Annotated in this window: 51 protein-coding genes and 1 other RNA gene (2 of these 52 running past the window's edge); 29 read left to right on the top strand and 23 right to left on the bottom strand. The window is 42.6% G+C overall.

Going from position 1 to position 57,671, the window contains the following annotated elements; all coding sequences use genetic code 11:
- Nucleotides 1-23: the beginning of an SMP-30/gluconolactonase/LRE family protein gene (locus ABIC84_RS02600; RefSeq protein WP_429262569.1), read on the bottom strand. It extends 871 nt beyond the left edge of the window; 23 of the gene's 894 nt are visible here — the first part of the coding sequence; its start codon is at nucleotides 21-23; its stop codon lies beyond the left edge, outside the window.
- A 213-nt stretch (nucleotides 24-236) separates the two neighbouring features.
- Between ABIC84_RS02600 and lysS the strand changes: the two genes are divergently transcribed.
- The gene (lysS, locus tag ABIC84_RS02595) at nucleotides 237-1,958 is read left to right on the top strand and encodes a lysine--tRNA ligase (protein ID WP_429262568.1); all 1,722 of its coding nucleotides are present in this window, start codon (nucleotides 237-239) and stop codon (nucleotides 1,956-1,958) included.
- Nucleotides 1,959-2,213: 255 nt separating this feature from the next.
- Nucleotides 2,214-2,432 (top strand): hypothetical protein, encoded by a 219-nt coding sequence (locus ABIC84_RS02590; RefSeq protein ID WP_129571701.1) that lies wholly within the window; start codon nucleotides 2,214-2,216, stop codon nucleotides 2,430-2,432.
- A 65-nt stretch (nucleotides 2,433-2,497) separates the two neighbouring features.
- On the opposite strand, the gene ABIC84_RS02585 is transcribed toward ABIC84_RS02590, so the two are convergent.
- A complete protein-coding gene (locus tag ABIC84_RS02585) occupies nucleotides 2,498-3,046 on the bottom strand; it encodes a DUF2892 domain-containing protein (protein ID WP_426586992.1) in 549 nt (182 codons plus the stop codon).
- Nucleotides 3,047-3,117: 71 nt separating this feature from the next.
- Between ABIC84_RS02585 and ung the strand changes: the two genes are divergently transcribed.
- Nucleotides 3,118-3,795 (top strand): uracil-DNA glycosylase, encoded by a 678-nt coding sequence (gene ung, locus ABIC84_RS02580; RefSeq protein ID WP_426586990.1) that lies wholly within the window; start codon nucleotides 3,118-3,120, stop codon nucleotides 3,793-3,795.
- A 128-nt stretch (nucleotides 3,796-3,923) separates the two neighbouring features.
- Here ung and ABIC84_RS02575 read toward each other — a convergent pair whose 3' ends face one another.
- Complete coding sequence (locus ABIC84_RS02575; protein ID WP_022832833.1) at nucleotides 3,924-4,394, bottom strand: Lrp/AsnC family transcriptional regulator; 471 nt, start codon at nucleotides 4,392-4,394, stop codon at nucleotides 3,924-3,926.
- 130 nt (nucleotides 4,395-4,524) lie between these two features.
- Between ABIC84_RS02575 and ABIC84_RS02570 the strand changes: the two genes are divergently transcribed.
- The 3 genes from ABIC84_RS02570 to smpB are packed head-to-tail and all read left to right on the top strand — an operon-like array spanning nucleotide 4,525 to nucleotide 7,552.
- The gene (locus tag ABIC84_RS02570; RefSeq protein WP_426586987.1) at nucleotides 4,525-5,175 is read left to right on the top strand and encodes a metal-dependent transcriptional regulator; all 651 of its coding nucleotides are present in this window, start codon (nucleotides 4,525-4,527) and stop codon (nucleotides 5,173-5,175) included.
- A complete protein-coding gene (locus tag ABIC84_RS02565) occupies nucleotides 5,172-7,073 on the top strand; it encodes an Nramp family divalent metal transporter (RefSeq protein ID WP_426586985.1) in 1,902 nt (633 codons plus the stop codon). The genes ABIC84_RS02570 and ABIC84_RS02565 overlap by 4 nt, the downstream gene beginning before the upstream one ends.
- 26 nt (nucleotides 7,074-7,099) lie before the next feature.
- Nucleotides 7,100-7,552 (top strand): SsrA-binding protein SmpB, encoded by a 453-nt coding sequence (gene smpB / locus ABIC84_RS02560; protein ID WP_090527145.1) that lies wholly within the window; start codon nucleotides 7,100-7,102, stop codon nucleotides 7,550-7,552.
- Nucleotides 7,553-7,649: 97 nt separating this feature from the next.
- Here smpB and ABIC84_RS02555 read toward each other — a convergent pair whose 3' ends face one another.
- The 4 genes from ABIC84_RS02555 to ABIC84_RS02540 form a co-directional block, all read right to left on the bottom strand.
- Nucleotides 7,650-8,309: a protein-L-isoaspartate(D-aspartate) O-methyltransferase gene (locus ABIC84_RS02555; protein ID WP_426586982.1), complete on the bottom strand. Its 660-nt coding sequence runs from the start codon at nucleotides 8,307-8,309 to the stop codon at nucleotides 7,650-7,652.
- A gap of 193 nt (nucleotides 8,310-8,502) precedes the next feature.
- Nucleotides 8,503-10,044 carry a dihydrolipoamide acetyltransferase family protein gene (locus tag ABIC84_RS02550; RefSeq protein WP_429262567.1) on the bottom strand — a complete coding sequence of 514 codons (1,542 nt, stop codon included), beginning with the start codon at nucleotides 10,042-10,044 and terminating at the stop codon, nucleotides 8,503-8,505.
- A gap of 43 nt (nucleotides 10,045-10,087) precedes the next feature.
- Nucleotides 10,088-11,335, bottom strand: a complete 1,248-nt coding sequence (locus tag ABIC84_RS02545; RefSeq protein WP_429262566.1) for a competence/damage-inducible protein A — start codon at nucleotides 11,333-11,335, stop codon at nucleotides 10,088-10,090.
- Between the two features lie 7 nt (nucleotides 11,336-11,342).
- Nucleotides 11,343-14,084, bottom strand: a complete 2,742-nt coding sequence (locus tag ABIC84_RS02540; protein WP_429262565.1) for a putative LPS assembly protein LptD — start codon at nucleotides 14,082-14,084, stop codon at nucleotides 11,343-11,345.
- Nucleotides 14,085-14,136: 52 nt separating this feature from the next.
- Here ABIC84_RS02540 and ABIC84_RS02535 point away from each other — a divergent pair, with 52 nt between their 5' ends.
- Nucleotides 14,137-15,069 carry an N-acetylmuramoyl-L-alanine amidase family protein gene (locus ABIC84_RS02535; protein ID WP_426586974.1) on the top strand — a complete coding sequence of 311 codons (933 nt, stop codon included), beginning with the start codon at nucleotides 14,137-14,139 and terminating at the stop codon, nucleotides 15,067-15,069.
- A 112-nt stretch (nucleotides 15,070-15,181) separates the two neighbouring features.
- The gene (locus tag ABIC84_RS02530) at nucleotides 15,182-16,126 is read left to right on the top strand and encodes an MlaD family protein (RefSeq protein WP_090527134.1); all 945 of its coding nucleotides are present in this window, start codon (nucleotides 15,182-15,184) and stop codon (nucleotides 16,124-16,126) included.
- 80 nt (nucleotides 16,127-16,206) lie between these two features.
- Here the strand turns inward: ABIC84_RS02530 and ABIC84_RS02525 are convergent, their stop codons facing one another.
- The 4 genes from ABIC84_RS02525 to ABIC84_RS02510 form a co-directional block, all read right to left on the bottom strand.
- On the bottom strand, nucleotides 16,207-17,121 hold the full coding sequence (locus ABIC84_RS02525; protein ID WP_426586972.1) for a ribonuclease Z: 915 nt from the start codon (nucleotides 17,119-17,121) through the stop codon (nucleotides 16,207-16,209).
- Between the two features lie 22 nt (nucleotides 17,122-17,143).
- The gene (locus ABIC84_RS02520; protein WP_090527130.1) at nucleotides 17,144-17,521 is read right to left on the bottom strand and encodes an STAS domain-containing protein; all 378 of its coding nucleotides are present in this window, start codon (nucleotides 17,519-17,521) and stop codon (nucleotides 17,144-17,146) included.
- Nucleotides 17,522-17,572: 51 nt separating this feature from the next.
- Nucleotides 17,573-18,517, bottom strand: a complete 945-nt coding sequence (locus ABIC84_RS02515; protein ID WP_429262564.1) for a phosphoribosylaminoimidazolesuccinocarboxamide synthase — start codon at nucleotides 18,515-18,517, stop codon at nucleotides 17,573-17,575.
- Between the two features lie 91 nt (nucleotides 18,518-18,608).
- On the bottom strand, nucleotides 18,609-19,574 hold the full coding sequence (locus ABIC84_RS02510; RefSeq protein ID WP_429262563.1) for a PhoH family protein: 966 nt from the start codon (nucleotides 19,572-19,574) through the stop codon (nucleotides 18,609-18,611).
- Between the two features lie 102 nt (nucleotides 19,575-19,676).
- Between ABIC84_RS02510 and ABIC84_RS02505 the strand changes: the two genes are divergently transcribed.
- The 4 genes from ABIC84_RS02505 (at nucleotide 19,677) to ABIC84_RS02490 (ending at nucleotide 24,375) form a co-directional block, all read left to right on the top strand.
- Nucleotides 19,677-20,453, top strand: a complete 777-nt coding sequence (locus ABIC84_RS02505; protein WP_091162693.1) for an SAM hydrolase/SAM-dependent halogenase family protein — start codon at nucleotides 19,677-19,679, stop codon at nucleotides 20,451-20,453.
- A gap of 13 nt (nucleotides 20,454-20,466) precedes the next feature.
- Complete coding sequence (locus ABIC84_RS02500; protein WP_426586966.1) at nucleotides 20,467-20,994, top strand: hypothetical protein; 528 nt, start codon at nucleotides 20,467-20,469, stop codon at nucleotides 20,992-20,994.
- 30 nt (nucleotides 20,995-21,024) lie between these two features.
- Nucleotides 21,025-22,857, top strand: a complete 1,833-nt coding sequence (locus ABIC84_RS02495) for an ABC transporter ATP-binding protein (RefSeq protein WP_429262562.1) — start codon at nucleotides 21,025-21,027, stop codon at nucleotides 22,855-22,857.
- Nucleotides 22,858-22,974: 117 nt separating this feature from the next.
- On the top strand, nucleotides 22,975-24,375 hold the full coding sequence (locus ABIC84_RS02490; protein ID WP_426586964.1) for an MBL fold metallo-hydrolase: 1,401 nt from the start codon (nucleotides 22,975-22,977) through the stop codon (nucleotides 24,373-24,375).
- A gap of 137 nt (nucleotides 24,376-24,512) precedes the next feature.
- Here the strand turns inward: ABIC84_RS02490 and ABIC84_RS02485 are convergent, their stop codons facing one another.
- The 8 genes from ABIC84_RS02485 to dinB form a co-directional block, all read right to left on the bottom strand.
- A complete protein-coding gene (locus tag ABIC84_RS02485; RefSeq protein ID WP_199232792.1) occupies nucleotides 24,513-25,466 on the bottom strand; it encodes a D-2-hydroxyacid dehydrogenase in 954 nt (317 codons plus the stop codon).
- A 73-nt stretch (nucleotides 25,467-25,539) separates the two neighbouring features.
- Entirely contained in the window at nucleotides 25,540-26,607 is a 1,068-nt protein-coding gene (gene serC / locus ABIC84_RS02480; protein WP_188832563.1) for a 3-phosphoserine/phosphohydroxythreonine transaminase, read from the bottom strand.
- 202 nt (nucleotides 26,608-26,809) lie between these two features.
- Nucleotides 26,810-27,460: a ribulose-phosphate 3-epimerase gene (gene rpe, locus ABIC84_RS02475; RefSeq protein ID WP_426586962.1), complete on the bottom strand. Its 651-nt coding sequence runs from the start codon at nucleotides 27,458-27,460 to the stop codon at nucleotides 26,810-26,812.
- A 473-nt stretch (nucleotides 27,461-27,933) separates the two neighbouring features.
- Nucleotides 27,934-30,519 carry a BamA/TamA family outer membrane protein gene (locus ABIC84_RS02470; RefSeq protein WP_429262561.1) on the bottom strand — a complete coding sequence of 862 codons (2,586 nt, stop codon included), beginning with the start codon at nucleotides 30,517-30,519 and terminating at the stop codon, nucleotides 27,934-27,936.
- 461 nt (nucleotides 30,520-30,980) lie between these two features.
- The gene (locus tag ABIC84_RS02465; RefSeq protein WP_429262560.1) at nucleotides 30,981-31,679 is read right to left on the bottom strand and encodes a LytR/AlgR family response regulator transcription factor; all 699 of its coding nucleotides are present in this window, start codon (nucleotides 31,677-31,679) and stop codon (nucleotides 30,981-30,983) included.
- Nucleotides 31,680-31,682: 3 nt separating this feature from the next.
- Nucleotides 31,683-32,726, bottom strand: coding sequence for a sensor histidine kinase (locus tag ABIC84_RS02460; RefSeq protein WP_429262559.1), 1,044 nt, complete (start codon nucleotides 32,724-32,726; stop codon nucleotides 31,683-31,685).
- 9 nt (nucleotides 32,727-32,735) lie between these two features.
- Nucleotides 32,736-33,959, bottom strand: a complete 1,224-nt coding sequence (locus ABIC84_RS02455; protein ID WP_426586956.1) for an acyltransferase family protein — start codon at nucleotides 33,957-33,959, stop codon at nucleotides 32,736-32,738.
- Nucleotides 33,960-34,306: 347 nt separating this feature from the next.
- Complete coding sequence (gene dinB, locus ABIC84_RS02450) at nucleotides 34,307-35,491, bottom strand: DNA polymerase IV (protein WP_426586954.1); 1,185 nt, start codon at nucleotides 35,489-35,491, stop codon at nucleotides 34,307-34,309.
- Nucleotides 35,492-35,566: 75 nt separating this feature from the next.
- On the opposite strand from dinB, the gene ABIC84_RS02445 reads away from it, so the two are divergent.
- The 11 genes from ABIC84_RS02445 (at nucleotide 35,567) to ABIC84_RS02395 (ending at nucleotide 44,729) form a co-directional block, all read left to right on the top strand.
- Nucleotides 35,567-36,187 carry a 2'-5' RNA ligase family protein gene (locus tag ABIC84_RS02445; protein ID WP_426586952.1) on the top strand — a complete coding sequence of 207 codons (621 nt, stop codon included), beginning with the start codon at nucleotides 35,567-35,569 and terminating at the stop codon, nucleotides 36,185-36,187.
- 12 nt (nucleotides 36,188-36,199) lie between these two features.
- Entirely contained in the window at nucleotides 36,200-36,829 is a 630-nt protein-coding gene (locus tag ABIC84_RS02440) for a hypothetical protein (protein WP_429262558.1), read from the top strand.
- 44 nt (nucleotides 36,830-36,873) lie between these two features.
- An RNA gene (gene ffs / locus ABIC84_RS02435) (signal recognition particle sRNA small type) lies at nucleotides 36,874-36,972 on the top strand.
- Between the two features lie 86 nt (nucleotides 36,973-37,058).
- Nucleotides 37,059-38,015, top strand: a complete 957-nt coding sequence (locus tag ABIC84_RS02430; protein WP_429262557.1) for a YpdA family putative bacillithiol disulfide reductase — start codon at nucleotides 37,059-37,061, stop codon at nucleotides 38,013-38,015.
- Between the two features lie 432 nt (nucleotides 38,016-38,447).
- Nucleotides 38,448-39,092, top strand: coding sequence for a GNAT family N-acetyltransferase (locus ABIC84_RS02425; RefSeq protein WP_112571573.1), 645 nt, complete (start codon nucleotides 38,448-38,450; stop codon nucleotides 39,090-39,092).
- 104 nt (nucleotides 39,093-39,196) lie between these two features.
- Nucleotides 39,197-40,393, top strand: a complete 1,197-nt coding sequence (gene argG / locus ABIC84_RS02420) for an argininosuccinate synthase (RefSeq protein ID WP_091162681.1) — start codon at nucleotides 39,197-39,199, stop codon at nucleotides 40,391-40,393.
- Nucleotides 40,386-40,742, top strand: coding sequence for a cupin domain-containing protein (locus ABIC84_RS02415; RefSeq protein ID WP_429262556.1), 357 nt, complete (start codon nucleotides 40,386-40,388; stop codon nucleotides 40,740-40,742). Before argG ends, ABIC84_RS02415 begins: the two co-directional genes overlap by 8 nt.
- A gap of 139 nt (nucleotides 40,743-40,881) precedes the next feature.
- Nucleotides 40,882-41,811, top strand: coding sequence for an N-acetyl-gamma-glutamyl-phosphate reductase (gene argC, locus ABIC84_RS02410; protein WP_429262713.1), 930 nt, complete (start codon nucleotides 40,882-40,884; stop codon nucleotides 41,809-41,811).
- A 69-nt stretch (nucleotides 41,812-41,880) separates the two neighbouring features.
- Nucleotides 41,881-43,008 (top strand): aspartate aminotransferase family protein, encoded by a 1,128-nt coding sequence (locus tag ABIC84_RS02405; protein WP_426586944.1) that lies wholly within the window; start codon nucleotides 41,881-41,883, stop codon nucleotides 43,006-43,008.
- 82 nt (nucleotides 43,009-43,090) lie between these two features.
- A complete protein-coding gene (locus tag ABIC84_RS02400) occupies nucleotides 43,091-44,038 on the top strand; it encodes an N-acetylornithine carbamoyltransferase (RefSeq protein WP_426586942.1) in 948 nt (315 codons plus the stop codon).
- Nucleotides 44,039-44,120: 82 nt separating this feature from the next.
- Nucleotides 44,121-44,729 (top strand): FMN-binding negative transcriptional regulator, encoded by a 609-nt coding sequence (locus tag ABIC84_RS02395; RefSeq protein WP_426586940.1) that lies wholly within the window; start codon nucleotides 44,121-44,123, stop codon nucleotides 44,727-44,729.
- Between the two features lie 42 nt (nucleotides 44,730-44,771).
- On the opposite strand, the gene ABIC84_RS02390 is transcribed toward ABIC84_RS02395, so the two are convergent.
- On the bottom strand, nucleotides 44,772-46,019 hold the full coding sequence (locus ABIC84_RS02390; protein WP_426586938.1) for a cation:proton antiporter: 1,248 nt from the start codon (nucleotides 46,017-46,019) through the stop codon (nucleotides 44,772-44,774).
- Nucleotides 46,020-46,061: 42 nt separating this feature from the next.
- Nucleotides 46,062-47,360 (bottom strand): NAD(P)/FAD-dependent oxidoreductase, encoded by a 1,299-nt coding sequence (locus ABIC84_RS02385; RefSeq protein WP_426586936.1) that lies wholly within the window; start codon nucleotides 47,358-47,360, stop codon nucleotides 46,062-46,064.
- A 204-nt stretch (nucleotides 47,361-47,564) separates the two neighbouring features.
- Between ABIC84_RS02385 and argB the strand changes: the two genes are divergently transcribed.
- The 4 genes from argB to ABIC84_RS02365 all read left to right on the top strand — a co-directional run bounded on the left by argB (nucleotide 47,565) and on the right by ABIC84_RS02365 (nucleotide 53,751).
- On the top strand, nucleotides 47,565-48,410 hold the full coding sequence (gene argB / locus ABIC84_RS02380) for an acetylglutamate kinase (protein WP_426586934.1): 846 nt from the start codon (nucleotides 47,565-47,567) through the stop codon (nucleotides 48,408-48,410).
- Nucleotides 48,407-49,225 (top strand): pyrroline-5-carboxylate reductase, encoded by an 819-nt coding sequence (gene proC / locus ABIC84_RS02375; protein WP_090527080.1) that lies wholly within the window; start codon nucleotides 48,407-48,409, stop codon nucleotides 49,223-49,225. Before argB ends, proC begins: the two co-directional genes overlap by 4 nt.
- A 193-nt stretch (nucleotides 49,226-49,418) precedes the next feature.
- Nucleotides 49,419-50,795, top strand: a complete 1,377-nt coding sequence (locus ABIC84_RS02370; protein ID WP_090527078.1) for an aspartate kinase — start codon at nucleotides 49,419-49,421, stop codon at nucleotides 50,793-50,795.
- A gap of 145 nt (nucleotides 50,796-50,940) precedes the next feature.
- The gene (locus ABIC84_RS02365) at nucleotides 50,941-53,751 is read left to right on the top strand and encodes a prolyl oligopeptidase family serine peptidase (RefSeq protein WP_426586932.1); all 2,811 of its coding nucleotides are present in this window, start codon (nucleotides 50,941-50,943) and stop codon (nucleotides 53,749-53,751) included.
- 47 nt (nucleotides 53,752-53,798) lie between these two features.
- Here ABIC84_RS02365 and ABIC84_RS02360 read toward each other — a convergent pair whose 3' ends face one another.
- Together ABIC84_RS02360 and ABIC84_RS02355 are read right to left on the bottom strand one after the other, a co-directional pair.
- Nucleotides 53,799-54,515, bottom strand: a complete 717-nt coding sequence (locus tag ABIC84_RS02360) for a ZIP family metal transporter (RefSeq protein WP_112654292.1) — start codon at nucleotides 54,513-54,515, stop codon at nucleotides 53,799-53,801.
- A complete protein-coding gene (locus ABIC84_RS02355; RefSeq protein WP_426586929.1) occupies nucleotides 54,515-55,078 on the bottom strand; it encodes a phosphatase PAP2 family protein in 564 nt (187 codons plus the stop codon). Before ABIC84_RS02355 ends, ABIC84_RS02360 begins: the two co-directional genes overlap by 1 nt.
- 265 nt (nucleotides 55,079-55,343) lie before the next feature.
- On the opposite strand from ABIC84_RS02355, the gene glmM reads away from it, so the two are divergent.
- Together glmM and ABIC84_RS02345 are read left to right on the top strand one after the other, a co-directional pair.
- Complete coding sequence (gene glmM, locus ABIC84_RS02350) at nucleotides 55,344-56,735, top strand: phosphoglucosamine mutase (protein ID WP_090527070.1); 1,392 nt, start codon at nucleotides 55,344-55,346, stop codon at nucleotides 56,733-56,735.
- 123 nt (nucleotides 56,736-56,858) lie between these two features.
- On the top strand, nucleotides 56,859-57,671 hold the 5' portion of the coding sequence (locus tag ABIC84_RS02345; RefSeq protein WP_429262555.1) for a cysteine desulfurase family protein. Its footprint extends 324 nt past the window's final position; only the first 813 of its 1,137 coding nucleotides appear in the window; the start codon lies at nucleotides 56,859-56,861; the stop codon falls past the right edge of the window.

The following is a 57,671-nucleotide window of genomic DNA, read 5'->3' as shown; positions in this document are numbered from 1 at the left end:
ATGAGGGCAGAGACTTTTTTCATGGTTTACGGAATGTTATAATGGTTTTGCTAAAGTAATATGTTTTTGAGACCGATTATTTTAAAGGGGTAAAATATTTGATACAAGTGGTGGTTTTGTAGGATTGAAGATAAACCCACCTGACTGCGCTTACCAAACACATTTTTGATCGGTGTGATAGCGTGATAACTTAAAAAACCTTACTTTTGCACCTTTATTAAAATACCGTACATCACATGAGTATTGCATTATCCGAACAGGAAATCATTCGCCGCAAATCTTTACAGGAGCTACGTGCACTGGGAATTAACCCTTACCCTGCCGAAGCTTTTAATGTTAACGCCTGGGCACAGGATATAGCCGATAATTTTAAGGATAAACCCGAGGCCTACCAGGATGTTGTAATTGCAGGCAGGATCATGACCCGCCGTATCATGGGCAGCGCTTCGTTTGCCGAATTACAGGATTCGACCGGCCGTGTGCAGATCTACCTGAAACGCGATGATATTTGCCCTGACGAGGATAAAACTTTATATAATACCGTATTCAAAAAACTACTGGACATTGGCGACTACATTGGCGTAAAAGGTTATGTGTTCCTTACTCAAACAGGCGAGATCTCGGTTCACGTACGTGAGCTGGTTGTACTTTCAAAATCTCTGAAACCGTTACCGGTTGTGAAACGCGAAGAAGACGGAACTATCCATGATGGTTTTACCGACCCTGAACTGCGTTATCGTCAGCGTTATGTGGATTTAACGGTTAACCCCGATTACAAGCAGATTTTCATTAACCGCTCAAAAGTGATCAGCGCTATGCGCAGTTACTTTAACACCCAGGGATGGATGGAAGTGGAAACCCCTATTCTGCAGCCTGTTCATGGCGGTGCGGCGGCCCGTCCGTTTGCAACGCACCATAACACGCTGGATATGCCCTTGTTTTTACGTATCGCCAACGAGCTTTACTTAAAAAGGCTTATCGTTGCCGGCTTTGACGGTGTTTATGAGTTTGGTAAAATGTTCCGCAATGAAGGCATGGACCGCACTCACAACCCGGAGTTTACTGCCATGGAAATTTATGTAGCCTATAAAGACTATATATGGATGATGGCTATGGTTGAGGAGTGCCTGGAAACTGTTGCCAAAGCAGTTCACGGAATCCCGGTTGTACAAGTTGGCAGCAATGAGATCAACTTTGCAGGTCCGTACGAAAAACTATCGATGTATGATTCGATCCTGAAATATACCGGTATTGATGTATCGGCAATGGACGAAGCAGGCTTGCGCGAAGTTTGTAATGAATTGAAAATAGAAATAAACCCAAGCATGGGTAAAGGCAAATTGATCGATGAGATCTTCAGCGCTAAAGTTGAGCATCACCTGATCCAGCCTACTTACATTACCGACTACCCTATCGAAATGACACCGCTTGCCAAAAAGCACCGCACTAAAGAGGGCTTGGTTGAGCGTTTCGAATTATTCGTGAATGGTAAAGAGATAGCAAATGCTTACTCGGAGCTGAATGACCCTATCGACCAGCGCGAGCGTTTGGAAGAGCAGCTGATCCTGGCCGGTCGTGGTGATGACGAAGCAATGGCCATGGATGACGATTTTTTACGTGCACTTGAATACGGTATGCCGCCAACATCTGGTTTAGGTATCGGTATCGACAGGCTGGTAATGCTGATGACCAATCAAAGCACTATCCAGGAAGTATTGTTTTTCCCACAAATGCGTCCTGAGAAAAAAGCCAAGGTCGCCACTGCGGAGGACTTTATAAACATAGGTATATCTGCTGAATGGGTTCCGGTATTGAATAAAATGGGCTTTAATACCGTCGAAGAATTAAAAGCAGCTAACCCCAACAAGGTATTTAATGATCTTGGCGGGATGCGTAAAAAACTAAAACTCGATATTACCATGCCGACCAAAGAAGAGGTGATGGCTTGGTTTGAATAATGAACCTTGATTTGTAGGATTTTAGGATTACCCCGATATTTAATAATGGCCTGCTTTGTGCAGGCCATTTTAGTTTATGATCAATCATAAAATCTTTTAATCAGGGTAATCAAGGTTCTCCACATAAAAATCAACGCAATCAGCGTAATCTATCCAATCAGCGGTTATAATTTCTTAACAAAAGCTTAAAAAAAATAATACTTTCATTTAAAAAGAGTTAGCTACTATTGTAATAAACATATATTACAAAATATCATGACCAACTCAATATTGGAGATCACCGAAAACGAATACCTGATTAAACTTAACAGGAGCAATTTCAACCTGTCGTTCATCAGGAGTTTATTGAAGCTTGTTGAAGTGGCCAACCCGTCTGAAGAAACTGAATATTCATCATACACAGACAGCTACGTTCAGCCTTATCAAAACCATTCAGCTACGCCTGATTATTTCAGTGCCATTGAAGAAAAATAAAAGGGACGCGGTTTTCGCGTCCCTTTTATTTTTTATTCCTTTTTCTATTTGTTTTTCTGTTTTCTTTAAAACTGACGATACCCGCCCCTTACTACCTGCTTATCCATTTGCGCCAACTGGCCTTTCATCATTTTGATCTGCTCGGTAAGCAATTTGTTTTTATCATCCTTTGAAGCTTCCGATAAATACATTTGTGCTTCGCGCTTGTTACGCTTCGCCATGGAAATACCAGCCAGGCTCAATTTGGCTAAGGCCGTGTTGTGCGACATTTTCATACCAAGCGATAAAGCTTTCTTGAAATACTTCTCTGATTTCATTGGCGCCTTACGCGATTCGATCAAACCGATCAACAGATTGTAATAACCGTGCTGATTTTTATGCAGCTGTTTTTCGTAATCGGTAATTTTCATTAACCACGCTTCTGATTTTTCAGAATTTTCCTTGCGTAAAAAATACTGGGCGATGATCATGTTCTCGTTAAAGAAGAAGCTAAGCAATATAATACCGCCCATTAACAAAACAAAAATACCCCATCCCCAAAAACCGAATGCACAAAGCGCAACCGCCGCACCCATCACCACGCAAGCAATAACTAACCGAACAATATTTGACATAATTTGTGATACTAATATTAGCGCAAATATCTGTTTATTTGTACGCTAAACCAACTTCTATATAAATATTTATGGCGATTGCATTACCACCATCATGGCTTGAGGTTCTACAGCAGGAATTTGACAAACCTTACATGATAAAACTTAAACAATTTTTAAAAGAAGAGCAGCAATCAGGGCAAGTTGTTTATCCTAAAAACGGCGAAATCTTCAACGCTTTCAATACCACGCCTTTTGAGGATGTCAAAGTAGTTATATTAGGGCAGGACCCTTATCATGGCGCTCACCAGGCCCATGGTCTTTCCTTTTCAGTACAAAAGGGCATTGCTATTCCCCGATCATTGATAAACATTTACAAAGAGCTGCAAAACGATATTCCCGGATTTAAAATCCCCGCACATGGCAATCTTGAAGAGTGGGCCCAACAGGGTGTATTGCTGCTTAATGCCACCCTTACAGTAAGGGCCGGTAACGCAGGCTCGCACCAGAAAAGAGGCTGGGAAGAATTTACAGACGAAGTGATCAAAACCATCTCGGATAAAAAAGAAGGCATCGTGTTTATACTATGGGGAGCCTTCGCCCAATCAAAAGCAGTTTTGATAGACGAAAAGAAACATTTTATTATCCGCTCCCCACACCCTTCACCATTCTCCGCTGACCGCGGTTTTTTCGGCAGCAAACCGTTTTCAAAAACTAACGAGATATTGAAAAAAGAAGGTAAAAAAGAGATTGACTGGCAAATACATTGAGCGAGAGACAAAACGCCAAGAGTCAAGAAACAAGATTTAAAAAAGTCTGAAAATAAAAAGAGTCAAGAAATGAAAGATATTCAACCCTTCTTCTTGACTCTTGATTCTTATAGTCTTGCTTCTTATGTCTAATACTCCAGCGGCACTATAGGCTCTTTTTTACTGGTAGACATGATCATCATTGTTTGGAACGTTTTCACCACGGTAATGCGGCTGATCTTTTCCATAATGAGTTGCTCATATGATTTGATATCACGAACGTATACCTTCAGCAAAAAATCACACTGGCCGGTTACGTGATGGCACTCGGTTACCTCTTTAATGTTCTTGATCTCATCTAAAAAAGTTTGAATGGTATTTTTCTGATGAAAATCAAGGGAGATCTGGATAAAGGTTTTGATACCTAATCCTAATTTCTCTTCATCTACCAGTGCATGATAGCTTTTTATGTATTCGGCGTTCTCAAGTTTACGCACGCGTTCAAGAGTAGGTGCTGGCGAAAGCCCTATCTCGTTAGACAGCTGGAGGTTGGTTATCCTTCCGTTTTCCTGTAAAATCTTGAGTATCTGTAGGTCTATTTTATCTAATTCGGCGGCCATAGTTGTATGCAAATATAGTATTTTCCTCGCTTCGCAAAATTTAATTTTTCGTTAAAGTACTTCAACGAAAACATATTTCCTAACGTTTATTTTTTTAGATTAGTCTAAATTTTTTATTAGATTTGTTTAAATGAATACTTTAGCCGAGGAAAACTACTTAAAATCCATCTATCATCTCTCTGTAAATGATGGAAATGCGAGTACAAATCAAATCGCATCCTCGCTAAATACCAAAGCATCTTCAGTTACCGACATGCTAAAAAAGCTTGCCGAAAAAGCGCTCATCAACTACGTCCCTTACCAGGGCGTAAGCCTCACCCCCTCCGGCGAAAAAATAGCCATAGGCATTATTCGCAAACACCGGCTGTGGGAGTATTTTTTGGTTGAGAAGCTTAATTTTAAATGGGACCAGGTACACGACCTTGCCGAGGAGATGGAACATATTTCATCCCAGGAACTTATTGACCGCCTTGACCAGTTTATGGGTTATCCCAAACATGACCCGCACGGCGACCCGATACCGGATTGTAATGGGCGTTTTGACACACACGAGTTAAAACCGGTTTCGGCCGTAACAGTAAACCAATGCGGTATAATCTCAGGCGTTCGTGACCATAGTTCATCTTTTTTACAATACCTCGATAAAAAGCAGCTTACTATAGGCTGCAAAATAATGATCACTGATATTATTGAATATGACCATTCGGTAGTGGTACAAACCGGCAATAAAGAAGTGCACATTAGCCGTGAGGTAGCTAATAACCTACTTATAGCCCTATGAACAATACAACTAACCAATCTTTAGGCAACGTACACGGATCTGTAACCACCGAAAATAAAACAGGGTGGCGCAAGCTGGCGGCTTTTTTGGGCCCGGCTTACCTGGTGAGCGTAGGCTATATGGACCCGGGAAACTGGGCAACGGACATTGCCGGCGGCAGTGCCTTTGGGTATAAACTCATCTGGGTGTTGTTTGTATCAAATATGATAGCGCTCTTGTTGCAATCGCTGGCAGCCCGGTTAGGAATAGTGCGTGGGCTCGACCTTGCCCAGGCTTCTAAAAACGCCTATCCACGTTTTGTGAATTTTTGGTTGTATATATTGGCCCAGATAGCTATCATAGCCTGCGACCTCGCCGAAATCATAGGTATGGCTATTGGCTTAAAGCTCCTGTTTCACCTGCCCTTGATCTGGGGCGTATCATTAACTATTACCGATACCGTGCTGATGCTTTACCTCATGAATAAGGGCATGCGAAAACTGGAGGGTTTTATCATTTCGATGATCTTTATAGTAGGGCTCTCTTTTTTGGTTGAAATGTTTATCGTTAAGCCGGATGTTATAGAGATAGCCAAAGGGTTTATCCCGGGTAATTTGTTTAAAGGTGATAAAATAAGCCAGCAAATGCTTTATATAGCTATAGGCATTATTGGTGCTACGGTTATGCCACATAACTTATACCTGCACTCATCGCTGGTGCAAACCCGGCAGATAACCCGTACCGAGGAAGGCTTCAGGTCGGCTATTAAGTTTAACCTGTTTGACACCGTTATAGCCCTTAACCTGGCATTTTTTGTAAACGCTGCCATACTAATATTAGCGGCAAGCGCTTTTTTCAGAAACGGATATTTTGAAGTAGCCGAAATTCAGGACGCGTTTAAACTGCTGGAGCATATTTTCGGGGCAATAGCGCCTACATTATTTGCCATAGCCTTAATAGCTTCAGGCCAAAGCTCAACTATTACAGGTACGCTCGCCGGGCAGATCATAATGGAAGGCCACATTAACCTTCGGATAGAGCCCTGGTTACGCCGCCTGCTTACCCGTGTATTGGCTATTGTACCTGCGGTATTTACCATACTTTATTATGGTGAGGAAGGTTTAGGAAAACTGCTGATCTTAAGCCAGGTTGTTTTAAGCCTTCAATTGGGTTTTGCGGTAATCCCCCTCATACACTTTACATCTGACAGGAAAAGGATGGGCAAGCTTGCTATCAATTTCCAAACAAGGGCGTTAGCATGGGGAAGTGCCTTGTTAATCGTTGCCTTAAATGCCAAGCTGGTATACGAACAAATTGGTGATTGGGTAAATGGCAGCCCGTCACCGGTATGGATTTATGCTGTAGTAGTCCCCATTGTTATTGCTGTAGCTGTTTTGCTTATCTACGTTTTCATACGGCCATTATTATTTAAACATCATGACAGGCCTGCTATTGTGCCACATGGCATAGCCAATGCTATTACCGAGCTTGACGCGATAATTTACAATCACATTGCCATAACGATAGACTTTTCAAAGAACGACACCGATTGCCTGCGCCATGCCATTATGCAAGGTGGTAAAAAAGCAGATTATACATTGATACACGTTGTTGAAACCGCGGGTGCCCGCTACTATGGCGGTGAGGTTATGGACAATGAAACCCAGATTGATTTTAACAATCTTGATAAATATGTTTGCACCCTAAAAAACCTTGGCTATAGTGCGCAAGGCCAAATTGGATACGGCAACCCTGCCAGCGCTATTGCCAAAATCGTAAAAGACGAGAAGGTTGACTTTATTGTAATGGGATCGCATGGTCACAAGGCATTGAAAGACCTTATATTTGGCACCACCGTAAACTCGGTAAGGCATATGGTTAACGTGCCGGTACTGGTGGTAAAGCCACAGTCAAACTAATTTTGTAAGTTTGCGGTTTGATAATTATGAGCCAGGATAACATCTATATAAAAAATAAAAAAGCTTACTTTGAATATCATATACTTGATAAATACGTGGCAGGTATACAACTGCTGGGTACCGAGATCAAATCGATAAGACAAGGGAAGGCAAATATCAATGATGCATTTTGCACGTTCATCAACAACCAGTTGTACGTACGCAACCTGCATATTTCTGAATACTCATTTGGCTCGTTTTACAACCACGAAGCCAAGCGCGACCGTATCTTGTTGTTAAATAAAAAAGAGCTCAAAAAACTCCAGACCCGAGGCGAAGAAAGAGGTTTAACCATCGTTCCGCTGGCATTATTTATCAGCGAGCGCGGCTTTGCCAAACTGGAGATTGGACTTGCACAAGGTAAAAAGACCTATGATAAACGCGAAACCATGAAGGAGCGCGACACTAAGATTGAACTGGACAGGGTGATGAAAAGATAAATTGATTTCGGAATTCGGAATTTCGATTTCGGATTTATTTAAATGAAATTATGATAATTCTTAATTCCGAAATCGAAAATTCGAAATCCAAAATCCCCTACCAAGCTTTATCCCCTACCAACGGCACAAACCTGAAAGTGTCCAGTACTATTTTTTCGTAGTCGTTATCTCCAACTTTTAGTATAGTAACCATTTTTTGGGTTTCCTCGTCACCAACCGGGATCACCAGGATGCCGCCTATTTTTAATTGCTTTAACAACACTTCAGGTACAGTAGGCGCTCCGGCAGTTACAATGATCTTATCATAGGGTGCATATTCGGAAATACCGATAGAGCCATCCCCAAGAAAAAAATGAGCGTTATACCCCATTTCATTAGGCAATACATATTTAGTGCGGTGGTAGAGCTTTTCCTGCCGCTCGATAGTATAAACGGTAGCCCCAAGCTCAAGCAGTATGCAGGTTTGATAGCCCGAACCTGTGCCTATTTCAAGAACTTTATCTCCCTTCCGGATATGCAGCAATTCGGTTTGATAGGCCACAGTATATGGCTGTGAGATGGTTTGCCCCTCGCCTATCGGGAACGCAATATCCCTGTAAGCCTGGTTCCAGAAAGTTTCATCAAAAAAGCAATGACGTTTTACCTTACCAATAGCCTCTAAAACGTGTTCGTCGCTAATTCCCTTTTTTCTTAAAACATCAACCAATCTTTTACGGGCGCCCTGTTCGCGGTAATTATCAATATACTTGTAAGCCATTTTCAAAGGCAAAGTTAATACGAATTTTCACAGCATTTGGGGCTTATATATGATTTAAGCGGGTTTTAATGCCTGGAGCTGTTTATGTGCTTCATTCATAAAAATTTAAAATTTATTTTTTAAGCAGCATGATCCTAAAACAAGGAAGACCGGGTTAATTAACCCGGTCTTCCTTGTTTTATATAGTAAAGAATTATACCTCTCTGCTATTATCCCACTTTTCCAAATAGTCAGCCACACGCCGTACAAACGAGCCGCCCAAGGCACCATCTACTACACGGTGATCATAAGATAATGAAAGGAACATCATGTGGCGTATGGCAATCATATCGCCTTCTTTTGTTTCAATTACAGCCGGCTTTTTCTTAATAGCTCCAACAGCCAAAATAGCTACCTGCGGCTGATTAATTATTGGGGTACCCATTACGTTGCCAAATGAGCCAACATTGGTGATAGTAAATGTACCCTCCTTTACGTCATCGGGCAGTAACTTGCCGTTACGCGCACGGTTTGCCAGGTCATTAACGGCCTTAGTTAAACCAACAAGGTTTAGCTCATCAGCCTTTTTAATTACAGGCACTATCAGATTACCGTTTGGCAAAGCCGTAGCCATACTGATGTTGATCGCGGCTTTTTTTATGATCTGTGTGCCGTTAACCGATACATTGATCATCGGGAAATCCTTAATGGCTTTCGCCACCGCTTCAATAAATATAGGTGTAAAGGTTATTTTTTCGCCTTCGCGCTTTTCAAAGTTATTTTTTACTTTTTCACGCCATAATACCAGGTTGGTTACATCAGCCTCAACAAACGAGGTAACATGAGGCGATGTTTGTTTGCTCATCACCATGTGGTCGGCAATCAAACGGCGCATCCTGTCCATTTCTATGATTTCATCACTGCCGGACACAGAAACGGCCGGGGCAGGCTGCTGCTCAACAGGGGCACCTTTTGGCGTTTCGGTTTTTGCAGGTTCCGGAATCGCAGCGATTACCGGTTGCGGCGCAGGTTCAGCAGCCGGTCGTGCTTCCTTAGCAGGCTCAACTGTTTTTACAGGCTGCCCGGCAGTTTGAGTAGTAAACGACTCAACCTGAGTTGACGAACGCGTATTTTGAACAGATGAAGTTTTTGCCTGCAGATAGTTCAGCAGGTCATCTTTGGTTAAACGACCATCCGAACCTGTTCCGGGGATGCTGTCCAACTCCTCAATACTGATGCCTTCCTGTGCGGCAATATTTCTCACGAGAGGCGAATAAAAACGCCCTTCGGATTTAAATACCGGAGCAGCAGGCGAACTTTTTTGCTCAAGCTGATCAATACCAGGAATGCCGGATAAATTTTCCGGCTGAATTTCGCTCAGTTCCGGTTCAGGAGCTTTTACAGTTTCGGTAAACGGAACGGTTTCGTGATAAGTTGAGTCTGCTATTTTCGGTTCTTCGGGAGGGTGTGGCGCAACCTCTTCCGACTGGGCAACTATCGGTGCAGTTTCAGGCTCATCAGTTTCAATTATAGCTATAACCGCGCCTACCTGTACAACATCATTTTCTTTATACAGTTGTTCAACTAACTTACCTGCTACAGGCGAAGGTACATCAGAATCGACTTTATCGGTAGCGATTTCCATTACCGCGTCATCGGCATTTACCTTATCACCCGGATTTTTAACCCATTTGATAACGGTTGCCTCAGCAACGCTCTCCCCCATTTTTGGCAATAACAGCTGGTATCTGGCCATACAGTAGAATATAGTTTAACCTCAAAATTATGTATTTAAATCTTTACTTTTTAATTTCAGTAAGCAAAGTATTCAACATTGACAGCGCCATCACAGCACTTCGCTCAATATTTTGCCTGCGTTTACTGCCAAATGTATATTTCTTTATGATTGATTTCTCCTTTGCGGCAACTGCAATCCACACAGTACCAACGGGTTTATCCTCTGTGCCCCCACCCGGACCAGCTACACCGGTAATAGCGACAGCCAAATCCGACTTGAAATTTAACAGTGCGCCTTCTACCATTTCCGTTACCGTTTCTTCACTAACGGCTCCATGTTGCCACAAAGTTTCGTTCTTTACTCCTAAAATACTCTCCTTTAACTCATATGAATAGGATACAGCGCCTCCTAAAAACACCTGTGATGAACCAGGATGCTGGGTAAACAAATGGGACAGATAGCCTCCGGTACAGCTCTCGGCTACTGATAAAGTAAGGCCGTTTGCTTCCATCCTGTCAAGTATGGCCTTTTCAAGCGGGATATCCTGATCAATAACAAACGGTGAACCTATGCGTTCAATTAAACGGGAGGCAAATGCATCCACCTCTTTTTGCAAAGCAGTTTCATCATTGCCAAAAGCGCTTAAGCGTAAACGCACCTGGCCTAACTTGGGCAGATAGGCCAGTTTAATATGTGATGGCAAATCATCTTCGATATCCGCAATGCGTTCGGCCAAAAATGATTCACCCTCACCAACGGTTAACAGCGTTTTATGAATGATCACGGGAAGCTTTAAGGTAGCCTTAATTTTAGGCAATACCTGCCCTTCCATCATGTACATCATCTCAAACGGCACACCCGGCATCGACATATAGATGACACCGTTGTGGTTAAACCACATACCCGGGGCAGTGCCATTTTCATTCAATACAACCTCGCAATTAGCCGGAACAAGTGCCTGCTGTTTGTTGATCTCCAATAACGGGCGGTTATATTTGGCAAAAATGCGTTCTACATTAGCAAATGCATCCTCGTTTTCAACAAGCTCAACACCAAAGTATTCGGCTAATGTTTTTTTGGTGATATCATCTTTTGTAGGGCCAAGTCCACCGGTTATAAAAATGATCTTGGCCCGGCTTGCTGCTTCGGCTAATGCCTTCAGGATATGTTCTTTATCGTCGCTTATTGATGAGATCTGCTTTACCCTTATCCCTATTTTGTTAAGTTCGGTAGCCATCCAGGCCGAATTGGTATCAACAATTTGTCCGATAAGTATCTCGTCGCCGATGGTAATTATTTCTGCCAGCATTATTATATTAATAAAAAGATGATTGTGGATTGTAATCGCTTTTCTTACTTAGTTTCAAATCCTGTAAAATAGAAGCCTTCACTTTTAAAGTTACGTTATACATTTTATATACACCGAAGGGGATCCATTGAAAGGCCAGATCCCAGCAATGCAGATCGCGGTATATTGAAAACGAGGTAGCGCTTGCAAATTTAGCTGCCTTGATATCATACGTAGTAGAGTATTGGATCTTCCACTTTTGCGTGAGGTTCACATCGCCCGAAATCTGGAGCGTATTACTGGTTGTTTTGTTGTTCAAGTAGTTTTGATAGCTAAAACTGTAGTTAAGCGAGATATTCCACGGCACGTTAAAGTCAACGTATGCATTCGGATCGCTGTTTACCAGGGCGAGTCTCTGAGCTTGGGTGGGATTCATGGTTGCGATAGTATTCAGGGCGGCATTTCCCGGAGTTGCTTTAGTTGAATTCAAACTCCCACCCATAGAGATGTTTAAACCTGATAAAGTTGGGAATTTGCCGTCCTGCCAGGCATACCTGTTTATATAACGGCTTGTTCTTACAATCTGATTATTGGAGATTGAATCGCTTACCTTGGTTACGTATGGGCTAAACACTCCCGAAAAACTGATACTTAATTTTTGATTGAAAATAGCGGTATGCCCCGAAAATGAAATATCAGAAAGTTTCATTGAGTCGGCCGCGAAATTATAAAAGGTGGAGAACGACAAACCTTGTAAAATCATGATTTTTCGGTCGGTGCCTGATGTATCCGTGCTTTTCGCTTTTACTTTCGCCTCTATAGTATTATCTACCGAAAAGTTTAACCCCGCCTGCTTACCCGCTGAGGGGCCGCCATAAACTCCGTTCTGGAAAATAGAATATTTTTGATAGGTATACGGATAAGGCACCGTGGCTGTACTAACAGCTGTTTTGTAATAGCCAAAGCTTGGGTCGCTGAAGTCGGGACGATAGCTAAAACTTATTGACGGTGTAGCCACGTGCCTGATTGCTCTCAGGTTACCATGTTTAAAGTTTATGGTACCGTACAATTTGGTTGATATACCTGTACTGATACTATACTCGCCGGCACGCTTAAAACCAGGTATAGTATCAATAATTAACTGATTTGAACCGGCAATGCTTCCCCTTTCAAATCTTTCATTAATACTTTGAAAATACCAGCGTTCGGTATAGTTGATGCTGTTATTAAACTGAAAGTACTTTAACAGGTTTAAGCCCAGGCTAACCGGGATGGTATGCTGAAAACCATTTTGTAACCGTTTTGATAAAGTTTCGCCTTTAAATAACTGGGACTCGGGTATATCGTTAAGTTTGTTAGTACCTACTAAATTATAGCTCACCGTAATTTTTTGATACCATTTTTGCTCGCCAACCCTGTCTTTAGAATCGAAGGGGTTTATTGACGACATACCGAAGGCAATGGTGGGCAACTCGATATTCACCGTTTTACGGGCTATATCCTGGCTATGCGAGATACCTACACTTAGGTTAAAAGGTGTACCTGCCCATGTTTTACCATAAGCGATACTCGAGCGCAAACTACTTTGAGCAATGGAGTTAACATTATAGTTACTTGCTGACGGCGTATTCCTGAAGAAACCGGAAGTACCTGCATCAACTGAAGCACTGAAAGTTGAGCCGGGGTTAGCGTTGGCATCCTGCACATGCGACCAGTAAATATGCGCGTCTTTAGTGGCCGGGTCGCCCTCAAGGCCATAGTTATGCGAACCAAAACTGAGCGTAACGTTGCCCGTATATTTATAACGTTTAAGATATCGTGCCGTGCTGCTTAGCTCATACGAGCCTTTTGAGTAGATAGATCCGGTGGTAGTCAAATCAACATAATCATTTATACCAATATAGTATCCAAGTCCTTTTAAATAGAAACCCAGAGTGTTGTCCTCACCAAAAGTTGGCAAAATAACACCTGATGTCCTGGTATCCGGCTTAGGGAAAAAACCGAAAGGAATGGCGAGCGGTAAGGGGACCCCTTCAATCTCCAGGTAAGCGGGCCCGGATATAATACGTTTCTTTTCGCCGATGCCACGGGTAATCACTATACCGAAGTGGGTATCGGGATAAGGCAAATCGCAGGTACTAAAAATAACGTTACGGTATGCAACCTCATCATCATTGAGCTTTTTTGCCTTTCCGCCCGAAATGAAGTTACCCTCCTGTTCAGATGCCGGGTTATATATAACTACTTTCTTTGTTTTGTAATCAAAAATCAGCGAATCAGATGCTACCGGCTTATCCGTTTTTTGCTTCATGATAGGCCTGCGGACATATTGGTGCGTACGCGGGTCAATGCTTCCCCGTGCAAATATGAGGTGGTTTTTATCATCAACCCTGATATAGTCTGCATCAAGCTCAAAATCTTCATAGGTTACACGCGCTTTCCCGTAAAAATAGGTAACTTGGTGTTCCCGGTCTGAGTGGGTCGAGTCCTCGGCTGTTGCCTTTACTTCTGATTGCAGGCCGCCTTTATTCTTTTTAGTGGTATCATTTGCCGGTAAAGAATTTACAGGCTTACCGTTTCGTAGCGGCGTTATTGAGCCGGATTGTTTACCTTTAAGAAGTTTCTTATCACGGAGCGAATCAAGTTTGATAATAGTATCCGTTAAAGGCCTCCTGCCATGGCTGTTATTTAAAACAGCGCCGGCATTAGCAGCAAGTCCGTTTACTATTAATATAATTGCAAGCAGAAAAAAAAAGGTTATGAATTTCAAAATTGATTATGAATAGTATTTTTGCAGATATAGTTAACAGCGTTCAAAAATAATGAAAAATAAGGCATTGAAAAGATTGATTTATAGTTTGTGGGTGTTGCTGGTTCTCCTTTCATTTTTTCCTTTTAAATCATACAGTTCTGTTTTAACCAATAGTCTTCCCCGTCAAACCGACACTGTTGTAAACAGTACCGGTTTTAAGATCAAAACCATTATTATCGACCCCGGGCATGGTGGTAAACCATCAGCCTCTACAGGTCATTATTCACACGGTGCATCGGGCTCTTATTCGTCAGAAAGGAATGTAACGCTGGCTATTGGCTTTAAATTGCAAGCCGCTATAGAAAAAGAATTAAGCGGCGTGAAAGCTGTAATGACCCGTACTACCGAAGATGATGTTTCGTTTGAACGCAGGGCTGAGATAGCCAATGAAAACAAAGGGCAGCTCTTCATTTCTCTGCATTGCAATTCGCTATCTGACAGAACAATTCGTGAAAAGGTTGGTACCAAACGTCGTAAAGCAGTATACCGTACCGTTCGGGTCCCGGACAGATCGGGAAAAGGCGTATTGATTTTGGTTTATGGTTTACACCGCACCCGCGAAGAGGAAAACGCTATTCAAAAAAACCAGGTTGGTGAAGAGACCGAACTCGACGGCGGAGCACTGGATCCGAACGACCCCATGACCATTATTTTAACAAACGAGTATAAGAGAAAGTTCAGGCAGCAAAGTATCAAGCTGGCTACTTTAATTAACGGCGAGTTTGTTGATACCGATGGAAGGCGTAGCGAAGGGATCAGGGAGCAGGGCATTTACGTTCTTTGCCACAGCGCAATGCCATCGGTATTGGTTGAAACCGGCTATATCAATAACCCCGACGATGAGAAGTACCTTAATTCAGAAGAGGGACAAAATGAGATTGTAGCTTCAATTATCCGTGCATTAACAACCTATAAAAAAGAGATGGAACAGATTTCGCAATAATTGTAGAAGCCAAACTGTTACCTTCCTTGCAAATAAAACGTACATCATAAAACATATAAGCCTGGTTGCAGGTTTATAGCCTTAAACACAATTAACGCATAAACTCTACTTAATGAAAATCTCTAACGAAACCAAAATTGGTGCACTTACGGCAATAGCAATTACCATACTCATATTAGGTTACAGTTATTTACGCGGTAATGACGTTTTTTCAGGATCAAATAAATACTACGCTATTTATAACAGCGTTGAAGGTTTAACCGTTTCAAAACCTGTATTGGTAAACGGTTACCAGATAGGCCGCATCTCTAAAATGAAACTTCAGCCAGACGGGCGTACCGTGGTTGAATTTAAAATTGAGCCAGATGTGGTTGTGCCTAAAAACACCCTCGCCAAGCTTGAAAGTACGGATCTGCTAGGCAGTAAAGCCATTGTTTTTGAGTTAGGTAACAGCAATGTACCCGCCGAAGATCAGGATACACTTAAAGCCGACATTCAGGGCAGCCTTGCGGAAAGCCTGCAGCCCATACAAAAAAAAGCAGAGATGCTGATGTCTAAACTCGATTCGTCACTGAGCGCTGTTAACAAGATCCTGAATCCTAACTTTCAGAAAAACATTGACCGCAGCTTCATGAGCATTGCCAACTCATTGCAAACACTTGAAGGTACTACCAAAAAAATAGACCACCTGGTAGGCTCGCAAACCGGACATATCGACGCCATACTTACCAATGCCGAGGAAGTATCAGGCAGCTTAAAGACAAGCACAGCCCACCTAAACGGGATGACAGCGAACTTTGAAAAAGTAAGTAATGACGTTGCTGCTGCTAACCTGAAACAAACACTTGATAATGCAAATAAAGCTATGGCCGATTTGCAGGCAACTATTGCCAAAATCAACTCCGGTCAGGGTTCTTTGGGCCTTTTGCTTAATGACGATAAAATGTACAAAAACCTTACAGATGCATCAAACAACCTCAATAACCTGTTTATTGATCTGAAGGCACATCCAAAACGTTATGTGAGCTTCTCGGTATTTGGCGGTAAAAAGGATTAATTTTAGCTTAAGGCAAAAAGCCTAAAGCTTTAAAAGTTCTGAGCTTTCAGCATTTTGCCTTAAGCTTTCAACTCTAAAAACTATTCTATAAAAAAGGTTTTCCCCTCAATTGCAAGTTCAGTTGAGGGGAAATTTATTTTAGCCTCATCCAGTAACTCGTTCAGGGTTTTATAACGGGCCGAAAAATGGCCTATTAGTAGTTTTTTTGCGTTGGTTTTCAGGGCTATCTCTCCGGCTTGTAATGCTGTGGTGTGATGGGTTATAACTGCCCGGTCAAGCATATCATTTAAAAAAGTAGCCTCGTGATAAAGCAACGTGGCGTTGGCGATTTGGCCGAAATAGTTTTCATTATACATCGTATCGGAGCAGTAGGCGTAGGTTTTAGGCTCGGCCGAATCGATAGTTAGCTCTTCATTTTTGTAAACTTTGCCTTTTTCATCAGTATAATCCCCCCCTTTTTTCAATACCGAATAATAGGCAACCGGGATATCGAGACTTTCTATTTTCTCCTTAACAAGTTTACGAAGTCTTTTCTTTTCCTTAAACAAAAAGCCGGTACAGGCAATGCGGTGATCAAGCGGTATCGTTTCAACTACAACATCACTATTATTGATCACCACTTCACTTTGTTGGGCATTGGTAAATATATATTCAACAGGGAATTGCAGTTCGGTATCTGAATATCTTAATTGCAGATCAATTATTTCTTTCAACTGCACAGGGCATACCAGTTTAAGCGCCTTTTTACGCCCGTTAAGGTGCATGGATGATAATAAACCAACCAAACCTAAATAATGATCGCCGTGAAGATGGCTTATAAAAATATGATCAATGCGACTGGCTTTGATATCAAAACGGAGCATTTGTTGCTGCGTGCCTTCGCCGCAGTCTATTAAATACAGGCGCTCATTGATATTGAGCACCTGTGACGTAGGATTTCTGTTGAAGATCGGGGTTGCGGAGCTGCTGCCAAGTATTGTTACCTCAAATTTCATAATAGGTAAACAATCAAATGGTTTATCTTGCTTCCTTTTTTAACTCTTTTTCAATCTCTTCCATAAAAATAAGATCGACACCTTCTTCGGCAGTTGGAACAATGGTTAATACATTATCCAGTTGTGATATGGTTATTAAACGCGCAACTGCGTCATTTAAACCCGCCAAAATAAATGAACCCGTAGCATTTTTACACAAGCGGTGACCAACCAGCAAACTGCTTAAGCCTGATGAATCGGCATATTTCACCTGCGACAAGTCGAGAATGATGTTGCGCTGACCCTCTGTATTGATCAATATCAATTCAGATTTCAACTGAGGCGTTACTATTGAATTTAATTTTGATTCATTAAGTTTCAATAATATATATTTCTCATGTTTATCTACAGTAAATTTCATTCTTATTAAATTTTAATAAGCTAAGATAAATATTTTATGGATATTTTAAAATTACATAACGCTCAACGCGTTATTAATTGCCGTTTCAACACGTGCTAATACATCCCCTTGGGCAGGATTAACAAATGGCTCACCTATAATCTGTTCGTAAAGCTCTATATAACGCTCAGATATCGAATTAACAATCTCTTGGGTCATAACCGGCACTACTTGCCCCTCTTTACCCTGGAAGCCATTTTCGATAAGCCATTTGCGTACAAACTCTTTTGAAAGCTGTTTCTGTGGCTCACCTTTTTGCTGGCGTTCCTCATATCCTTCTTTATAAAAATACCTCGAAGAATCGGGCGTGTGGATCTCGTCGATCAGGTAGATTTGGCCGTCAGCCTTACCAAATTCGTATTTGGTATCTACGAGTATCAAACCCTGTTTGGCTGCAATTTCGGTACCGCGTTTAAAAAGTGCCTGGGTATAAGCCTCCAATTTCACATAATCTTCTTCGGATACGATACCCCTCGCCAGGATCTCCTCGCGTGAAATATCCTCGTCATGCCCTACTGATGCTTTAGTGGTAGGCGTAATGATAGGTTGAGGCAGGATATCATTTTCTTTTAAACCTTCGGGCAAAGCAACGCCGCATACCTGACGCCCGCCTGCACTATATTCGCGGGCGGCATGACCGGCCAGGTAGCCACGGATCACCATCTCTACCTTAAATGGCTCGCAAATGCGGCCAATAGTAACACTTGGGTCCGGAACAGAAATAACCCAGTTCGGAACGATATCCGCTGTTGCCTCTAAAAACCGGGCGGCAATCTGGTTAAGCACCTGTCCTTTAAAAGGAATAGCTTCTGGTAGTACAACATCAAAGGCCGAAATGCGGTCGGTAACAACCATAGCCAGGAATTTATTATCTATCGTATAAACATCGCGTACTTTCCCCTTGTAAAATGCCGTCTGCCCCGGAAAGCTGAAATGTGTTTCTTTTATTGAGTTCATTTTTTTAGTTCATGGTTGATAGTTCATAGTTCATAGCCGATTTGCATTATTACCATGAACCATCAACTATGAACTATGAACTAAACTTAAATTACTGTATATCCCCGTAAGCTTCTAATATCTTACGTACTAATTTGTGCCTTACTACGTCTTCGCCGCTCAGGTATACTATCTCGATACCTTTGATATCGGTCAGTATCCTTAAAGCAGTGTGCAGGCCGGATTGTTGTTTTTTCGGCAAATCAATCTGTGTTACGTCGCCGGTTACAATGAATTTAGCTGATGGCCCCATACGGGTCAGGAACATTTTTAGCTGCATATCGGTGGCATTCTGGGCCTCGTCCAAAATCACAAAACAGTTATCAAGGGTACGGCCGCGCATAAAGGCCAGCGGTGCAATTTCAATGGTACGGTTCTCCAGGTAAACCTTCAGTTTTTCGGCCGGGATCATATCATCAAGCGCATCATATAAAGGCCTCAGGTATGGGTCGATCTTTTCTTTAAGGTCGCCCGGTAAAAAACCGAGGTTCTCCCCTGCCTCAACAGCCGGGCGGGTTAATATGATACGCTTAATTTCTTTGTTTTTAAGCGCCCTTACCGCTAAGGCCACAGCGGTGTAAGTTTTACCGGTACCGGCAGGCCCAATGGCAAACAAGATATCGCTTTTGTTGAGGCTATCAACCATGCGGCGCTGATTAGTGGTACGGGCCCTAACCATTATACCGTTAGGCCCAAATACAATCACCTCGCCGCTTGCAAACTTGTCTGCAGTAGCAGGTTCGGCAGTAGTTGTACTATTGTTGTTTCTTGAACCAAGGATCCGCTCGAGATCAGTTATGTTGAGGTTTTCAAATTTCTCAACATGATTTATCAGGTGAGTAAATTTTTCCTGGAAAACATTCAGTTCATTATCATCACCCAAAACCTTCACTTCACTGCCGCGCGCAACTATTTTAAGCTTGGGGTATTGTTTCTTAATGATCTCAAAATGATCATTATTTGGCCCCCACAGTACCGCAGGGTTTACGTTTTCAATTGATAGCTTAAGTTCGTTCAATACTAATTTGATTTTTTAGTTACGGATTTATATGAATTAAAAATTGAATATTTGTAGCTTCAAATGCTACTACAAGATTAGCAATAAATATTTATAAAATTAATGGCAATTATAACATTAACTACTGATTTAGGCGATAAAGATATTTACCAGGCTGCGTTAAAAGGCAGTATCTACAAATTGTTGCCTACAGTAAATATTGTTGATATTACCAACAGTGTTGCGGCCTTTAATGTACAGCAGGCTGCTTTTATACTTAAAAACAGTTTTCATTATTTTCCGGAAGATACGGTACACCTTATCGGTATTGACACCGTTTATAATGATCATACCAAATACCTTGCTATCCGCTACAAAAAGCACTACTTTGTAGGGGCTGATAACGGCATTTTTTCGCTGATGTTTGACCAGGAGCCTGAAGAGATAGTTGAGATCAACATTATGCAGGACCTTAAATTCCTTCACTTCCCCCTGGCCGATATCTTTGTAAAAACGGCCTGCCATTTAGCCAAAGGCGGCAAACTGGATGAAATAGGTCTGCCGGTGAGCGATATCGAAAACAAAATGAATTTGCAGCCTGTTATTGAAAAAAACATGATCAAAGGCGTTGTGATCTATATCGATTCATTTCAGAATGTGATAACCAATATAACCAAGGAGTTTTTTAACAGCGTGCAGCAAGGCAGGCGTTTTGTGCTCAATTTTAAGCGCAACGAAACCATAAACCATTTAAGCTGGCATTATAATGAAGTACCCGTTGGCGAAAAACTTTGTTTATTTGGTATTAGCGATCATTTGGAAATTGCTATAAATAAAGGTAATGCAAGTGGTCTTTTGGGCCTGAACCTGAATGACAAGGTGATCATTGAATTTCAATAAGGTATTTATATAAATGAAAAAAACTGCTCTGCTTTTTTTATTTTGTTTGATAACAACCGTTTGGGCATCGGCCCAAAGCACTGTTAACTCCGATTCTGTAGCATACCAGCTTCAGCGTAAAAAAATAAATAATATGCTGGCGGCCCGTAAACAAAAATTCGGGCAATATGAACAAAGCCTGGGTCAGCATACCGGCATTTTCGGCTTTCAAACCAAAGGTGATGTCCGACGTTCGGCCGGCATTCTGATGGATATCGCTAAAACAGACGATGCTATTTTTAAAGAACTCAAGATTCTGCTTGAATACCGTGATTTTCAGCAAAGACAGATCCAGAGCCACAGCAAAGAGGCAGAAACTACAGCTGCCGGTTATATACAGGTAATTAACAGGTTAAGGCAGCAAAATGTCCATCTTAAACAACAGTTAAACAATTCAGAAGAGCACTTCAAAACCCGGCAAAACATATTGGTAGTAGTGATACTTTTCATGATTGCGTCAATTTTGTTCCTACTTGTTAAAAAGAACCGTGTTAAAGCGTAAATTCGCGGCTTATAACATTCAAACGCATACATGGCAAGAGGACGACTGAACAGTGGCAGCAAGGCCGAAGCAGAATTACCTAAAGCAAAAATAAACCGGAGCAGCCTGCGCAACGTAGCAAAACTGCTCACTTACTTAAAACCTTACAAGGTTAAATTCATAGCCGGATTAGTTTTCCTGTTTCTGTCAAGCCTTGTAGGTCTGGCATTCCCAGCTATTTTGGGTGCATTGATTGATGCAGCACAGGGCATTTATAAATACAAGTACTTGCCGCATGGCTTAAATGCCATTGCCATCATGGGTTTTATTATATTATTTGCCCAGGCTTTTGTGTCGTTTTTCAGGGTGGTTTGGTTTGTACAGGTTGCCGAAAAATCTTTAGCCGATATCAGGCGTGATACCTATTTTAAGCTCATCACCCTGCCCATGAACTTTTTTGCCAACCGCAGGGTTGGTGAATTGAACAGCCGTATTTCTGCCGATCTTTCCCAGATCCAGGATACGTTGACCACCACTTTTGCCGAAATGATCCGCCAGCTGGTGATCATGATAGGCAGCACTACCTTACTGGCCATCGTGTCTATCAAACTTACACTTGCGCTATTAGCTATATTGCCGTTCCTCGTTGCATTCGCTGTATTCTTTGGGCGATTTATCCGTAAGCTATCACGTGAGGCGCAGGACAAATTAGCCGAATCAAATACCATAGTTGAGGAAACACTGCAAGGCATTGCCAACGTAAAAGCTTTTGTTAACGAAGCTTACGAGGCTAATCGTTACGATAAAATTTTGCGCAAGGTGGTTAACATCGCTGTTAGGGGTGCAAAATTCAGGGGTACCTTTGCCTCATTCATCGTATTCTGCTTGTTCGGCACCTTTGTTGGTGTAATCTGGTACGGCTCGGTATTGGTGGCCAATCATGAAATATATGTTGGCGACCTTACTACTTTTATCATGTACTCGATATTTGTAGGCGCCGCTATGGGTAGCTTTCCAGATCTTTATGCTAACCTGCAAAAGGCAGTTGGTGCAAGCGAACGTGTGCTGGAGATCCTTGCTGAGCAGGGCGAAGATATTTCGATTATAGAAAGCGACAATGGCATCAAACAACCCATTAAAGGCGATCTTGCTTTTAATAATGTAGTATTCGCATATCCATCGCGCCAGGAAATTACTGTATTAAAAGGCATTTCTTTTAATGCTGATGCAGGGCAGCGTGTTGCTATTGTTGGGCCAAGCGGTTCGGGAAAATCAACCATGGCTTCATTAATCCTGCAGTTTTATCACCCTCAAAACGGCAACATTTTATTTGATGGCAAGCCAGCAGATAACTATTCTCTTACCGATATCCGTAACCAGGTGGCCATTGTTCCGCAGGATGTATTGTTGTTTGGGGGCACCATTATGGAAAACATAGCCTATGGTCGTTTAAATGCCTCAAAAGAAGATATCATCCAGGCTGCCAAACGCGCTAACGCCCATCAATTTATATCTTCCTTCCCAGAAGGCTATGAAACCGTTGTTGGTGAGCGTGGTGTTAAACTTTCAGGCGGACAAAGGCAACGGATTGCCATTGCGAGGGCATTGCTAAAAAACCCTTCGATATTGATACTTGACGAAGCCACATCATCGTTAGACTCTGAGTCGGAACGCCTTGTACAGGAGGCGCTTGAGGAATTAATGAAAGATCGTACGTCGATCATCATAGCTCACCGTCTGTCAACTATTCGCGAAGCAGATAAGATCATCGTACTTGAAAAAGGCCATATAGTAGAAAGCGGCAGCCATATGGAACTTATTGGCAACGAACAAGGCCTTTATAAATACTTAAGCCAGCTTCAGTTTGAAAGTCAAAACAGCTAACAGACAATAGTCGATAGTGCATAGCTGCATTTTAAAATAAATAATCGATATTTAACAAAATCATATAAGGAATAAGAGCACTATGGTCCATCGTCTATGGACTATAGCCTTTAAACAATGAAACTAACGATACACGGCGCGGCCCGGCAGGTAACCGGGAGCATGCATTTGCTCGAGGTTGGACAATATAAAATTTTAGTGGATTGCGGACTTGATTATGAAAAGGACCGCAGTATCATATCTAACGAAAACTTTCCTTTTCGGCCCGAAGACATTGACGTGGTAGTACTTACCCACGCTCACATCGACCATTCGGGCAACCTGCCTACCCTGATCCGCTTAGGTTTTGAGGGACAGATCTTATGCACCCCTCCCACGGCAGACCTGACTGAATTATTGCTGCTCGATTCTGTAAACATATTCATGCGCAAAGCGGCAAGCAAGGGCGGTCACCATAAACGCGGCAGAGGCAAATTTAACACCCACGCACAGCCCCTATACATGCAAAAGCATGTTATGGACACAGTAGAGCGCTTCGTTACAATAGGATTCAACAAACCGTTTAGGATCACCGGCGATATCGAGCTAACTTTCGTACCTGTTGGTCACCTTTTAGGTGCGGCCGCAGCTGTATTTAAAATAAATGATAAAGGCGAAGAAAAATCAATAGCTTTTACCGGCGATATCGGCAGGAAGAATTACCCTGTTTTGAATGATCCGCAGCCCCTCCCTCCTGTTGATTTCCTGGTTTCGGAAGCAACTTATGGCGGCCGCTATCATAGTAAGGACAAAACAGTTGAACAAACCCTGATAGAGGTTATTGAAAAGGCCTGTATCAAAGAGCAAGGCCGTTTGATCATCCCTGCGTTCAGTATAGGGCGCACACAATCACTGGTATATACATTAAACAAGATCTTCAGCACCGGCTTACTACCGCCTGTTAAGGTTTTTGTTGACAGCCCGATGGCTACGCAGGCTACCGAGGTATTTCGGAAATACCATAACCACGTTAACCAGGAAGCCCAGGAATTTTACCAAAAACGCGGCGATGAATTTGAGTTTGATAACCTTACCTATGTAGAAACGCTGAAGGATAGCAGGCAGATCTCCAATTATTGGGAGCCGTGCATCATCATCTCATCAGCCGGGATGCTTGAAGGCGGCCGCATCCAAGACCATCTTTTCTATAATATTCAAAACTATTACGCCACTATTCTTTTCATAGGCTACTGCGCCAAAGGCACATTGGGACACCGTTTATTACGGGGAGATTCCATCGTCCACATCAAGGACCGTGAACTGGCCGTTTATGCGACTATCAAACAAACCGATGTACTCAGTGCCCACGGTGATCATGACGACCTTATGAATACGGTAAAAGCTATTGATAAGGAAAAATTAAAACACGTATTCCTGGTACATGGCGAAGGTGAAAGCATGCAACTATTAGCCGATGATCTTGAGAAAGAAGGTTATGGTGTAACTTTGCCGGAGAAGGGTGTTTCGTATATAATCTAACACGAATATTCTCGAATTAAGTCTAATTACACAAATTCGCTTGTATACAACAAGAGGCACTAATCTTACCGATTAGTGCCTTTTATAATAATATGATTTATACTCGCGTAATTCGCCCTAATTAGAGCAAATCAGTGTTAAGCGTTTTTAAAATGCTCAATAATCAAGCTCGCAAGTTCAACACCAATCCTTTCCTGGGCCTCATTGGTAGCAGCACCAATGTGTGGGGTCAGAGAGATTTTTGGATGGGTCAAGATCTCGGCACGTGGGGTTGGCTCATTGTCAAACACGTCAAGTGCAGCAAATGAAACCTGGCCGCTGTTTAGTGCGTCAACCAAAGCAAGCTCATCAATTAAACCACCGCGTGAGATGTTTACCAGGCCAACACCTTTCTTAGTTTTAGCCAGTTCTTCGGCACCAAAAAGGGCTTTGTCGATAAATGGAGTATGCAGGGTAATGAAATCAGCAGTGGTGATGATCTCGTCAAGTGTAGATTTTTTAACAGATGCTTTAACGGTGATACCACCGCCTAAAACAAGATCCAGCTCGGGGTTAAAATCAAAAAGGTCATAAGCCAAAACGTCCATACCAACACCGATAGCTATTTTAGCTACTTCCCTGCCGATACGACCAAAACCTACGATACCTAAAGTTTTACCACGAAGCTCAACACCTTTAGCATAAGCTTTTTTCAGGTCGTTAAATTTGGTACCGCCATCAACAGGCATTTTACGGTTGCTGTCAGGCAAAAAGCGTACAGCGCCAAATAAGCTGGCGAATACAAGCTCAGCTACTGATAATGAAGATGAAGCCGGAGTGTTATAAACACCAATACCTTTTTCTTTGGCATAATCAACATCTATATTATCAACACCAACACCACCGCGACCAATCAGTTTCAGGTTAGGCGTAGCGTCGATTAATGCCTTACGTACTTTAGTAGCACTACGTACGGTAATAGCATCATAGTTTTTCAATTTTTCAGGAAGCTCGTCCTGCGGAATATTGTTGGTATCTACAAAAAAGCCGGCATCTTCCAGCATTTTTTTACCTATCGGATCGATACCATCGTTAGCTAATATTTTGATCATCTTATTTGGTCATTGAGTCATCAGGTCATTGAGTCATTGCCATAAAAATGACTCAATGACTTAATGAAATAAATTATTTATTCTTTTCAGCAAATTCCTGCATTACGTCAATCAGCACGTAGATGCTGCTTATTGGCAATGCGTTGTAAATAGAGGCGCGGAAACCACCTACGCTCCTATGGCCTTTAATACCTACTATACCGCGTTCTTCGGCAAGTTTCAGGAATGGTTTTTCCAATTCAGGATTTTCCATTACGAAGCAAACGTTCATTTTTGAACGGTCCTCAACAGCTGCCACTGCTTTAAACAACGGGTTGCGGTCAATTTCTTCGTAAAGCACACGTGCTTTGGTAATATTTTCCTGCTCAATTGCCGGTACACCGCCTTTTGCTTTTAACCATTTAAGGGTAAGCATTGATACGTAGATAGCAAATACTGGCGGGGTATTGTACATTGAACCACCTTCAATTTGAGTTTGGTAGTTGAACATCGCAGGGATCTTACGACCGGTTTTACCCAGCAAATCGTCCTTAACAATAACCAAAGTAACACCTGCAGGGCCCATATTTTTCTGAGCACCGGCATAGATCAAACCAAAATCGGCAACATTAACCACGCGGCTGAAAATATCTGACGACATATCGCAAACCACCGGAATTGGCGATTTAAAGAACTCCTGTAACTGCGTACCGTAAATGGTATTGTTAGAAGTAATGTGAATATAAGCAGCATCAGCCGGGATTTCAAAATCCTTAGGGATGTAAGTAAAGTTGGCCTCTTTTGATGAAGCTACAATTTGTACTTCGCCAAAATATTTGGCTTCTTTTAAAGCTTTGTTAGCCCAAACACCGGTTTCCACATAAGCAGCTTTGCCGCCTTCTGGTAACAGGTTGTAAGGAGCTAAAGCAAACTGAGTGCTGGCGCCGCCTTGCAGAAACAATACCGAATAACCTTCAGGAACGTTAAACAATTCTTTTACCAGGCTTACAGCTTCGTCTAAAACGGCTTCAAACTCTTTTGATCGGTGCGAAATTTCAAGCAAAGAGAGTCCAGTACCATTAAAATCAATAACTGCTTCTGAAGCTTGCTTTAAAACTTCGTGTGGTAGAATGCCAGGTCCGGCACCAAAATTATGTTTCATAATATTAACGAATTGTAGGTTCTAAATACACTATTAGGAAGTTTGTATTTTGTTGGGCCGAAGTTAATTAATTTGACAAAATATATAGACATTATTTACATTTTTTGAAAAAATATACAATTAATCAACAAACTGGCCTTTGATTGCAAATAATTAAACTAACCCTACAGGGCTGGTTTAATTATTATCATTATAATAACTTTTAGGGATGTTTGAGTTTTGAAATTGCGGCCGCCTGGTTGGCCGACGAGAACACTGAAGTGCCCGCAACAAACACATTTGCTCCGGCTTCTATCAGTTTTGCGATATTGTTAGCATCTACCCCACCGTCAATCTCAATTAACAGACCGGGATTTTTTTCGGCACTTAGTGTCCTGAGTTCTTTGATCTTTTTATAGGTGTTTTCAATAAAATGCTGTCCGCCAAAACCGGGGTTAACCGACATGATCAAAACCATATCCAGGTCAGCAACAATATCCTCCAATAAAAAAACAGGCGTTGCCGGGTTAATAGCAACTGCGGCTTTGCAACCCAATTGTTTAATTACCTGAACAGTACGGTGCAAATGCGGACAAGCTTCCTGGTGCACGGTAATGCTATCAGCACCCGCGTCTTTAAACGCTTTCAGGTAACGATCCGGGTCGACTATCATCAGGTGTACGTCAAGCGGCTTGGTGGCGTGTTTTTTTACAGCACTTACAACGGGAAAGCCAAAAGAGATATTGGGAACAAACATGCCATCCATAATATCAACGTGGATCCAGTCGGCTTCGCTGTTATTGATCATTTCGATATCGCGTTGCAGGTTGGCAAAATCGGCCGCTAAGATAGATGGTGCTATGAGGTGATTCATATGCAAATATATAAAAGCAGCTAATCTATGGGACTGATAGTGTAATTATTTTTATGGGAGAATTGTAAAAAAGAGCCTGTCCCAAAATCGCCATTCTCCATAAAAAAATGAAATCATGCAGACACCGTTTTTTAACTTTTCCATTTTTTGAGTGTAAAAACACGAAACGCCTTAAAAATGAAACAAACTGAAAATCAATGATTTAATATATCGCCCGAAACAACACTAATAACTGATAATCAATGAATAAAACTTTTAAGAATAAAAAATATGCGTTTCAAAAAGCACTTTATTTACCCTTGTTTTTGGGTGATTTTTTGGTTGTTTTTTTGAATTTTTCGCTCAAACCTAAAATTGACAGGAAGGTACTGACAGAACAGAGCCACCAAAAATGCGGTTAATTTAGTTAAAGCTGAAAGCTTTTAACGTGCCCAACCACGGGTTACGCTACGCTAAACCCGCGACAGTTATTCTTAAAATCTAAACCCAATAGATATATAAGGTAAGGATCCTTCTTTTGAAAAGCCCATTACAGCTTCAATCAGCACCAATTGCGCTGGAATAATATACAAACCGCCGCCATATCCATCGTGCCACCTGTCGGATGATTCGCCGGGAACCCATACCCTACCCACGTCATTAAAGCCAATCAGACCAAATGAGCCCGGAAGCAGGTACGAGGTGAAATCCATAACCTTTAATCGTAACTCGAGGTTATTATAAGCGATTGTTTTACCGGTAAACCTATTGGTATGAAATCCCCTGAAATTTTGCGAGCCGCCTAATTTCATCTGCTGAAAATATGCTGCGTTCCCTACCGTAGTACCCAGGCCGGTGCGGTTGGCTATAACCAATACCGAATCCCTGTCGGGATTTAAATAAAAACTAAACTCAGATAATAGTTGTCCGTACGTATTATGGCTGCCCGAACCGCCTCCACTAAAGCCGCTTGCAGTGGTTGTCCACAAAATGCCTCGCGTTGGGATGATAAGTTTATTCCGGGTATCAATGGTTGCATTGGCCGTTAAACCTCCGTAAACCTTGGTGCCAAAAACTTCTTCATTAGGGAAAGCTGCATTGTAACCATTCAAAAACCTTTCGGTATTATTTGATGCCTTGCTATTGTAGAACTGACCTGCAACACCAGCGCTCACGTGTAGGTTTCCAAAACTGCGGTGCAGGGAAACGTCGCCGGTAACATAGTCATAGCGATTACGATAGTACGAGATCTTCCTGTCGTCCTTATTTTCAAAAACGGTGTTATTCCCAATTCCGAAAAAATTGCTCAGGTTGCTTGGCCCTCGCGACAGCAGGTTGATCTTCAGGTCGTTTTCACCTATGGCTTTTTTCCAGTCGGCAGTGTAAGTAAACAAAAATGATTTACGCCCCAGTGAATAATTGGTCAAAAACTCTTCGCGAAAAGCATACGGTTCCTTACGGAAGCCGTGCCGCTCGTACGAGAAACCACCAATCAGCAAAATACCAATGTCATTGCTGTAATTGGCCAGGATGATTGGCTCAAACCTGTCGAACTTAAAGGCGGTTTTATCATAACTATTTACCGCGGTGTCTGTTGACGTACGGTTTTTGGCAAGGGATGAGGAAGGCAGTACATTTTTTTGATCCGCACGGTCATAAATATAGGTTTTGCCTTTATTATTTAAACTGCTGTCAACTGCAAAGGTGTCCATCCCCTCCCCACCTATCATCCGCACAGTTATGGGCGATGGCGTTGAACCTGTTACAGCAAAAAAGTCATCACCATCAAAACCATACATTCTTATCTCTTTGGTAACATCTGGTTTAAAAGTTCGTCGATACGTAACTTTTTCAACGCTACCATCTTTCTTTATCTTATTTACAGTAAGGGTGATACCGCCATTACTTTCATGGGCTATGGTAAACTTATCCGTTTTGTCACTTGCAGGAACATCTACGTATATGGACAGAAATTTATAATACTCAAGTGCCTGCTTTTGCAGGATGTTACGCCTCGCTATCATTTTGCTGATGATCTCAGGCCCCGAAAGTTTGTAGATGGTATCGGGCATTAAATGCACCGCTTTTTTGATCAGGGCATCGGTCAGTTTGCTTTGTACATAGGCTATCTGTTCTTTCCAGTCGTCTTCACTCAACTGGTTCAGGAAATAGCGGTCGAAATAGCGGGCATTGAAATTCCATCCATTGATATCCCTGATCTCGTCACTATAACCCTGAAATTTTGATTTAAGCCATTGGTGCGCTACTATCCAGGGCAATACGCCCGAAGTTTTATAATACACCTGGTCGCGGTCGCGCGGAACGGGTTCGTAAACGGTTTCATGCTTACCATCTATTTTTTCCCAGCGCCACTGGTCTTCATGCCTGTCCCAATCGCCCAAAAGCATATCAAGCAAGCGGGCGCGCAGCACAATCTTTTGGTCAACCCGGTTATCATTGTCATCCTGCAGTTTGCGTTGTACCTTTTCGGTATTATCCGTTTTTTCGGCATCAAGCGGTTCCCGCTCTTCAAACAAAAATACCTGGTTAGCAAAGTCCTTTTGATACTCGCCAAAAGCGGGATCATCGGGTACATATACAATTTTAGGATTGGAGTGCGGCACACTCAGCGCTTCGGCAAGCGGTGGTACCGTTAGTGCCGAAAAGGGATGCGCGGCCGAAACCTGGTCTTGCAGGATATCTTTAGCCACTGTAGGTCTTAAATCAACAGGCAGGCCTTTTTCAGGATATTTTTGGATGGTGCGCAATACCCACTGCTGACCCGTAGGATCCTGCAGGCGCAATGATTTGGTCTGCTTGCCCCCACCTCTTTTCAATATTTTAAGGCCCCCTTTTTCGGTGGCAAGATGAAATACCGGCAAGGTGACAGGTGCAGCCCAAAGCTTGCGGTAATTATCGCCTAAAAAAAACTGATGTGTACTACTTGCATTATTGTATGAGGGCTCAATAGCCAGTTTAACACTATCGACACGGGTTTGAGCATATGAAATATTGCCGGCTAAACAAATGCCAGCCGTTAAAACAAGAGATAAAGCGTTGAACAGGTTTTTACCGCTCATGAGGTTTTGTAAGTAATGCGTCAGTAGAATAATGCATATTACAAAATAGTTTTAATTATACACAGGGAAATTACTTTAAAAAGCATGGTGAGCAGCTGTTTAAAAAACAGAATATTCATTGCCATTGGTTTTAACCAACGGAATAAAAAGCTAAAAAGTCTTGGCTTTAGCCTAATTATGCAAGCGAATTTGGGCTGAAGCCCTCATATTGCTGCTCATTATTCCGTTGGTTAAAACCAACGGCAATGAAGTTTTATCTACCTGTAAACGATATTCTTCAAGCTTTGATAGTTTCTAAGAAGAATCGAACAAATAAAAACTCCCGCACTATTTTTCCGAATTAACCTAATAACATCAATTTAAATTTACGCTATTGAAAAATTCGTGTGATTCGATTAATTGGGACCGGTATGAAAAGCAATCGCGTAGAAATTTCTGATCCTACTATTAAAACTTGATTACTATCTGCCCTGATTAATCAACGCGTGCATTACCTGGTCTTTAAGCTGCCTGCTGATCGGCACCTCAAATGTGCCTATATGCAACATATTTCCTTCTATCGATGTGATCTTATTATTTGCAACTATGTAAGATTTATGCGTTTGCATGAATTTACGCGGAGGTAGCTTTTCGGCAAAGGCCCGCAGGGTACTGTGGGTTATGATCTTACGCGCCGGGGTATAAACCTCTACATAGTTTTCCATGCCTTTAATGAACAACACTTCGTCAAAAATTATCTTCTCGAGCTTTCCATTGCTTTTAACAAACAGATAATCTACACTATTTGTATTGTTCCTTAAATCAAAGTAATCCTTAGCCTTAAAAGCTGCCTTCATAAAACGCTCAAACGGGATAGGTTTAAGGAGATAGTCGAGCACATCCAGGTCAAAACCATCAGTAGCGTATTCTTTAAACGCGGTAGTAAAGATCACTTTTGGCGGGTTGGGCAGCGAACGAATAAATTCAACGCCGGTTAAATGCGGCATCTGGATATCCAGGAACAGCAGGTCTACCTGTTGCCGGGCCAGCAACGCACCCAATTCCATTGCATCTTCACATTGTACTTTCAGGTCAAAAAAACCGGCTTTTTTAACATAGCCTTCCAGGCCCTTACGGGCAAAGGGTTCATCGTCGGTAATAATGCAGCTAATTAATGCCATCTTTTATATATTCAATTCAAGTACTGCTGTGTAATGATCTTCTTCGCGGCCTGCAGTTAGTTTATGTTTATCCGGATAAAGCAATTGCAATCTGCGGCTTAAGTTTTCCAAACCAATACCGCTGTAATTATCGGGAGCTTTCATATTGGCAGGCACATCATTATAAACTTTAAAAACTAATCTATCGTCAATAATGTACGCTTCAATGGATATTTTATATTCACCGCCTATATATTTAAAAGCGTTTTCAACCAGGGGCAATAAAAGCAGGGGATAGATGAGCTGATCCGTTAAACATCCTTCAAAATTAACATTGAGCTGCATTTTGCTGCTCGCCCTGATCTGCTGCAGCCGGATATAATTTTCAAGATATTCCAACTCCTGTTTTACCGGCACTTGTTGATGCTGATCATAAAGTTGATAACGTAGTAAACTTGATAGCAACTCGGTACTTTTTTTAGCACCCGGAACATCATCATCCATCTGGAAATAAATAGTATTCAGGGCATTAAATAAAAAATGCGGATGGTATTGGGCTTTTAGAAACTTCAATTCGGTTTCCAGCTGATCGTTGGTGAGCTTTTCCAGTTGCATCTTATTATTTACATAAGCCTTTAGCCAGGTGCTGCTACGTGCAATCCCATAATAAACAATAGCGTACAAAGTGGGGATCATATTAATATCGGCCACATCCGCCCAGGGCATCAGCTCATCTATGCCCTGGCTTACGTGCAGGGCCATGACCATCGGAACAAATACGACGTTCACTAATATCAAATTTGCTCCCACCAATATGGCCAACTCGCGCACTACGGCCCGGTAGGATAGCTGTACCGTCCGGTGCCTGTCATAGTACTTAAAAAGCCGTTCAAAAATATAGATCGCCAAATAGCCAACCAATATTGAACAGGCCATTTCAATGCCATTAACATAAAAATCTCTTTCCCAAAAATGCTGACCAATGTCAGTATCATGTAACAGCCTTATGGTAAAATATACCAATAAGCCATACAATGCCGGAAAAATGTACTTCCTGAAAAACTTCATATCAGCAAATTACAAATTTAACGGAGAAAGGACAGGTTTGGGTTTTGTCTCTACTATCTCCGGGATCGGCACAGTTTTGAGTTTTTCCTTTGGTTTCATACCGAATAAAAACCGGGTTAAAGCGTAAGGGCGTACTAACAAATGATAGGTAAGCATCGTTACAAAAAAGGTAATACCCACCGTATAAATATATTTTGATAGGATGCTTTCATTTTGCGTTTGCACAATATAATAGGCAATTAATACAATAACGGTTTGGTGCAATATGTAAAACGGATATACCGCCTGGTTTAAATAATTGAGCGCGTTATGAGGCTTATTTAAATAATGTTTGCCATAGCCAACCAGCGCCAACACCCATCCCCAGGCAATGATTGGGCGCAATGCGGTAAAAGCATAGGAGAATGCGATATTTTGAAAAGGCCAGTGGGGATGCAATGGTTCGATACCGTTCCAGCGCATGACTTCCCATGTCATCAGGCTTAAAAAACCGATGGTTAAGGCAAAACGGCGATTGCGCTCAAGGCTATCCATCAGTTTAGGTTGAAGGATACAGATAAAACCCGCCAGGAGGAACAATAGCCAGTAAACAAAGTAACTGCCATCATGGATCAGGTCGTTGGTTTCGGGGAGGTCCCAGCTGGTGAAGGTAAACCACAGGATTCCGGGAAGCATCAATAAATAAACCCATTTCCCCCGGGCCAAAATGGCAAGCTTTTGTTTAAAACCATTGCTTTTGGGCGAGATCATCCAGGCAAATAAAGGCGCGAAGATGAGGTCATAAAGAAACAGATAGGCAATAAACCAAAGATGGTGCCAGCTGAAATTGCCTTTGGGATATGGCTGAAAGTTAAATGTACTGGGATAAAAATCCAGGAATGAGCCTTTGTAACCATTGGCCAATCGTTCCATGTAGATCTGCGGCGGCACTATGATGAACATGCCCACCAACAGCGGAATAAAAAGACGGCGGAAACGCAAACCGATGAAACTGAGTGTAGAACGCCGCTGCATCATGTAGTAACTCACGGTACCTGAAATAAAAAAGAGCAGCGGCATGCGAAAAAGGTGCAAAAAATGATTCGATTCCATCATCAGGTTGCTGGTTTCGTGGTTTTTGATGTGCCATCCATCCTCGGCAACAAAAGGCATTGCCGAATGAAAAAATAACACCCCCAATATGGATAAGATCCTCAGCCAATCGAGGTAGGTTTGACGTTGTGTGGTTTCCATGATTTCTTTTTTTATCAAAAGAAGTCACAACCCATCGCCCCATAAAATTACTTTGACCAATGGTAAAAAACCTTTGACCATTGGTAGAAAACAAGAACATTTGCTACGGCGGCCAGAGGCTTCTTGATAGTTGCCACCCGGCTGGAACGCAAGGCGTTTGGAAGATTCTTTAATTCCCTCCCTTGGGAGGGGTGTGGCTGGAATGTGTAGTGGCAGGGAGGGGTTTATCCGCCATTTCAAAGGAATAGGCAAAACGATGAAACCCCTCCCTACACCCTCCCAGGGGAGGGAATCGCACAATCCTGCGCCTTTTTTAAACAATTAACTCGTCACAAAACAATCAACGGTCAGCCGCGCATAAACGGATTAAAATTCCTTGTACCAATTTCCATCCCTGCCGCCCGGCAGATGGTTTTATCACCAAACTTGAAATTGATCTGATCCATAGCCTGGTAAAGTTTAATGCGCTCTTCATTATCTTCAAACAGGTTGATCTGGTAGCTGCCTGTGCAAAGATCGCTTAGCCGTACGCCTATCAGCCTGATAGGCCGGTGCCGGTCCCAGGCCATTTTAAGCAGGTTTTTTACACCTGGAATCAGGATATGTTCTGCTGCCGTAAGTGCTATCTTTTGCTGTTGGGTATGGGTTTCAAAATTACCATATCGCAACTTAATAGCCAGGCATGATGAAAGCTTGTTTTCCCGTCGTAATTTGGACGATAGTTCTTCCGTCATGGATACTAAAATAGTTTCAAGTGTGCGGTGATCAGACACATTAGTATGGAAAGTATGTTCGGTGCTGATGGATTTTCTGTCGGAATGCGGAACGATTTCGCTATGATCGATACCATTGGCTTTTTCCCAAAGCGAATGCCCGTATTTACCAAAAACGGTTTCGAGGAAACGGATATTGGTGCGCTGCAGATCACCAATTTTTTCGATGCCGTATTGATATAACTTATTGCGGGTACTTTCGCCCAGGCCGGGTATTTTACCGATGTTAAGCGGGGCCAGGAACTTCAGTTCATCGCCATGTTTTACAAACATTTGTCCGTTGGGCTTAGCCTGGTTGGTAGCCATTTTAGCTATGGTTTTGCCTGATGCCATACCGAAGGATATAGGCAGGCCCGTTTCTTTAATTATCTTCTGTCTTAATTTTGTGGCCTCCTGATAGCAGTCAAAAAAACGGTCCATACCGGTATAATCTATATAAAACTCATCAACCGATGTTTTTTGGTATAGAGGAACCGTGTCATGAATAATCTGTGTTACCTCGCGTGAGGCTTCGCCATAGCGCCCATGCGAACCGCGGATAAGGATTGCATGCGGACAAAGCTTAAGCGCCTGCTTGGTAGGCATTGCCGAATGCACACCAAATGCCCTCGCTTCATAACTGCAGGAAGCCACAACTCCCCTTTCGGCCGAACCACCTATGATCACCGGCTTACCGATCAGTTCAGGATGAAACTTCCGCTCTACTGAAACGAAGAACGAATCAAGATCGATATGAACAATATAACGTTTAGCTTCCACATAACAAAAATGCTAATATTTTTTGTATCTTGCTAATTTTATTAGCATATTTGACGTATAGAAATTGTGAAGCAAATGAGTATATACGAAGATTACCTGCTGTTATTATCCCCTCCCGAAACGGTGAGGCATGAGATTTCACGCTATAAAAAAGCATCGGCAAGGCTCATCGGCAATTATAAAAGTATGGATTCGCCTGCTCATATCTCTATACAACACCTGGAAAGGCAAAAGCCCTTTATGGCCGATAAAAACCTGGAATTGATGGAACAGGCCCTGAATACCATGCCACCGGTATTGCTGCATATGGATGGTTTTTATCATTTCACCCATTTGCATAGCCGCATGACCATTTATGCCAACATCCGGGCAACACCCGCTACCGACGAATGGTTTAACACCTTAAAAAAGAAGCTGCGCATTAAAAAGACTCTTATCCCACATATAACGGTTGTGCGTGATATTGCCGAAAAAGATTTCGACACACTTTGGCCGCATTTTAAGCATAAAAAATTGGTAGAGCCTTTTTGGATCAAAGAACTTATCATATTGAAACGCGATACACTTGACGCCTTTGCCAAATGGGATAAGTTTAAAACTTTTGAATTTAAAAACATGACCGGCCCTGGTTATACCCGCCATGAACTGGAACTGCTTAAAGCCGGCGACCCTGATCAGATTAATTTATTCATTTAAAATTTAACAATCATGGACTACGCATTTTATCATTTTATCCTCCCGATACCTGATCATGTAGATGTTATGATCCGGAAATTAAAAAGCGAAGCAAAACGTGTTATCGGTAATTATCCCAGCATGCATGCCCGGTCGCATATCACCATAAACAATTATCCGCGCAAACCGCTTGATGTAGACGTTCAGGGCTTCTCGTTTTTGAGCCGTAAACTTAGTTTGCTGCCTCCCGTTGTTTTTGAAACAGATGGATTTGATTGCTTTAATGAGAGTAATGACTATAACAAAACCATTTTTGCCAGGCTTAAGCTCACCGAACAAAATAAATATTGGATTAAACTATTGAAGGGTATTGTTGGCGATAGCAGTACCATACCTCATATTACCATAGCAAGGGCCATAACACCCGAACAATTTAACCTGCTTTGGCCCTATTTTCAAAAAAGGGAAATGAAGGCAAAATTTGTTGTGAACCGGCTTACTATTTTAAAAAATTTGTTGCTTGATCTCGACCAACATGCCAAAACTTATCGGGAATTTGAATTTCGGGGAGATGAAAACACCTTAATAAAGTACGATAACCTGGCAATAGCAAAGCAAATTAAAAATTATCCATCTATAAATCAACAGATAAGCCTTTTTTAACATTTTCTTAACCATAAACGCTACCTTTTTCTATATTTGCGCCGGGGTAAGTCTTTTACGGCCAGCTCCTCTTGAACTCCCCCAGGGTGGGAACACAGCAAGGGTAGAGAGTTGAGCGGCGCGATAAAAGTAGCTTACCCTTTTTTATTTTCTTATTTTTGCCGCACCGGCAAACATGCCCTGAACCTGCACAGGTTCATGATTTCTTTAATTTCTTAACTGTACACAAATGCTCGATATATTCATTATTGGCGGTGGCCCGATAGGTTTAACTTGCGGACTCGCTGCTCAAAAAGCCGGTTTAAGTTTTGTAATTGTTGAAAAAGGCACACTTGTAAACTCATTATACAACTACCCTGCTACCATGACGTTTTTCTCCACATCTGAGAAATTGGAGATCGGCGGCGTTCCCTTTGTTACTGTACATAACAAGCCTACCCGCAATGATGCTTTGGAATATTATCGCCGCGTAGCACTTTCAAATAACTTACCCATTCATCTTTTTGAAGAAGTTACCGAAGTAAAGCCGGAAGATGGCTTTTACACCATCACCACAAAAAAAGCAACCTACCAGGCTAAAAAGGTGATCCTTTCAACCGGGTTTTATGATATTGCCGTTAACCTCAATATCCCCGGCGAAAACCTGCCTAAAGTGAAACACTACTACCAGGACCCTCATTATTATACCCTGCAAAAAGTGGTGGTAGTTGGCTCAAGCAATTCGGCTATTGATGTGGCCCTGGAAACCTACCGTAAAGGGGCCGAGGTAACACTGGTGATCCGCGGCAGCGAAGTGAGCAACCGGGTTAAATACTGGGTACGGCCCGATATTATTAACCGAATTAAAGAAGGCAGTATTAAAGCTTACTTCAATTCTAATCTTGAGGCTATCCGTGAAAATGAAGTCGATATCAAAACACCGGAAGGATTAATCACTATCCCTAATGATTTTGTAATGGCGATGACAGGCTATAAACCCAATTTTGAGTTCCTGAAAAAGCTTGGTATTATACTTTCTGAAGATAAATTCATCCCCCAATACAACCCCGAAACCATGGAAACAAACATGTCAGGTTTATACCTTGCAGGCGTGGTTTGCGGCGGCCTTGATACCCATCTTTGGTTCATCGAAAACTCGCGCATTCATGCTGATATGATCATCACGGATATTATGGCGAAAAAGTGAGTGGTTGCTTGGGTTGATTAGGTGAATAGTTATACTTATAGTTCAAGGTGTTACAACGAAAACAAAACCACTCACCTAATCAACCCAATCAACTATTCACCAACCCCAAAATAATCGCATTTTTTTCTTGTATAAATAAAATTTTATAGCCTAATTTGCAGCAAATTAAAAACACAGTAATTCAACAAAAAAATGAATACACCAAGCTTAAATAAGCCCGCTACAAGAGCAAGTTTTGCTCCGGTTGCTGCTGCCTTGGGTTCAACTGTTTTTTTAAACTGCCCTCTCCGACGAAGGACCTACATGCCACGGGTTTGAATTAATTTTTCTCCTGTCCACACAAAAAGAGTTTTTTAAACGTCTTTTTAAAAAAACCATCTAATTATTTAAGGCTTGTAAAGCCAATTAATTTCACGGTAATTATCTATTTAAATGACAATACAAGATTTTGATATTCAGGTTGCTACTGCACAGCATGTAGATTATGCCACTATGATTTGCGATGAGATGGCCGAATCGGCCAAGGCGCGCGGAACTGGTATAGCTACACGCTCGCCCGAATATGTTGCTAATAAAATGCTGGAAGGCAAGGCTGTTATAGCCCTGCATAAAGACGGTACCTGGGCCGGTTTCTGCTATATTGAAACCTGGAGCCACGGCGACTTTGTTGCCAATTCGGGCCTTATTGTTAATCCGCAGTTCCGTAAGGCGGGATTGGCAAAAGCCATCAAACATCGTATTTTCCAGTTATCGCGTACCAAATACCCCGATGCAAAAATATTTGGCCTTACAACAGGCTTAGCGGTAATGAAGATCAACTCGGAGCTTGGCTACGAGCCGGTTACCTACTCAGAACTTACCCAGGACGAGAACTTTTGGGCCGGCTGCAAAAGCTGCGTAAACTTTGACATTCTGACAAGCAAAGGCCGTAAGAATTGCATGTGCACAGCCATGCTGTTCGATCCTGCCGAAAAACAAAAAGAGTACGAAGAAAAGATGCAACGTATCACGCATAAAGCGACCTTGCTTGAGCGTATTGAGAACGCCATAAAGAAACGTATAAAACACGATGTTTAAGGATTAGGTTAAAGGTTAACACCCATAAATTAATAAAACAGATCACCATAATTGATAAGTAAAGCTTTAAGCCTTGTGCCTTTAGCTTTAAGCTCACCAAAAACATGAAGAAAAAAGTAGTATTAGCTTATAGCGGAGGTTTGGATACCTCATTTTGCTGTATTTATTTAACACAGGATCTTGGTTATGAGGTTCACTCGGTTATTGTAAATACCGGCGGTTTTAGCGAAGAAGAGTTAAAAGGCGTTGAAGAACGCGCTTATAAAATGGGCGTTACTTCACATCATGTGGTTGATGAAACCGAAAACTTTTACAACACCTGCGTACGCTTTTTAATTTACGGCAACGTATTAAAAAACAACACGTACCCGCTATCTGTAAGTGCCGAACGCGTAAGCCAGGCAACTGCTATTGCTAACTACGCTAAAGAAATTGGTGCCGAATTTGTTGCCCACGGCAGCACCGGCGCCGGTAACGACCAGGTGCGTTTTGATATGATCTTTAACATCCTTGTACCTGAAGTGAAGATCATCACCCCTATCCGCGACCTGAAACTAAGCCGCGAAGAAGAGATCGAATACCTGAAAAAACATGGTGTTGATATGAACTTCGAAAAAGCCAAATACTCTATCAACAAAGGGATCTGGGGTACATCAGTAGGTGGTAAAGAAACTTTGACCTCAAACCTTGGCCTGCCAGAAGAAGCATGGCCTACACAAGTAACCGCATCTGAAGTAAAAGATCTTGTGCTTACTTTTGAAAAAGGCGAGTTAGTAGCCATCGGTGATGAAAAATATGATCACCCAACCAAGGCTATCCAGGCTTTACAGGCTATTGCTCAGCCTTATGGCATTGGCAGGGATATTCACGTTGGTGATACTATTATCGGTATTAAAGGTCGCGTTGGTTTTGAGGCCGCCGCTCCAATGGTTATCATTAAAGCTCACCATACATTAGAGAAACACGTATTAACCAAATGGCAGCTTTCATGGAAAGATCAGTTATCATCTTTCTATGGCAACTGGCTACATGAAGGCCAGTTCCATGACCCGATCATGCGTAATATCGAAGCATTCTTAACGGATACCCAGAAAAACGTTACCGGTAAAGTATTTGTTCAGTTGCACCCGTATCGTTTCCAAGTAGTAGGCATCGAATCACCTTATGATCTGATGTCGAACAAGTTTGGCAGCTACGGCGAAATGAACAACGCCTGGAGCGGCGAAGACGTTAAAGGGTTCTCCAAAATATTTGGCAACCAGGTAATGATCTATCATAAAGTAAACAGCCAAAATGATTAATACGGCGTTTTCAAAAGGTGACTGCTTAAAGCACTATAACTGGGGCGATGATTGCCATGGCTGGACTTTCATTGATACAGAAGCGTTATCTGTTAAACAGGAGTTAATGCCACCGGAGACTGCCGAACAATTGCATTACCACGAGAAAGCCACGCAGGTATTTTTTATTTTAAAGGGACGTGCTACATTTTCGATAGACGGCGAGGTTATCACATTGAAGCCCGAACAGGGTATCGAGATCCATCCGGGTCAGAAGCATTTCATCAGCAATAACGACCGGAGCGACCTCGAGTTTATTTTATATTCATATCCATCTACAAATAATGATCGGATAAATTTAGCCCCCTAACCCCCTAAAGGGGGGAATAATTGTTAAAATTATGACTGAATTTAAAGATAATAATGACGCTACTCTTGCTCCCCCTTCAGGGGGCCGGGGGGCGATACGTGCAGGTATAATTGGCGGAGCAGGGTACACCGGTGGCGAAATGCTCCGGATCCTGATCAACCATCCTAACGTGGAGATTGCTTTTGTTCATAGCAACAGCAACGCGGGTAACTATGTTTACCAGGCACATACCGACCTGTTTGGTGATACCGATCTGAAATTTGCGGCCGAATTATCTACAGATATTGATGTGTTATTCCTTTGCGTTGGTCACGGTGATGCCAAAAAGTTCCTGGAAGCAAACACTATTCCTGATTCGGTTAAGATCATTGATTTAAGCCAGGATTTCAGGCTTAGTCAAAACTCAACTTTAAACGGTAAAAGCTTTGTTTATGGCCTGCCAGAATTAAATCGCGAAGCCATTAAAACAGCTGCCAATATTGCTAACCCTGGTTGTTTTGCTACGTGTTTGCAATTGGGCCTGCTTCCCTTGGCTTCAAAAGGTTTGCTAAACAACGAAGTACACGTTACTGCTACAACTGGCTCTACCGGTGCGGGACAAAGCTTATCACCAACTTCGCACTTTACCTGGCGTAATGACAACCTATCGGTTTACAAAGCGTTTAGCCATCAGCATTTAAATGAGATCGGTCAGTCGTTAAGGCAGTTGCAAGCCGGTTTTGATAAGGCTATCAACTTTATCCCTTACCGTGGCGACTTTACCCGAGGCATTATTGCTTCAATTTATACTGAGAGCGATTTGAGCGAGGAAGAAGCATTAGCACTTTACCAAAGCTACTACGATGGGCATCCTTTTACGCATGTCACCAATCGCAATATTGATTTAAAGCAAATTGTAAACACCAATAAATGCTTTATCCAGGTAAAAAAACACGACAACAAAATATTCATTATCAGCATAATGGACAACTTACTTAAGGGCGCTTCCGGTCAGGCAGTACAGAACATGAACTTATTGTTCGGGCTGGACGAGCGCGCAGGCTTACGACTTAAGGGAATAGCGTTTTAACCCCCCTGCCCCCTAAAGGGGGAGTAATTGTTTAATATTAATTTTAATTGCCTTTGAGGCTTCAATAATATGAATCTGTTCGACGTATATCCTATTAATCCGATCAACATAGTAAGAGGACAAGGAAGTTTAGTGTACGATAACCACGATACTGAATACCTTGACATGTATGGTGGCCACGCCGTTATTTCTATTGGTCACACCCATCCACACTACGTAAAACGTTTAGAAGATCAATTGCATAAACTTGGCTTTTATTCTAATTCTATCGAGATTCCTATTCAAAAAGAGTTAGCTCAAAAGTTGGGAAAAGTTTCAGGCAAGGAAGATTACCAGTTATTTCTGTGTAACTCTGGTGCTGAGGCCAATGAGAATGCTCTGAAACTGGCTTCTTTTTACAATGGTAAAAAGAAGGTTATCGCGTTCCGCAAAGCGTTTCATGGCCGTACTTCTTTGGCTGTTGCCGTTACGGATAATCCTAAGATCGTTGCGCCTATCAATGAAACTGATAACGTTATCTTTTTGCCATGGGCCGATGAAGCCGCGCTGGAAGAAGCGTTCAAAAACAACGAAATTTCTTCGGTAATTATTGAAGGCATCCAGGGTGTAGGTGGTATCCAGGTTGCACCTGAGGGCTTCCTGCAAAAAATCCGCTCGCTGTGCAACCAGTATAATGCCGTTTTCATTGCCGATTCCGTGCAGTGCGGTTACGGCCGTACGGGTAAATTCTTCTCGCATGATTTTGCCGGTGTTAATGCCGATATTTACAGCATGGCTAAAGGCATGGGTAATGGTTTTCCTGTTGGAGGCATTATCATATCGCCAAAAATACAGCCGGCATATGGCATGTTAGGTACTACTTTTGGTGGGAACCATTTGGCTTGCGCAGCAGGTTTAGCCGTTCTTGAAACTATGGAACAGGATAACCTGTTACAAAATGCCGCCGAGGTTGGCGGCTACTTAATAAAGGAGCTTAACAAGCTGGAGCAGGTTAAGAAAGTTCGTGGTCGTGGTTTAATGATCGGCATTGAATTGCCTGATGAATTGGCCCATGCGCGTAAAGAACTGCTGAACAAGCACCATATATTTACCGGCGAAGCTAAACCAAACGTGATCAGGCTGTTACCCGCTTTAAATCTAACCAAGGCCCATGCTGATAGGTTCCTGGAAGCTTTTGTAAATGTATTGAATCAATAAGACGCCCCCTCTAAGTCTCCCCCTTCAGGGGGAGACTTAAAAAAATAAATAGCAGAACAACTCACCAATAATTGTAAAGTTCATGAAACTATTCTCTTCTGTTAATGATGTTGCTGATGTTAACGCACTTGTAAAAGAGGCATTGGCGCTTAAGCAGGATCCCTTTGCCCATCAGCAACTTGGTAAAAATAAAACACTTGCCCTGGTGTTTTTAAACCCAAGTTTGCGTACCCGTATGAGTACGCAGAAAGCTGCTATCAATCTGGGCATGAATGTAATGGTGCTCAACATCGATAAAGAAGGCTGGGCATTGGAGCTGCGCGACGGCGTGATCATGGACGGCACTACTGTTGAGCATATCCGTGAAGCTGCAGGCGTTATGGGACAATACGCTGATATTATCGGTGTGCGTTCGTTCCCCGGCTTAAGGAACCGCGAGGAAGATTATAGTGAGATGATTTTTAACAAGTTTGTTGAGTTTTGCAAAGTGCCGGTTGTTAGTCTGGAATCAGCAACCCGCCACCCGCTGCAAAGTTTGGCCGACTTGATCACTATTGAAGAGCTGAAAACAACAGCGCGTCCTAAAGTGGTTTTAACCTGGGCGCCGCATATCAAACCTTTGCCGCAGGCTGTTCCTAACTCATTCTCGGAGTGGATGTGCAAGGCGGATGTCGACTTCGCTATCGTGCAGCCTAAAGGATATGAGCTTTGTACCGATTTTACCCAGGGTGCAAACATCAGCTATAATCAGGATGAAGCTTTGGCCGATGCAGATTTTATCTACGTAAAAAACTGGTCGGCTTACGAGCCTTACGGTAACATATTAGGCAAACATGAAGAATGGATGCTGACTAATAAAAAGTTAGAGCAAACCAACAACGCCAAAGTAATGCATTGCTTACCGGTACGCCGCAACCTGGAACTTTCTGACGAAATATTAGACGGGCCAAACTCAATTGTGGTACATGAAGCCGGCAACCGTGTTTGGGCTGCGCAAGCTGTGCTCAAACAGATGCTGGAAAGTTTGTAGATAATTGTTATTCATATAAGAGCAAGAATCAAAGCAAATCTGTCTTGGTTCTTGCTTCTTCTCGTCTTAAATCTTTCCTCCTATGTATACTCCCAAACATTTTCAGTTAAGCGATGAGCAGGAAGCAATCAGCTTTATGCAGCGCTATAGCTTTGCAACGATTATAACAGCTACTGATAACGTTCCGTTTGCTACCCATCTTCCCTTCCTGGTAAGCAAACGCGATGACAAAATTGTTTTGTCATCTCATTTCGCCAAAGCAAATCCACAGGCTACGGAGATCATTGGGAAAGATGGATTGGTGATCTTTACAGAGCCTCACGCCTATATCTCACCTAAACATTACGAAAAGGAAACCAACGTACCTACCTGGAATTATATCGCTGTACACGCTTATGGCAAAGCAACCATTTTATCAGAGGGTGAACAAACTGCCGGTTTGTTAGCGCAAATGATCAGTAATTACGAGGCTGATTATCTAACCCAATGGAATAACCTGCCAGATGAATATAAACAACGAATGATGAAAGGGATTGTAGCTTTTGAGATCATCGTTGATGATCTGCAAGGCAAACAAAAACTTAGTCAAAACCGTAGCGAAACGGAACGGGAAAACATCATCAATGCATTAGGCAAAAGTACGGACACTACTGAAGCGGAGATTGGCAAATACATGTCGCTTCTTAAATAATATCCTACCGGGTTACGCTGCACCAAACCCGCGCAGCATGGTTTATTCTTCTATCTTTTTGGAAGCGCTGTTTATCATTCTGTTCAACGTCAATCCCTGAACTATTACCGAAAATATCACAATAAAATAACTGCCGGACAAAATCAGGTGCCGGTATGGCGTATTGGGTAAAGACAACGCAAGGGCTATAGATATAGCCCCGCGCAGACCTGCCCAGGTCATAATGTTGATATTGCTATAGTTCACTTTAAGAGTATGCCTTAAAAACGTTAGCGGCAGCATAATACTCAGCCAACGGGCTATTAAAACTGTAACTATAGAAAGGCTTCCTGTTACCCAGTAGTTATTTACAAAGGGCAGATTGACCAGCTGCAGGCCTATCATCACAAACAAAATCGTATTCAGGATCTCATCAACCAGCTTCCAAAACTTTTCCAGTGCCTCATGCGATTTTTCTTTGTTATCCTGGTTGATGGATTGTCCCCCTGCAAATAAGCCGGCAATGACAACCGATAACGGAAGGGAGAAACCAAGTAATACGGCCAAAACTGATAAGCCCATCACCAGGGCCAGAGAGATCAGCACAATGGTCTGAAAATCTTTAACTGAATGCATCAACCTGTGGGCTATGTAACCCAAAACAGCACCGGCCGCCATCCCGCCGATAATCTCCTTGATGATGAGCATCACCACTTTCGCAAGTTCAATTTTCTCTTCGCCTACCCGGGCTATTTCTAAAATAATCACAAACAGAATAAGACCTATCCCATCATTAAACAGCGACTCACCCGAAATAATGGTTTCAAGATTTGCAGGCAATTTCGAATTGCGGATAATGGCTGCAACCGCTACCGGATCGGTGGGTGAAATCAAAGCGCCGAACAACAGGCAATAGATCAGCGGCATATGGATATGAAAAAACGGGGCTACATAAAACAACAGGCATCCAAACACCGCAGTCGAAATAACAACCCCCAATGTGCTTAGTACAAATACGGGGCGCATTTCTCTCTTCAGCTTCCGGCCATCTAAGTTAAATGAGCTTGAAAAAAGCAAGAAACCAAGCAGCACATTCAATACCGCTTTTGAAAAGTTGATATTTTTGGCAAGTGTACCCAGGTAATCCGCTATCGACGAATCAATCTTATCTACAATAAGTATGGTGATAGAAGTAATGGTTGCCAGCAGCACAATGCCAATAGTGCCCGGCAGCTTAATAAAGCGGGCGTTAAGGTACGAAAATATCGCGCTGACAATAACCAGCAAAGCTATTACAACAAACAGATCCATAAATACTTACAAGTAAGGATTTAAAAGGATTATTGTTTGTTTTTATCTCGATTCGGGATTCGTCATTCGGGTTTCGGTATCAAAATAGCGTACGATGAGTCGGTTGTCGCTGTTTTTGGTGAAATAGTTGATGGCCCAGCTAAAAAATATGATGCCCTTATTGGTAAAGCCTGCAAGCGACATGATGTGTACAAATCCCCATACCAGCCAGGCAAAAAATCCCTGAAAATGAATTTTCCCCAAGTCGGCCACCGCTTTATTTCGGCCTATGGTTGCAAGCGAACCTTTATCCCTGTATTTGAAGGGCACCAACGGTTTACGGTCGAACATTCGGTAAACGTTCTCACCCAAATTTTGTCCCTGCTGGATAGCTACCGGTGCAACACCCGGATGCCCGTTTGGATATTCATCGGTGATCATAGCGGCAACATCACCTATAGCATAAATATTTTCGTAGCCCTTTACCTTGTTAAATTCATCAACCAGGATGCGGTTACCCCGGGCTATATTATCGGCAGAAATACCTTCAGGAAATTCCCCCTTTACTCCTGCCGCCCAAAGTACATTACGGGTTAACAGCGATGTGCCATTATCTATCTTCAGTTCATAGCCATTATAGCTTTCCACGTGTGCGCTGTTATAAATGGTTACGTCCATATCCTGCAAAAACTTTTTGGCCTTGGCCCTCGCCCCCGACGAAAACGCGGCCAGCAGCTCCGCTTTACCCTCAACAAGGTAAACACTCATGCTGTGTTTACGCAAACCATGATAATCCTTCATTAATATCAGCTCGCGCATTTCGGCAAGTGCACCGGATAGTTCCACACCGGTTGGCCCTCCTCCTACAACCACAAAGGTCATTAGCGCCGCTTTTTCTTCCGGGTCTTTAGATACGAGCGACATTTCGAGGTTTTGGAGGATCAGGCTCCTTAAGTTTAAGGCCTCCGGGATATTCTTCATCGGCATAGCAAAATGCTCTATCTCTTTATTACCAAAAAAGTTGGTATTGGAGCCGGTAGCTATAGCAAGGTAATCGTAATAGATGGTACCGATATCAGTATCGAGCGTATTGTTTTCAGCATTGATCTTTTTTACCTCAGCAAGCGCGAAGCGAAAATTCTTTTGCCTGGTAAAGATCCGTCGCAATGGAAAGCCAATTGAATCGGCAGCTATGGAGCCCCCTGCCACCTGGTACAACAAAGGCTGAAACGTGTGATAATTATGCTTATCAATCATCAATACATCAACGGGCGCATCTTTTAGTTTTTTAGCTAAATGGATCCCGCCAAATCCTCCTCCTATTATTGCCACCCGCGGCCTGATATTCTTTTTTTGCTCCATAGATAGATATAAGCAAGGATAATGCCTTAAAGTTTTCCAATATTACTAATTCTTTCATAATCAAATTGTAAACTTAAACTGCAGATCCAATTATTCATTTTTTAATCAATTTTTGAAAAAACATACTATATTTTCGTAATTTTAACAGCTTTCCGTTTAAAAAAGTGGAAATTTGGCACTAAAAGAGTTATATTAACAGCTGGAATGAATAAAATTGATACAGATCATATCAAAACGGATAAATTACCATCAAATAAGAGCCTTTATATAATCAAAATAGGTGGAAACGTTATTGATAACTCTGAAAACCTATATCATTTTTTAAAGGATTTTGAAGCACTGGATGGGCTGAAGATCCTGGTACACGGAGGTGGAAAAGTGGCCACACAAATGGCCGAAGATTTAGGTATTGAATCAAAAATGGTTGATGGCAGGCGCATCACTGATATTGAAACGCTGAGAGTGGTCACCATGGTTTACGGAGGCCTCATCAATAAAAATATTGTAGCCCAGTTGCAGCGTTTTGGCAACAACGCCATAGGCCTCACCGGTGCCGATGGCAACTTTATTAAAGCGGTTAAACGGCCGGTAAAAACTATTGACTATGGTTTTGTGGGCGATATTGTTGAAGACTCTATCAACCCCGAAAATATAAGCCGGTTGATGGAAGCAGGCTTTACCCCCGTTTTCTGTGCGATAACGCATGATGGCGAAGGGCAGCTGCTAAATACCAATGCAGATACCATTGCTTCGGCACTGGCGGTATCGTTATCGGGATTATATGAAACCACCCTCATATATTGCTTTGAAAAAAAGGGCGTGCTAAAGGATATTAATGACGAAGAATCGCTGATTAGGGAAATTAACCCGCAGCACTACGAGGAACTAAAAGTGGAAAGGATAATACACAGTGGTATGCTACCTAAACTTGACAACGCTTTTACCGCAATTGCTTGTGGTGTAAAGGCAGTAATTATTGGCAAATCAGATGATTTGGGCCAATTGAAAGATAACAAACCATTTGGAACACGTTTAACAAAAAGCGCATGAACGCACAACAGCACATTTCAATATTAGGCTCCGGTAACATAGGGCTGTCATTAGCCAAAGGTTTAGTTAAAAAGGGTATTTGCAAACCCCAGCAAATATCATTAACCCGTCGTAATGTAGCTGCGCTGGCCCAATATGCCGAGCAGGGGTACCATGTGTCAGACAATAACCTGCGTGCCGTGCGCAAAGCCGATATTATTGTGCTGGCCGTACTGCCGCAACAACTCAATAAACTGTTAGACGAGATCAAACCTTCGTTAAAGCCGGATAAGCAATTATTGATCTCAGTTATCTCGGGCGTTAGCTGTGCCGATATCCGCCAGCACCTTGACCTCAATGTACAGGTGATCAGGGCAATGCCGAACACCGCGATTGCGATAGGCCACTCCATGACCTGTATCGCTACAGATAACGGCACTAATAAGAATATCAACATGACCAAATCATTGTTTGATACGGTTGGTGTAACTATCCAGATCAATGAAGAATTGATGACCTCAGCCACAGCGCTTTGTGCCTGTGGTATCGCTTTCTTTTTAAGGTCGATCCGCGCTGCTTCACAAGGCGGAACGGAGATTGGTTTTCACGCGCATGACGCTTTAAAGATGGCAGCCCAAACCGCTAAAGGTGCGGCCGACCTGCTATTACAACTGGCATCGCACCCTGAACAGGAAATAGATAAGGTAACTTCGCCAAGCGGCTGTACCATTGCCGGCTTAAATGAAATGGAGCACCACGGTTTCAGCTCAGCCATGATCAAGGGCATTCGTTTATCTGCCGAAAAAGCAGGTGATTTGTATAAAAAGGATAGTTAATTAAGCGAAAAGCTTAAGGCCGAAGGCTCAAAGCTTTTAATCATTATATTTCAATCGTTTTGATAGCGTATATCAAAATGAGTTATTTTTAAAAAAGCAGTTCAGATACAAGCTATTTACATTCAACCAATTAATAAATAGCTACAACAATTGGTATGGTTATGGTATTTGACTGTCGATCTTTCAATATAAAATGTTAACAGTAGAAAAAATTGGCGGTACATCCATGACCGCTTTGGGTGATGTTATTAAAAACATTATCCTGTTTGAACGCAGCGGGGAACAACTTTACAACCGCATATTTGTAGTATCGGCATTTTCAGGAGTAACCAACCTCCTGCTCGAAAACAAAAAGACAGGCGCGCCGGGTGTATATCACAAGCTTGCCAATTACAAGGATTTTCATACGCCATTAAAACAATTAATTACGCGTTTAAAGCAGATCAATAAAACTTATGAAGGCCTTGGTTTGAACATAGCCGAAGCCGATAGGTACATTGAAACAAGGATCAACGATGCTCAAACCTATCTGGAGAACCTGGCTAATATTCTGGCATCAGGGTATGTAGGTAAAGAAGGCATTTTACAGGCCGCGAGAGAGATCCTGGCCTCAATAGGTGAAAGCCACTCGGCTTTTAACTTTACCAATATCCTGCAAAATATGGGTATCAATGCTACTTTGGTGGACCTGAGCGGTTTTCATGACCACCGTGCATTAACCATTGATCAACGCATTAAGAAAGACCTTGCCCATATTGATTTTTCAAAAACCATTACCGTTGTTACCGGCTACGCCAAAGGCACGGAAGGTATTATGCGCGAGTTCGACCGCGGCTATTCGGAAGTTACCTTCAGTAAAATTGCCGTTGCTGTACAGCCACAGGAGGCCATTATCCATAAAGAATACCACCTTTGCACTGCCGACCCTCAATTGGTTGGCGTTGAAAATTGTTTCCCGGTGGGTAATACCAACTATGATGTTGCCGATCAGCTGGCCGATGTGGGCATGGAAGCTATCCACCCAAAAGCGTCAAAACCGTTGGAAATAAATGATATCGACCTGCGGATCAAAAACACCTTTCAACCGGAACACCCGGGTACACTGATCACCCGCGAATATATTTGCGATAAAAAGCGTGTTGAGGTTATCACCGGCACCGATAAGGTGATCATGATCGATATTTATGACCCATCAATGGTTGGTAATGTAGGTACCGATTTTCATATCATGCAGTTGTTTTACAAGTTTGGCGTTAGCTATAGCTTCAAGGCCACCAGCGCTAACAGCATTTCTATAGTGATATGGGAGAAGGACTACAATAAAAAACTGATTGGCGAACTGGAAGACAATTACGAAAAAGTTGCTGTTGAAAAAATGGCGATGGTTTGCCTGATAGGTTCCAACATGGATCAGCCGGGCTTACTTGCCAAATCCGCAACAGCACTGGCCCAAAAAGGGATCAATATCAAAAGCTGTGGCTTTGCACTAAGAATGGTCAATATCCAGTTTTTGATAGCCCGCGAAGATTTCGATGAGGCGATCCGCGCTTTGAATAAAGCAATGTGCTAAGGGAGGCGAAAGGTAAAAGGATAAAGGTTTTTTGTTTTCTACTTAACCTAATGCCTTTCACCTTTCACATCAATTGTAACTTTACAGTAACTAATTTCTGTATGCCATAAGTTTTCAGCATATTTAGGTTTGACATCTTTCCTGTATGCGTAAACTTTTCCTATCAGCCTGCCTGTTATTAGCTATTGGGTTTCATGTATCTGCTCAAAAAACAGCTAAAAAACCTTTAGATCAAACTGTGTTTGACGGATGGCAAAGTATAACAGGCCAACGCATCAGCAATGATGGTAAATGGATAGGCTACGTCATAAAGCCGCAACAGGGCGATGCCGAACTGATTATAAAAGATTCAAAAAACACCAGCTCAATTAAAATCCCCCGTGCAGATACAGTTAAAATAACCGGGGATTCAAAATTTGCTGTATGCCTTATCCGGCCGTTTTATAAGGATACCAGGCAGGCCAAAATAAAAAAGAAAAAGCAGGACGATTTCCCTAAAGATACTTTAGGCATAATTGCTTTAGGATCATCATCCGTAAGGAAAGTCCCGGCCATCCGTTCATTTAAAATAGCCGAAGATGCAGCTGTTATAGCCTACCTGGCAACGGCCGATACGCTTAAAAAACCAGCACCAGGCGATACCTCAAAAAAAGCTGTGGCTGCAACTGTTGCCCCGCCTACGCTTGAAGGTGCAGACCTAACTGTTAAAAAATTAAAAACCGGCATCGCACGAACTTTTAAATATGTGACCGAATACCAGGTCAGCAAAAACGGCAAATGGGTAACGTTTGCTGTTACAGCCCCGATAAAACAAAAAGAGACTGTATCCGGTCTGTATCTATTTGATTTGGAAAAAAACTCGGTCAAACGGCTAAGCACCGGCAGAGGCAATTACCATAACATCAGTATTGATGATGCCGGGCGCCAGGTAGCTTTTACTGCCGAGAAAAATCCGGAAAAGGCATTGGTAAAACCATTTAAGCTTTATTACTACAACACTGCAAAAGATAGCGCGGAAGTTATTGCCGCTGTCGGATCTGCAGGCATACCCAATAACTGGGCGGTAAGCGGCGATGGCAAAGTAAGCTTTAGCAAAAGCGGCAATAGCCTTTTCTTTGGCACTGCACCTATCCCCAAGCCTGCCGATACCACCCTTGCTGATTTTGAGGTAGCCAAGCTGGATATCTGGAACTACAAAGATGATTACCTGCAGCCCCAGCAGCTCAAAAACCTGCAAACCGAGTTGAAGCGTAGCTATCTTGCAGTGATAAAACCTGAAGAAACGAATGCCAAAATTATTCAATTAGGTAGCAAGGCCATTCCCGAAATGTTAACTGCCGAAAATAAAGATGCCCGCTATGTTTTAGGGCTTACAGATACCGGCGCCCGCATATCAGCCCAGTGGGAAGGCAGTACCAGGCAACAAGCCATTTTAATTGATACCCGGAGCGGCAATCACAGGTTTATTAATGCCTCTTTGGGCCGTTATTATATCTCGCCACAGGGCAATTATGTGCTGTGGTTTGATCTCAAAGATCAGGCATGGTACTGTTATACCATTGCAACAGGGCAAAAAATAAACCTGAGCAAAGCAACGGGCACCAAAATGGGCGACGAGCTGAACGATGTGCCCGGCTATCCTTCAGCTTACGGTGTGGCAGGCTGGGCGGCGGGCGATAAGGCCGTATTTATTTATGACCGGTACGACATCTGGCGTTTTGACCCGGCAACAGGCGACGCGTTTAACTTCACCAAAGGCATCGGGCGCAAAAACAAACTGATCATGAGGTATGATCAAACCGATACGGAGCAAAAATTCATCCCCCTGAAAGAGCCGATGTGGCTGTTAACTCAAAACGAAGAAACCAGGCAATGGGGATATTTCAGGAAGTTTCCTGAGACTAACAATCTGCCCGAAAAAGTGACCATGGCCCCAATGAGTTATGATAACCTGCTGAAAGCTAAAAATGCCGATGCTTACATCTACACCAAGGCAAGCTATAAACAGACGCCTGATTTGTACTTTTCATCTGATCTGAAAAAAGAGCTTAAGCTAAGCAATATCAACCCGCAGCAAAGTGAATATAACTGGGGCACTGCCGAACTTGTGAGGTGGATGACACCTAAAGGCTATCAGTCGCAAGGGATCCTGTATAAGCCTGAAGACTTTGACCCGGCCAAAAAGTACCCGATGATAGTTTATTTTTATGAGAGACTTTCTGACGGGCTTTTTAACTATATAGCACCTGCTCCTACCCCTTCCCGCCTGCCTATCTCATTTTTTGTGAGCAACGGTTATCTTGTGTTCGCACCTGATATCAGCTATCAAACCGGCCATCCGGGGGCATCTGCGGTCGAGTTTGTAAATTCAGGTGTTGAGGCTTTAAAGAAAAACACATGGGTTGATGCTGCACATATTGGCTTACAGGGCCAGAGCTGGGGTGGTTACCAGGTGGCTTACCTCATTACCCAAACCAATATGTATGCCGCAGCCTGGGCAGGCGCGCCGGTAGCTAACATGACTTCGGCCTATGGAGGGATCCGTTGGGAATCGGGACTGAACAGGCAATTTCAGTACGAAAAATCACAAAGCCGCATTGGCGCCACGCTTTGGGAAAAGCCTGAGCTGTATATCGAAAACTCGCCCTTGTTCCAGTTGCCCAAAGTAAAAACACCGGTGATGATCATGAGCAATGACGCCGACGGCGCTGTGCCCTGGTACCAGGGGATTGAAATGTTTACAGCTTTACGCCGTTTAGGTAAACCTGTTTGGTTACTGCAATACAATGGCGAGGCTCATAACCTGGTACAGCGCCAAAACCGCAAAGACATTACTATACGTGAGCAGCAATTTTTCGATCACTTTTTAAAAGGCGCGCCAATGCCGGTTTGGATGGATAAGGGAGTACCTGCAGTTGATAAAGGGAAAGACTGGGGCCTGGAGCTGGAAAAATAAAAGTTTATATAGAAATTAATTTCACACAAAGTAATAGCATTAATAATCTATAGCTCTTTCAAAAAGCCCAGCAGCGCAATGGCCACACCGGCCAATACCGCCATCATTTTACGCATATTGAAACGGTGATCAGCACTCGATTCAAAGAGGATAGTGGTGGAGATATGCAGGAAGATGCCGATAACAACGCCCATGATCCTGTTAAAATAATGCTGCAGGTTACCTATGTTTCCGCTGCTTAATGCATCGCTGAAAAAATAACCTGCCGGCGCCATCACCGCGAATACCGCCACAAAAAGTATGGTTTTGTTTTTACCTTGTTTGTTAGTGAGCAACACTGTAGCCAGTGCGAAGGCCGCCGGGATATGGTGTAAGGCAATGCCGTAAACTAATTGGTCCTGGTTGCCCTGGGCAAGCGGCATTCCCTCCAAAAAAGCATGCAGGCAAAGGCTTGCCATGATACCAATTGGGAAAACTGCCAGATCATGCGGGTGTTTGTGCATGTGGCCGTGCTCAATTCCGTCCGAAAATTGTTCAAGCACAATCTGAAACAGGAAGCCGACCAATATGAATACGCCTACATAGTTATCATTACCATGATAGGCATCAGGAATCAGGTGCAAAACGGTAATACCAAACAGGTAAGCTCCGCTGAACGACAGTACCAGTTTCAGCGTTTTGTGGTTATCGCCCTTAAATAAAAACACAGAAGTACCGCCAAAAAAGGCAGCAAAAAAAAGCAGCAGAATTTTCCAATATCCCATTAAAAGGCAGGTTGTAATTTTTTAAATAATAATGAAAACAGCCATCCAACAAAGGCCCCGTATAAAGCGCCGCACAATACATCTACCGGGAAATGCACCCCCACATATACTTGTGCAAAGCAAATACTGCCTGCCCAAAGTATCGCCCAAAGCCATATCCACCTCCATTTTCTGAAAAACACAAAGCCAAGGAATATCGCCATGGCAAAATGATCGGTGGCGTGGGTTGATGGAAAACTATACCCGCTACCACAGGGCACACGGCTGATATCGGTTGCAGATACAACCGGATCACGGCAAGGGCGAAGCCGCTGAATATTGTGCTTGATAATAACTCCACTGGTGAAATCAGCAACGCCTGCCGATGCCGCCAGCAGCACTATAATGACAGCACCTGTTTTTTTATATCGCCATAAACAAAAAATAATGATGAAAATGTACAGCGGGATCCAGAATTTGGGGTTACGCAACAAGGGCATGATCCAGTCGAAAAATGAATTGGACAGGTCATGATTAATGAAATAAAATAAATGCCGGTCGAGGTTTAAAAGATAGTCGGGCATTGTTTTTTACTATAGGTGTTTGTTTGCTGTAATTTCCAAAGTTATCAAATAGCTTAAAAAATCCTTCAAATTTTAATACTTAGCAGCAGCATTATCCCGTTAAGCATAAAATAATGCGCAGGGATGACAATTGAAACCACCCTGCACCGTATTAAAAAACAACAAATTAACCGTAACCTTATATGCAAGCGTTTGCGTAAATCCTTAAAACAATATCATTTGTAGCTTATATTTTTTACTTTTACCACACCAAAAACTTCGCATTTTGACATTAATAAAATCTATTTCAGGAATACGCGGCACCATAGGCGGTGCTGTTGGCGATGGTTTAACACCGCTTGATATTGTAAAATTCACTTCGGCCTACGGATCATGGGCTGTGAAAAAATCGGGGATTAAAAAGATTGTAGTAGGCCGTGATGCCCGTTTATCGGGTGCTATGGTGAACAATCTTGTTATTGGCACGCTACAGGGTTTGGGGATTGATGTTATTGACCTCGGGTTATCAACTACGCCGACAGTTGAGGTTGCCGTTACCGGTGAGCAGGCAGCGGGTGGTATCATCCTAACCGCGAGCCACAACCCAAAACAATGGAACGCCCTTAAACTGCTCAATGCAAACGGCGAGTTTATCAGTGATGCCGATGGCAAGGAAGTGCTAACAATTGCCGAATACAGCGACTTTAATTATGCCGATGTAAACGATCTGGGTAAAGTTACTCATGATGATACCTGGCTTCAAAAACACATCGACCTTGTACTGGCCTTGCCGCTGGTTGATGTTGAGGCTATAAAGAAAGCCAACTTTAAAGTAGTAATAGATTGTGTTAACTCAACAGGCGGTATTTTTGTACCGGCCTTGCTGAAAGCTTTGGGCGTTGAAACCGTTCACGAACTGTATTGTGAGCCGGATGGCAATTTCCCGCATAATCCCGAGCCGCTTCCCGAAAACCTGATAGCTTTATCAAAAGAGGTTGTGGGTAAACGTGCCGATTTGGGTATTGCTGTTGATCCGGATGTAGACCGCCTTTGCTTTGTTTGCGAAGATGGTAACATGTTTGGCGAAGAATATACGCTGGTTGCCGTAGCCGACTATGTTTTGAAAAACAATGTGGGCAACACGGTATCTAACCTGTCATCAACCCGTGCGTTGCGCGACGTTACTGAAAAAGCAGGCGGCGAATACCATGCGGCTGCGGTTGGGGAGGTTAACGTGGTTAACAAAATGAAAGAAGTAAACGCTGTTATTGGCGGCGAAGGTAATGGCGGGGTTATTTACCCTGAGTTACATTACGGTCGTGACGCCTTAGTTGGTATCGCGTTGTTTTTAACTCATCTGGCTAAATATGGTAAATCAGTTTCAAGTTTGCGTGCGTCATATCCGGGTTATTTTATTTCAAAAAACAAGATCACTTTAACACCTGAAATGGACATAGACGCCCTTTTGGCGAAAGTTGAAGAAAAATACATCAAGCAGCCCCACTCAACAATTGATGGCCTGAAAATAGAATTTGATAAAGAATGGGTACATTTGCGGAGGTCAAACACCGAGCCCATTATCAGGATTTACTCTGAAGGCAATTCTGAAACCGTGGCAAACGGTTTGGCCAATAAGATCATCATCGATATTAAGGAGATCTTACAGCTGAAAGGTTAATTTTACTGGTATTAAAAATAGCAGGCAACCGGCGGTAAATACCGTTGGTTGCTTGCTTATATATACATTACCGGGCATGTGTTTTTGAAGTTACTGATCCATTAATTTATAATTTTTAAAAAAATGCGCGTTTATTTTGATAATGCCGCCACTACACCGCTTGATCCTGATGTGATGAAGGAGATGTATAAGGTGATGGAAAGCCAGTTTGGTAATCCGTCGTCAATACATGCCCACGGCAGGGAAGCCCGTACTTTAATTGAGCGTTCGCGGAAAACGATTGCCGGTTTACTGCACACCTCGCCCGCCGAAATCTTTTTTACGTCAAGCGGTACGGAGGCCGATAATACGGCTATCAGGTGCGGGATCATTGATCACAAAATCACCCATGCTATCACCAGCCCCACCGAGCATCACGCAGTGCTCCACACGCTGGAAGCAATGGAAAAATCGGGCATTATTAAATTGAGCCTGGTAAATATAGACAGCAAGGGTGTTATTGATTATGATCACCTGGAAACATTATTGAAAGAAAATGAACGCAGTTTTGTTTCATTAATGCATGCCAATAACGAAATAGGCACCCTATCTGACATGGAACGCATTGGTGACCTGTGCGAAACATACAATGCCATTTATCATTGCGATACTGTGCAAACCATGGGCCACTACCAGCATGACCTGAGCAAGCTTAAAGCTCACTTTGTGGTATGTGCCGGTCATAAATTGCACGGGCCCAAGGGTGTAGGGTTCCTGCATATCAATCATAAAATCAAAATAAAACCATTTATTTACGGTGGCGCCCAGGAACGCAACATGCGCGGCGGTACCGAAAATATTTATGGTATAGTTGGTTTGGCCAAAGCGCTTGAACTTGCTTACGGCGAAATGGAACAGCACCAAAACTACATTCAGGGCTTAAAATCATACATGATG

This window comes from Mucilaginibacter sp. 3215, assembly GCF_050433785.1.
Taxonomy (GTDB): domain Bacteria; phylum Bacteroidota; class Bacteroidia; order Sphingobacteriales; family Sphingobacteriaceae; genus Mucilaginibacter.
This window is presented reverse-complemented; position numbering and strand designations above follow the sequence as displayed.

Coding starts and splice junctions, on each gene's coding strand:
- ABIC84_RS02455 (WP_426586956.1), bottom strand. CDS start 33,959: ATGGAAACCACACAACGTCAAACCTACCTCGATTGGCTGAGGATCTTA.
- ABIC84_RS02355 (WP_426586929.1), bottom strand. CDS start 55,078: ATGCCCGACTATCTTTTAAACCTCGACCGGCATTTATTTTATTTCATT.
- ABIC84_RS02565 (WP_426586985.1), top strand. CDS start 5,172: ATGAACAATACAACTAACCAATCTTTAGGCAACGTACACGGATCTGTA.
- ABIC84_RS02520 (WP_090527130.1), bottom strand. CDS start 17,521: ATGAAATTTACTGTAGATAAACATGAGAAATATATATTATTGAAACTT.
- ABIC84_RS02505 (WP_091162693.1), top strand. CDS start 19,677: ATGGCAATTATAACATTAACTACTGATTTAGGCGATAAAGATATTTAC.
- ABIC84_RS02400 (WP_426586942.1), top strand. CDS start 43,091: ATGAAACTATTCTCTTCTGTTAATGATGTTGCTGATGTTAACGCACTT.
- ABIC84_RS02385 (WP_426586936.1), bottom strand. CDS start 47,360: ATGGAGCAAAAAAAGAATATCAGGCCGCGGGTGGCAATAATAGGAGGA.
- argG (WP_091162681.1), top strand. CDS start 39,197: ATGAAGAAAAAAGTAGTATTAGCTTATAGCGGAGGTTTGGATACCTCA.
- ABIC84_RS02535 (WP_426586974.1), top strand. CDS start 14,137: ATGAAAAATAAGGCATTGAAAAGATTGATTTATAGTTTGTGGGTGTTG.
- ABIC84_RS02485 (WP_199232792.1), bottom strand. CDS start 25,466: ATGATCAAAATATTAGCTAACGATGGTATCGATCCGATAGGTAAAAAA.
- ABIC84_RS02555 (WP_426586982.1), bottom strand. CDS start 8,309: ATGGCTTACAAGTATATTGATAATTACCGCGAACAGGGCGCCCGTAAA.
- ABIC84_RS02570 (WP_426586987.1), top strand. CDS start 4,525: ATGAATACTTTAGCCGAGGAAAACTACTTAAAATCCATCTATCATCTC.
- ABIC84_RS02470 (WP_429262561.1), bottom strand. CDS start 30,519: ATGAGCGGTAAAAACCTGTTCAACGCTTTATCTCTTGTTTTAACGGCT.
- ABIC84_RS02550 (WP_429262567.1), bottom strand. CDS start 10,044: ATGGCCAGATACCAGCTGTTATTGCCAAAAATGGGGGAGAGCGTTGCT.
- ABIC84_RS02370 (WP_090527078.1), top strand. CDS start 49,419: ATGTTAACAGTAGAAAAAATTGGCGGTACATCCATGACCGCTTTGGGT.
- ABIC84_RS02530 (WP_090527134.1), top strand. CDS start 15,182: ATGAAAATCTCTAACGAAACCAAAATTGGTGCACTTACGGCAATAGCA.
- ABIC84_RS02575 (WP_022832833.1), bottom strand. CDS start 4,394: ATGGCCGCCGAATTAGATAAAATAGACCTACAGATACTCAAGATTTTA.
- ABIC84_RS02360 (WP_112654292.1), bottom strand. CDS start 54,515: ATGGGATATTGGAAAATTCTGCTGCTTTTTTTTGCTGCCTTTTTTGGC.
- ABIC84_RS02445 (WP_426586952.1), top strand. CDS start 35,567: ATGAGTATATACGAAGATTACCTGCTGTTATTATCCCCTCCCGAAACG.
- ABIC84_RS02425 (WP_112571573.1), top strand. CDS start 38,448: ATGACAATACAAGATTTTGATATTCAGGTTGCTACTGCACAGCATGTA.
- ABIC84_RS02495 (WP_429262562.1), top strand. CDS start 21,025: ATGGCAAGAGGACGACTGAACAGTGGCAGCAAGGCCGAAGCAGAATTA.
- ABIC84_RS02525 (WP_426586972.1), bottom strand. CDS start 17,121: ATGAAATTTGAGGTAACAATACTTGGCAGCAGCTCCGCAACCCCGATC.
- ABIC84_RS02395 (WP_426586940.1), top strand. CDS start 44,121: ATGTATACTCCCAAACATTTTCAGTTAAGCGATGAGCAGGAAGCAATC.
- ABIC84_RS02365 (WP_426586932.1), top strand. CDS start 50,941: ATGCGTAAACTTTTCCTATCAGCCTGCCTGTTATTAGCTATTGGGTTT.
- argB (WP_426586934.1), top strand. CDS start 47,565: ATGAATAAAATTGATACAGATCATATCAAAACGGATAAATTACCATCA.
- ung (WP_426586990.1), top strand. CDS start 3,118: ATGGCGATTGCATTACCACCATCATGGCTTGAGGTTCTACAGCAGGAA.
- ABIC84_RS02500 (WP_426586966.1), top strand. CDS start 20,467: ATGAAAAAAACTGCTCTGCTTTTTTTATTTTGTTTGATAACAACCGTT.
- ABIC84_RS02545 (WP_429262566.1), bottom strand. CDS start 11,335: ATGCTGGCAGAAATAATTACCATCGGCGACGAGATACTTATCGGACAA.
- ABIC84_RS02465 (WP_429262560.1), bottom strand. CDS start 31,679: ATGGCATTAATTAGCTGCATTATTACCGACGATGAACCCTTTGCCCGT.
- ABIC84_RS02415 (WP_429262556.1), top strand. CDS start 40,386: ATGATTAATACGGCGTTTTCAAAAGGTGACTGCTTAAAGCACTATAAC.
- ABIC84_RS02490 (WP_426586964.1), top strand. CDS start 22,975: ATGAAACTAACGATACACGGCGCGGCCCGGCAGGTAACCGGGAGCATG.
- serC (WP_188832563.1), bottom strand. CDS start 26,607: ATGAAACATAATTTTGGTGCCGGACCTGGCATTCTACCACACGAAGTT.
- rpe (WP_426586962.1), bottom strand. CDS start 27,460: ATGAATCACCTCATAGCACCATCTATCTTAGCGGCCGATTTTGCCAAC.
- ABIC84_RS02390 (WP_426586938.1), bottom strand. CDS start 46,019: ATGGATCTGTTTGTTGTAATAGCTTTGCTGGTTATTGTCAGCGCGATA.
- ABIC84_RS02590 (WP_129571701.1), top strand. CDS start 2,214: ATGACCAACTCAATATTGGAGATCACCGAAAACGAATACCTGATTAAA.
- ABIC84_RS02460 (WP_429262559.1), bottom strand. CDS start 32,726: ATGAAGTTTTTCAGGAAGTACATTTTTCCGGCATTGTATGGCTTATTG.
- ABIC84_RS02440 (WP_429262558.1), top strand. CDS start 36,200: ATGGACTACGCATTTTATCATTTTATCCTCCCGATACCTGATCATGTA.
- argC (WP_429262713.1), top strand. CDS start 40,882: ATGCTCCGGATCCTGATCAACCATCCTAACGTGGAGATTGCTTTTGTT.
- lysS (WP_429262568.1), top strand. CDS start 237: ATGAGTATTGCATTATCCGAACAGGAAATCATTCGCCGCAAATCTTTA.
- ABIC84_RS02515 (WP_429262564.1), bottom strand. CDS start 18,517: ATGAACTCAATAAAAGAAACACATTTCAGCTTTCCGGGGCAGACGGCA.
- proC (WP_090527080.1), top strand. CDS start 48,407: ATGAACGCACAACAGCACATTTCAATATTAGGCTCCGGTAACATAGGG.
- ABIC84_RS02430 (WP_429262557.1), top strand. CDS start 37,059: ATGCTCGATATATTCATTATTGGCGGTGGCCCGATAGGTTTAACTTGC.
- ABIC84_RS02405 (WP_426586944.1), top strand. CDS start 41,881: ATGAATCTGTTCGACGTATATCCTATTAATCCGATCAACATAGTAAGA.
- ABIC84_RS02585 (WP_426586992.1), bottom strand. CDS start 3,046: ATGTCAAATATTGTTCGGTTAGTTATTGCTTGCGTGGTGATGGGTGCG.
- smpB (WP_090527145.1), top strand. CDS start 7,100: ATGAGCCAGGATAACATCTATATAAAAAATAAAAAAGCTTACTTTGAA.